This window comes from Pseudomonas sp. QS1027 (genome assembly GCF_002814235.1).
GTDB lineage: Bacteria > Pseudomonadota > Gammaproteobacteria > Pseudomonadales > Pseudomonadaceae > Aquipseudomonas.
On sequence record NZ_PHSU01000009.1, the window covers coordinates 115344 to 171775 of the forward strand.

Below are 56432 nucleotides of genomic sequence, written 5' to 3' on the forward strand. Positions count from 1 at the left end.
GCCGGAGAACTGGTCGTTCAAGCTGGCCGAGCAAATCAACCGGAGCCAGACGCTGGTCCGTGCCGGTGTCCGTGGTGAAGACGGTGCCATCGAGCCGATAAAGGGCATTAACAAGCTGTTCGCCAAAGCTGAAAGTGGTGTGAATCGTTATGAACTCGATGTGCTGATGCAGGAAGACGCTGATGCGAGCATGCGGATTTCCGCTATCGGCACCAACTTTGAACTCAAGGAAGGACGCTTGGCGATGCCTTTCCCGGTGCTCACCAACCGTAAAATGGACATCAAGGCCGAGCTCTTCGATGCCGCCAACAATCCAGTGGGCACCCTGACACAACTCGTGGAGGCCGGCAGCACCTGGCTGAACATGGACGTGCGTAGCGAGCCGGGTATCCACCAGCTCAAGTTGATCGGTGTGACCGTCGATGGCGGCCGTACCACTCGTCAGGATCTGGCATCCGTGGAGCTTGGCGGTGAAGGTGGCAGCCAGGATTACGACTTCGAGTATCCGCAGGGTATCGCAAGTTATCAGCCCGGGACCAAGGTGTTGTCCAGGGACGGTAACGTCTACGAATGCAAGCCGCTCCCCGTGGGTGACTGGTGCAAGATCGACAGCCATCACTATGTGCCTGGTGTCGGATCAAACTGGACAGATGCCTGGATCGCTAAATAACCCCTAAGGTTCAGCGCCGGGCTGTTGGGCAGCCCGGCGTATTCGGTTTATTGGCGATACTGTTACCTGGTTTTGGGTGAGCGCGATTGTTTTACTCTAGAACGCAAATCTTTCTTCACTGGCTGTCAGCCGTCGTTATTTTGTGGGCGCTGATCAGTGGCTTTTATATGGCCTTTTTGAATACTTCGCCAGTGCTTAAAGAAACTGTAGGTTCTTTTAATGTGTCTGTCACGGCGCTGTTTATTCCGTTTTTTATTGTCAGGATTTTTCTTTCTTTTCTTTCGAGGGGACAGATTGACCGAACACTCGCGCAGTGGACGGCTTTTTGGGTTCATAAAGTTATTTATCTGGTGACCGGCTTCGTATTGGCAACCGGAGTCATGATGATGGACCGGGCCATCAATCCATTTGGCCTTTTCTTGATCCCTGCCCCTATTGAAAATGTCGCACTCGTCGCTGTTTTCAAAAAGGTCCACGATGTTTCCTGCGTTGTTCTGGCAGTCCTGATGGTGTTGCATATTGGCGCTGTTATCCGCCATGAAGTTTCCGGTCATCGAATACTCCGGCGGATGCTGTGGTGAGTGGGCGAACCCTGAAGGACCGAATGGGCATCCTGAGCCTGGCGTTATGTGCGTTGCCGCTGGGTTATGCCGCGCTGTCGTTGTGGGGCGAACGGGCGTTTCGTCAGGCATTGCCGACGTTACCCACGGTGCAGGCCAACAGCCGGGCCGTGCCTGCCGAACGTGTGCCGCTCAATCATGCCGCCGTTGCCACGGTCATGGGGCTGGCGGCCCAGGGGGCTTTGGCCCGCAGCGCCGAGCCCTTGAAGTTGCGGGCCAGCTTTGTCTCCAGCGTCGGCGACTCCCGTGCCTTGCTGGCGGGGGCCGAGGGCCAGCGGATCTACCGGGTGGGGGAAAGCCTGCCGGGGGGCAGCATCCTGCGTCGGATCGAGAGCGGCCGGGTGGTGCTCTGGCGCAATGGTCGCGAGGAGCTGTTGGCTCTGGAACCGCCGGGCCGTACCACCTTGCAGAGGCTCAACGGGCCCGTGCCTGACGCCGCCGTCCCGGCTTCTTCCCTTTATCTTCGACCGACGGCCACGCAGCGCCAGAGTGAGTAAATGAACCGATCCTTCAAATCCGCCCGGCGCTGCCTGACGTTCTTGAGCCTGGTCGCCAGCCTGCTGTTGGCGCCGGGCCTGCGGGCCGACGAGCCGCAATGGCAACTGGCGATGAACGATGCCGAGTTGCGCGATGTGGTGCGGGAAATGTCCTCGATTCTCGGTACCACGGTGGTGCTCGACCCGCGGGTGCAGGGGCGGATCACGGTCCTTTCCGAACAGGCCCTGGACCGTGAAGGGGTGCGTCGGCTGTTCTATTCGGTGCTCGACGCGCATAACTTCACGGTGATCGACGAAGGCGACCGCATTCTTATCGCGCCGGTGGCCGATGCCCGTACCCGCGCCAGCAGCGTCAATAGTGCCAATGCCCTGGGCGGCCAGTTCGTCACCGAGGTGGTGGCGCTGGGCAGCAGCGTCGCGGCGGATATCGCCGGGCTGGTGCGGCCACTGGTCTCGGTCAACGGTTATGTCGGTCCGTCGGCGTCGGCCAATGCCCTGGTCATCACCGATAGCGCGGCGAATGTCCGACGCATCGCGAAGATCGTCCGGCAGTTGGACCTCGGGCAGAAGAATGCCCATGACGTCATCCAGTTGCGTCACGGTCTGGCCAATGAGTTGGCGCGGATGATGGAGCAATCCCTGGGCCGGCAAGGCGCCGAATCGGGGAGCCAGGTCATCGCCGATTCGCGCAACAACCGCCTGGTGATCATCGGCACCCAGGACGTACGCAAGCGCCTGATGGACCTTGCCCGTTCCCTCGACACCCCGGCGGCGAGCGTGGCCGACAATGCCCGGGTGATCCGTCTGCGGCACAGTGACGCCAAGCAGTTGGCCGAGGTGCTGGATGCCATGGGGCAGGGACTCGGTCAGGAAGCCGGCGCTGCCGCCAATCGCGACGCGACCACCGCCAAGGCCTTGGTCAAGGCCGACGAAAGCCAGAACGCCCTGGTGCTGATCGCCGAACCGAGCCAGATCCGCACCCTGGAAAACATTGTCCGGCAACTCGACCAGCCGCGTTCGCAGGTGTTGATCCATGCGGCGATTGTCGAGATTTCCGGGGATATCAACGAAGCCCTGGGCGTGCAGTGGGGCGGCAAGTCCGGCAGCATCGAGGGCGGGATCACCTTTGCCGGCGCCAATATCACCCTGCCCAAGCTCAGTGGCAGCAATGCCACGCTTCCCGATGGTGCCGTGTTGCGTGTCGGTAATGATCGTTTCGGCATGCTGGTGTCCGCCCTGGCGAGCAACACCCGCAACAACGTGCTGTCCACCCCCAGCCTGTTGACCCTGGACAACCAGGAAGCGGAGATCCTGGTCGGCCAGAACGTGCCGTTCAAGAGCGGTTCCTACCAGCCCTCCGATGACGGCAACGGCAAGCCCTACAACACGGTCACGCGCCATGATATCGGGATCAAGCTGAAGATCCGCCCGCATATCAATGAAGGTTCGACCCTGCGTCTGCAGGTCGAGCAGGAAAACTCCGAGCTGGCCAAGAGTGCGGAAATCACCGATGACCTGATCACCAACAAACGTGCCCTGAAGAGCACCATCCTGGCCGACGACGGCGAGATCATCGTGATCGGCGGGCTGATCAAGGACAGCGTCCGTGTCCAGGAAAGCGGTGTGCCGCTGCTGCGCGATATCCCGTACCTGGGTGCCCTGTTTCGCTGGAACAGCGAGAGGCATGAAAAAACCAATCTGATGGTGTTCCTGCGGCCGACCATCGTCCGCTCCAAGGAAGATATCTCCGAAGTCAGCGAGCAGCGCTACAACAGCCTGCGCCAGCTCAGTCAGCCCGCCGCCGGGAAGAGCAACTCGCTGTTGCTGCCGCGTGAGGCCCGGCAACTGTTCGACGGTGGCGACGCGGAGCCGGCGATCGACTTGCGACGGCAGAAGGTCGGGGCGCCATGACACCACGCCTGCCGTTCGGCTTTGCCCGTCGCTATGGGATCTTGCTGGAGCAGCAGGGCGAGGCGGCGTGCCTGGTGATTCGCGCCGACACGCCGTTGAGCGCCGTCTCCGAGGCCCGTCGCCTGATCGCCGGCGAACTGCCGTTGCAGTTGCTCGACGAGCCGGTGTTCGCCGCTCGCCTCGCCGCGGCCTACAGCGACGGCCATAGCGCGGCGCAGCAGGTGGCCCAGGGCCTGGACGACGAACTCGACCTGATGAGCCTGGCCGAACAACTGCCGCAGACCGCCGACCTGCTGGAGCAGGAAGGCGACGCGCCGATCATCCGCCTGATCAACGCGCTGCTCGGCGAAGCGGTACGCGAGAAAGCCTCGGATGTGCACCTGGAGACTTTCGAGCACAGCCTGTCGGTGCGTATGCGCATCGACGGCCAACTGCGTGAAGTGCTCAAGCCGAGGCGTGAGCTGGCCAACCTGCTGGTGTCGCGGATCAAGGTCATGGCCCGGCTGGACATCGCCGAAAAGCGCGTGCCCCAGGATGGCCGGATTGCCCTGCGGCTGGCCGGGCACGAAGTCGACGTGCGGGTTTCCACCTTGCCCTCGGCCCACGGTGAACGGGTGGTCCTGCGCCTGCTGGACAAACAGGCCGGGCGCCTCGATCTGCAGCGCCTCGGCATGCCGGCACAGGCCCTGGAGCGCTTCCAGCGCATTCTCGGCAAACCCCACGGTATCTTCCTGGTCACCGGCCCCACCGGCTCGGGCAAGACCACCAGCCTCTACGCGGCGCTGAGCAGTCTCAACGACCAGACCCGCAATATCCTCACCGTCGAAGACCCCATCGAGTACCACCTGCCGGGCATCGGCCAGACGCCGGTCAACCCCAAGGTCGAGATGACTTTTGCCCGGGGGTTGCGGGCGATCCTGCGCCAGGACCCGGATGTGGTCATGGTCGGCGAGATCCGTGACCGCGAAACCGCCGAGATCGCCGTGCAGGCGTCGCTGACCGGGCATCTGGTGCTGTCGACCCTGCACACCAACAGCGCGGTGGGCGCGGTCACTCGGTTGCTGGACATGGGCGTGGATGCGTATCTGCTGGCGTCGTCCCTGGTCGGGGTGCTGGCCCAGAGGTTGGTACGCACTCTGTGCCGCGAGTGCAAGAGCGACTATGTGGCGGACACGGCTGCCTGCCAGCGCCTGGGCGTCGACTCGAGCAACCCGCCGAGACTGTTCCGGGCCAAGGGCTGCGAGCATTGCCAGCAAGGCTATCGCGGCCGTATCGGGCTCTACGAACTGATCGGTATCACCCCGGCCCTGGCGGTACTTATCCACAACGGCGCCAGCGAGCCCGAACTGGTCCGTGAGGCCCGCATGACATCGCGCAGCCTGTTCCAGGATGGTCAACGACTGGTCCTCGAAGGCAGCACCAGCCTCGATGAACTGCTGCGCGTGACCCAGGAGGACTGAGGATGCCGACGTTCGACTACCAGGCCCAGGATGCCAACGGTCGTCGCTGTCGCGGTCAGCAGGAGGCCGACAGCCCGCGTCATGCCCGCCAGTTGCTACGTGAGCGCGGGCTGTTGCCGACGCAGCTGAAAAGCGCGCGTGGGCAGACGGGGACGGGCAACGGCGCCCAGCGCTCGGCCGGCTTGAAGGCCAGTGAACTGGCCTTGCTGACGTTGCAACTGTCGACCCTGATCCAGGCCGGCCTGCCGCTGGAAGAAGCGTTGCGGGCGGTGGCGGCGCAGAGCGAAAAGCGCCGGGTCAGCAACCTGCTGGCGGCGCTGCGCAGCCGGGTCATGGAAGGTTATGACCTGGCCTCGGCGCTCGCCGGTTTTCCCAAGGCGTTCCCGGACATGTTCCGCGCGAGCATTGCCGCCGGCGAACGCTCCGGACACCTGGGCCCGGTGCTCGAACAGCTGGCCGAGTATACCGAGGCCCGCCAGCAAGCCCGGCAGAAGATCCAGATGGCGCTGGTCTATCCGATGATCCTGCTGTTTGCCTCGCTGGCCATCGTCGCCGGATTGCTCGGTTATGTGGTGCCGGATGTGGTGAAGGTCTTTATCAACAACGGCCAGGCCCTGCCCCTGCTGACCCAGGGCCTGATTGCCCTGAGTAGCGGTCTGCAGCGTTACGGCTGGCTGCTGCTGATCGGGCTGGTGGCGTTGACCTTGCTGGTGCGCTGGGCGCTGGCGCGTCCCGCCGTGCGTTGGCGCTGGCATGCCTGGTTGCTGCGTGCGCCGCTGATCGGCGGTGTTCTCAAGGCGATGGAGGCGTCCCGTTTCGCCAGCACCCTGGCGCTGCTCGGCAAGAGCGCCGTGCCTCTGGTGGACGCCCTGGAAATCGCCGCGGCGGTGATCGGCAACCTGCCGATTCGCGCGCGCATGGGGGAGGTCGCGCGCTCGGTGCGCGAGGGCGGCACCCTGACCCGTGGCCTGGAGCGCAGCGGTGATATCCCGCCGCTGATGCTGCACATGATCGCCAGCGGCGAGCGCGCGGGCGAACTCGACCGGATGCTCGCCCGCGCCGCCGAGCAGCAGGAGAAAACCCTCGCGGCGCGGATCGCCCTGGTGGTGAGCCTGTTCGAGCCGGCGATGCTGGTGCTGATGGGCGTCATAGTGCTGTTGATCGTCATGGCGATTCTGTTGCCGATTCTTAGCCTCAACCAACTGGTGAACTGATCTTATGAAAACCTCTGGAACACAGCGACAGGGTGGTTTCACCCTGATCGAAATCATGGTCGTGGTGGTGATCATCGGTGTGCTCGGCGCGATGGTGCTGCCGCAGTTCATGAGCCGCCCGGACCAGGCCAAGGTCACTGCGGCCCGCGCCGATATCAAGGCCGTCGGCACCGCGCTGGAAATGTACCGCCTCGATAATTTCCAGTACCCCTCGACCCAGCAGGGGCTGGAGGCGCTGGTCAAGCGACCGCTGGGCGTGCCCGAGCCACGGAACTGGAACCCCCAGGGCTACTTGAAAAGCCTGCCGGTCGATCCCTGGGGCACGCCTTACCAGTACCTGAGCCCAGGCACCCGGAGCAAGGGCTATGACCTGTATTCCTTCGGCTCCGATGGCGTGTCCGGCGGTGAAGATTTTGCCGCCGATATCGGCAACTGGAGCGATTGATCCATGCCCGCACGTTCCCGTGGTTTCACCTTGCTGGAGTTGCTGGTGTCCATGGTGGTGATCGGCGTGCTGGCCGGCATGATCGCCGTGAGCATGAACCCCAGCCCGGTGCGTCAGGCTCGCCAGGAGGCCGGAGCCTTGGTGCACCTGCTGCAACAGCTGCGTGAATACGCGGTGGTCAACAGTCAGGAATATGGCTTGCGGATCGGTGCCGAGGGTTATCAGGTGATGGTCTTCGAACGACCCGACTGGCGCCCGGCGGGGGCGGCCTATCGCCTGCCCGCCGGGCTGTATTTTCGCCTGGAGCTGGAAGGCCGTCCGCTGAAGCTGGGCGACCGGGTCAACCAGCCGCAATTGCTGGTGCTGAGCAGCGATGAAATGAGTGCCTTCACCCTGCATTACGAATCCGCGCAGCGGCGCTGGTTGAGTGTGTCCGGTGACGGCCTGGGTGATCCGGCCATCGATGAAAGCTGAGTCGGGGTTTACCTTGCTGGAGGTGATGATCGCCCTGGCGATCTTTGCCGTACTGGCGGCCAGCGTACTGTCCGCCAGCCAGTTCGTGGTGCAGCAGAGCGGCACGTTGCAGGAGCGTTTGTTCGCCACCTGGCTGGCGGACAATCAGTTGAATGAACTGCGCTTGCAGGCGCCCCCGGCCAAGGGCCGACAACAGCAAAGCCTGCGCTTCGACCAGCGCGAATGGCGCCTGGAACAGATTGTCACGCAGGCCTCGGACCCGCGTTTGCTCAAGGTCGAGATCGTCGTGCGCTTGGGTAATGGCGGGCCACCGTTGCACCACGCCAGTGCCTGGCTGCGGGCTCGGAATGAATAGGCAGGCCGGCTTTACCCTGGTCGAACTGGTCATTGCCCTGGCAATTTTCAGCCTGATCGGCCTGGCCAGTTATCGCCTGTACGAAGGGGTGCTGATGACCCAGGCCCGGGTCAGCACGCACGAGCAGGGCTTGCGTAGCCTGCAACGGGCGATGGCGGTGCTGGAGCGCGATGTCATGCAGGCGACGATCCCCAAAGAGGGCGTGGCCGTGACATTGAGCGAGGGGCAGTTGAACCTGCAACGCGGCAATGCGCGCAATCCACTGGATGAACCCCGCAGTGAGCGCCAGGAGATTGCCTACTGCCTGGAGGAGGGCACCTTGTGGCGTTATCGCCGCAGCCTTGATCTGCCTGAGGTTCACAAGCTGCCGGTGCTCAAGGAGGTGCGTACCTTGCAGTGGCGGCTGTATGTGGACAAGGCCGGTTGGCGCGGTGAGGGGGCGTCGACAGCGGGCCGTTCCCCGGTGCATCCGCGAGCGTTGGAAATCGTCCTGTCCGCTGGCCGCTTCGAACAGATTCGCCGCGTCATCCTACTGCCGGAGGGCTCATGAAGCGAACCGGCCAGCGTGGCGTGGCGCTGATCAGTGTGCTGCTGATCATGACCCTGGCCCTGTTCGTGGTCGGCGGCCTGTTGCGCAGTCACACGCGGGCCTTGCAGAGCAGCGCCCAGCATATTCATCAGGTGCAACTGCGTCAGTGGGCGATTGCCGCGGAGAGTTGGGCGCGGGAGTTGTTGCAGGCGCCTGATCCGCTGGAGGACAAGACCATCAATCTGGCCCAGCCCTGGGCGCGTCCGTCGCTGCCGTTCGAGCTGTCGGGTGTCGAAGTGCGGATCGAGATCGAAGACCTGGCCGGGCGGTTCAACCTGACCCGCCTGCTGCTGCCCGGCAAGGCCGATGAAATCAGCCTGGAGCGCTGGGCCCGGTTGCTGGCGGTGCTGGAGATCCCGGCATTCGACCTGGCGTCGCTACGGGGCACCGAGGTCAGCGACACCAGCCAGTTGCGCCTGTTGCCCGGCGTCGATCAGGACATTTTGCAGCGCCTGCAACCCTTCGTCGCGTTGCTGCCGCCCGAGGCAACGCTGAACATCAATACCGCCTCGGCCACCCTGTTGGCGACGCTGGAAGGTATGACGGCGGCCACTGCCCGGGACGCTGTCGCCCAGCGCCCGGCGCAAGGTTATGCCGACGCCCATGAATTTACCCGTGCACCGGGGCTGGATGGGCTGGGTATTGCCAGCCATGGCCTGGGTGTCGACAGCCGCTGGTTCCGGGTCACGGTCGAGGTCAGCGCGGGCGCGGCGCGACTGCGGCTGGTCAGCGATCTGGCGCGGCCTCGCGACAGCCTTCGCCTGCGTGTCCTGCAACGGCGCTTCCTGGCCCCGACTCAAGGTGAAACCCCGTTATGAGCAATTGGCTTTATCTCACGGCCGAAGGCCTGGCTGGCTGTGACGCTGGCTGGCCGGTCGGCTATTGGCAGGCGGGCGGCGAGTACCGCGCTGTCACCCTGGCCGAGGCGGCGACGTTCCTGTCGGGGCAATCGGTGCGGGTGATCCTGCCCATGGAGATCTGTAGTGGTTTGCGCAGCGAGCCCTGGCCCGGTCGACGCAAGCCCACGGTCCAGGCGTTGGCCTATGCCGTCGAAGACCGCTTGGCCGAGGAACTGGATGGACTGCATCTTGCGGTCGGCGCGGCGGCCAAGGATTCGCGCTACCCGCTGCTGGCGATCAACAAGGAGCGCTTCAAGGCGATCCTGGCGTTGTTGCAGGCCTCGGGGCTGCAAGTGGAAAGCGTCAAGGTGGATGCCGATTTGTTGCCGGATGATCAGGTCTATGGCGTCTGGTGGGCTGGACGATGGTTGGTGGGTGGGGCTATCGAGGCCCGGCTTGCGCTGTCGCCCGAAGATCTGGAGGTGCTACGACCACGACTGCCGGAGACGCTGTGCTGGATGGGCGCTGATCGGCAGGCCGAGATCGCGGCGTTGTTGGTTACCGGTCATTCGCGCGGGCTGGACTTGCTGCAAGGTGAGTTTCGTCAGGTGCGGGCGCGTTGGCCATTGGGCGCGCTAGTGCTGTCGGCGCTGGCGTTATTCGTGCTGTCCTGGGGGTTTATCCTGGCGCGCGCCCACTATCTGGAAAACGCTGCTGGGCAGTTGTACGAGCAGAGTGTGCAGCGCTTCCAGCGTTTGTATCCCGAGCAAACCCGGATTGTCGACCTGGCGGCCCAGCTCAAGGCCTTGCAGGGGCAGACCGACCCGCCGGGCAGCCAGATGAGCCGTCTGGTGCAACTGATTGAACAGGTGGTTGGTGGCAGCAGCGTTGAGGTTCAGCGTATCGAATACCGCGCCGGCAGCGGCTGGACGTTGCTGCTGACGGCCGGCAGCTTCACCGATCTTGAGCGCTTGCGCGAGCGTGGCCAGGGCAGCGGTTTGCCGATCAGATTGGGCAGCGCCAGCAAGGACCGCGAGCGGGTGCAGGCGGTGCTGATGTTGGAGGAGAAAAACGGATGATCAGGTCATTGGCTGTACCGGCGGCGCTGACGCAAAGATGGCAGGCCCTCGGCCTTCGGGATCGACGGATGCTGATCGGTCTGGGGATTTTCCTGACGGTGGTGGGCTTGTTCAGCGGGGGCTGGCAGCCGGCGCAACAGCGTCTGGAACGGAGCGAGCGGGTGTACCAGCAACGCCTGTTATTGGCCGCTGAAGTTCAGCGCGCCCAGCCGACGGCTCAGCGTGCGAACCCATCGCGGTCCCTGTCGAACCGGCTGAGTGAAACGGTGGCAGCGGCGGGCCTGGAGTTGCAGCAACTGGACCAGGATGGCCAGTCACTGCGGGTTACTCTCAGCGGCAATGTATTGGCCTTGCTGCAGTGGCTGGACCAGACCGAGCAATCGGGCGCGGTGTTGCAGTCGTTGAGCCTGGAGAAGCGCGACAAGCTGCTGGTGGCACAGGTCGCGTGGCGTGCCGATTAAGGCGAGAGCAGTTGCTCCGCGTAGCGGGCGATGACATGGCTGAAGGGGCTTTCGCGGGCGTCGTTGACCGTACGGAAAACCGTGATGGTTTTGAGCAGGTCGTGCTCATCAGCTTCCAGCAGAAAGTCGTCATCGAAGAAACCTTGTAGCAGCGCTTCACGACGATTGTTGAGGTAGGCGATATCCAGGGCGAGTACATCGATCATCTTTGTTGCCGCTGGATCGTCGTTGCCCGAGGCTTGTATCTCGCCTGTGAGCAGGTAACGAAAACGTTGCTCGCAGCCTGCTTCGACGGGAGGGATATGAAGCGCTTCGTCGAACCAGTTGCCCTTGCAATGACCGCAATGCAACGGGTTGCCGGGTTTGGTTTCTCTCAAACACGAGGCATGCAGGTTTTCATAGGCCAATGCCAGATGCTCGAAGTCTTCCTGGGGACGGAAGTGTTCGATATGACTGCTGTCCAGGTCGACTTCGCGCCCGCAGTAGCAGCAGGCGAACTGTTGTTCTTGCAGGAGGCTCAGGTGCAAGGCGCGCTTTTCGGGATTTTGCAGCGTGTCATAGGTGGGCTGCCAATCCTGGTTTGCCTCGGCCTTCCAGTCGGTGAATGAAGTCGGTTCAGTTCCCTTGATCACTTGCTTCATTTGCCGAGAATTTCCTTGCGCTTAAGCAGGGCTTCAGCCCGGATGAACTCGGGCAGGTCGGGGGCCTTTTTCTTGAGAGCGGTGAGGCGGGCCTTGGCTTCTTTCAGGTCGTTGTTTTCCAGGGCGCTGAATAGTTCGCTCAGCAGGCGCTCGATTTCCGGTTCCCGTTGGGCAACGCCCATGACTTCTTCCAGCACTCGGCTGGAGTCCAGACCGTAGCTGACACGTGGATGAGAGGCGTCGCCGTTGTCCAGCACGATGATTTCTTCCGGGCGCAAGCTACCGATGATCTGCGGCGAGTGGCTGGCGGCGATGAACTGGACTTTGGGGAAGGCTGTTTTCAAGGCGTTGACGATATTGCGTTGCCACGCTGGATGCAGATGGATGTCCAACTCGTCGATGATGACTACGCCCGAGGTGTTTTTCAGCACGTCCTTGCCCATATGTGGGTTGAGGATACACATGCGGCGGGCGATATCGGTGATCAGTGCGATAAGGCCGCGCTGGCCGTCGCTGAGGTCGTTGAAGGGAATGGTTTTTTCTGCGCTGATATCGACTATCAGGCTTTGTAGTCTCAGGTCGTAGCGCAGGTTTCCCGCCTGAGGAAGAGCCATTTGAATCGCTTGATTCACCCAGGCCAGTTCGTCATCAAAAACGGACGGTGCCGTTTTTGCATCCAGCAAATTCTGCATGCGCTCCAACGTCTTGCCAATCAGCCAGCTTTCAAAATCCTTGAGATTGATAACCGCATCTGACCAGTTTGAATACCCATCCCGACGGGAGACTCTTTGTCGGGCCGCAAACTCCGCTGAGATACCTGCGCTTTCCCATCTACGGTTGGCGCGATAAAAGGCGAGTATGGGGGAGTCATCGGTATCCTCAATAGTCAACTCGGCAGCGGTGCTTGTGTGCGGAGCATCAGGGTGGTCCCCTATTTGGACGCTCCATTCGGCTATGGCAAAGACATTGCCTTTTGCAGAAAGAACAACGGGTAAGCGACGTTCATAGCGAATTCGCCCATCGAAGTTGTCGATTACAAAGCGTGCATCTTTTTCCGGAAGGCTTGAGTTGGAGGCGATCGCTGTATCGTTGTCGAAAAGGCCGTGGAAACATTTCGCCACCGCCTGCAACAACGAAGTCTTCCCGCTCCCATTGACCCCCACCACCAGATTGAATCCCGGCTGGAAATCAAAGTGGGCATCTTCGTAGCAACGAAAATTCTGAATATGCAGGTGGTCCAGGCGCATGCCGGCTTCCTTTTCCCAACGGAACGATGCGCCCAGTGTACCTTGGCCGGCGTCAACCGCCAGCCGGTCAATCGTGACTAGGCTTTTACATTCCCCGGCAACGCCTGCAACCGCGCCAGCTTCAACGCCACCAGCAAGGCCACCACCAGCAGCGCGCCGATAAACAGGCCGATGCCGTTCCAGCCGCCGTAGTGCCAGAACACCCCGCCCAGGGTCCCGGCCACGCTGGAGCCGACGTAGTAGCAGAACAGATAGAGCGACGAGGCCTGGCCCTTGGCTTTCAGCGCCCGGCGGCCGATCCAGCTGCTGGCCACCGAGTGGGCGCCGAAGAAACCGAAGGTGAACAGCAGGATGCCGAACACCACCACCGGCAGCGGGGTGACCAGGGTCAGGACGATGCCCACCAGCATCATCAGGATCATGCCCCAGAGCACTTTGCGCCGGCCCAGCTTGTCGGCCAGGGCGCCGATCTTCGCGGAGCTGTAGATGCCCGACAGGTAGACGATGGACAGCAAGCCGACGAACGCCTGGCTCATGCCGTAGGGTTCGGCCAGCAGACGGTAGCCGATGTAGTTGAACAGGGTGACGAAGCTGCCCATCAGCAGGAAGCCTTCGAGGAACAGCCATGGCAGGCCGGCGTCGCGAAAGTGCACGGTGAAGCCGTCGATCAGGCTGCGGGTATTGAACTGGCTGGCGCGGAAGTTGCGCGACGGTGGCAGGATCTTCCAGAACACCGTCGCCGCGATCAGCGCCAGGACGCCGATCACCAGCATCGCCATGTGCCAGCTGACGAAGTCGATCAGCACGCCGGTGATCAGTCGCCCGCTCATCCCGCCGATGGCGTTGCCGCCGATATACAGGCCCATCGCCAGACCGATGTGCTTGGGATGAATTTCCTCGCTCAAGTAGGTCATGCCGACCGCCGCCAGGCCGCTGAGGGAAAGCCCCACCAAAGCCCGCATCACCAGCACGCCCTGCCAGTTGGGCATCAAAGCGCCGAGGATGGTGAACAATGCCGCGCCGAACAACGCCACCACCATCACCGGCTTGCGCCCGAGGCTGTCGGAGATCGGTCCGGTGATCAGCAGGCCGATGGCGAGCAGGGCAGTGGCCACCGAGAGGATCAGGCTGCTCTGGGCGGCATTGATCCCGTACTCCTTGGACAGCACCGGCATCATCGGCTGTACGCAGTACAACAGGGCAAAAGTCGCAAAGCCGCCGGAGAACAGCGCCAGCACCGTGCGCATAAACGCTGGAGTGCCTTTTTCGATATAGGTGTCGTTGAGTTGGGCGACCACATCGTCCAGCGCAGTGGGGGGAATCTCGTGGGCGAAGGGAGCAACAGCAGTTTTCACGGGGGACCTCGGGGGAGCAGCCGGTCAGGCAATGGAAAAAGCATATAGCTGGCTAACTATTCTTTCCAATATATTGTTCGACCTGTTTGATAGGTTTTACGACTTGATGAGGTGTTCATGGAATTGCGGCATTTGCGCTACTTCATCGCGGTGGCCGAAGAACTGCATTTTGGTCGCGCGGCCGAGGTGTTGGGGATTTCCCAGCCGCCGTTGAGCCAGCAGATCCAGGCGCTGGAGCAGGAGCTGGGAGCACGGCTGTTTGACCGGACCAATCGTCGGGTCGAGTTGAGCGAGGCGGGTCGTCTGTTTCTGCAGGAGGCGCGGTTGGTCCTGGCGCAGGTGGATAAAGCGGCGGATGTGGCGCGGCGAGCGCAGTTGGGGGAGTTGGGGGAACTGAAGATCGGGTTTACCTCATCGGCGCCGTTCAACTCGACGATTCCCCAGGCGATTTTCGCGTTTCGCCAGGCGTTTCCGGCGGTGCACCTGAACCTGCGGGAGATGAGCAGCAAGACGGTTGCCGATGGTTTGATGGACGAGTCCATCGAGGTGGGCTTGATGCGGCCCTTGGCGTTGCCGGAGGCCTTGAGTGTCGTGGAGTTGATGCATGAGCCGCTGGTGGCGGTGCTCAGTGCCAAGCATCCTTTGGCCAGTGGCAGTGAGGAAGGGATGTATTTGTCCGAGTTGGCGCTGGAGCCCTTTGTGTTTTTCCCGCGCAGTTATGGCAGTGGTTTGTATGCGCAGTTGCTGACCTTGGCGCGACAGGCGGGATTCAGTCCGCACTTTGCCCAGGAGGCGGGGGAGGCGATGACCATCATTGGCCTGGTGGCGGCGGGGTTGGGGGTGTCGGTGTTGCCGGCGTCCTATCAGCGGATTCGGATTGATGGGGTGGTCTATCGACCGTTGCTGGATCCGGATGCGGTGTCGGCGGTGTGGCTGGTGCAGCGCAAGGACCAGAAATCACCGATGGCCAAGGCATTTATCGAGTTGCTGACGCGTCGAGCGGTGCCGTAGGTCTGAGACCTGAAGCGGGGATCAGCAAAGAATCTTTGCTTACAGTTTTGCGCTATCAGCTGGTTGTGCGTGGATTGCATGGTTCGGTCGTTTTTCCAACACCGTTGTGCGGGCGACGACTGACGAAGGAGCGAAACATATGGCTGGGCAATTCTCTGAATGGGACTCTGCTGACTATCTCAAGACTCCGCAGGACAGAGCGAATTACTTGAATGCCTGCCTGGAAGAGGCGGGTGATGACTCTGTGTTCATGGCCAATGCGTTGGTCGTTCTAGCGACTGATCCAGCTCGGCTTTCGCCATTTCAACCAGATGCATGGACGAGAACGCCAGCGCTCGTTTGGAGCCACTGAGGCCATCGCCGGACTCGTAGGCTGTGGCCGCCGCGCAGGTCAGCAGCTCGGAGACGTGAACCAAGGACTCCTCCAAGGTTCGACTAGGTTTGGTGTGAGACCGCCGGATAGTGTCCGGTGACGCAGCTGCTGGGCTGGGCAGATAGTGATCAAGAGCGCGCTGAATGGCGGCCTGATCCTTGAACCGGTCAGCAGAGGGGAAAGCGTTGGGATCCTGGACGGGTGGGGCGGGAGTTGTTTTGCTCATGGTCAAGCTCCTGAACGACATATTGGAGCTACCTAACATCACTTGCAGATGATGGGTGGCAGCTGTACACGGGCCTGCAAGACCGGAACGTCAGGCACACCGGCTGACCCGAAGGTCACCCGCGCACAGCCACCATAGCAATCCAACGTCGAACCTCCATCTTCTGAACGACGCGAATCGTGTAGGAGCCGGCTTGCTGGCGATGACGTCCTCAAGAGCGCCACTGCATGCAACCTAGCCCATAGGACCTTGGCCAACCAGCGATAGCGATGCTGTCTGTCACATCGCAATCGCCGGCAAGCCGGCTCCTACAGGGGGCGCTCAGCCGACAGGTTTCAACTTACTGAACCTTGGCCAAATCCCCCTTCAACGCCACGCCGCCGACAAACACACCGGCATGGCACTCATAGGTGCTGGTGCTCTTGGTTTCATTGCGCTTGTAGAAGCTGACGATATTGGTCACGGCATTCGCCCCGACCTTCTTCGCCGCATCGTTCAAGGTGATCAGCGCCGATTGCAAAGCCCAGGCACAGGCCTCCTCGTCGCTCTTGTTGAATGCATTGGTCTTCTTGTTGGTCACCGCGTCCGGGCTGACCACGCTGATCTTGCCCTTGGGCGTATTCCCCGCCAGGTAGAACTTCACGCTGCCATCAATCTTGCCGGTGCTCACCGCTTCCGCCACGACCTTGTCGAACGGCAGGTTCAGCACGGTGTCGCGCGCCTGGCTCAGGCCCGGCAGGCTGCACAAAAGCAAGGTGGCGGCCGCGGCCCAGAGGTTTGTTTTCATGCTCAACTCCTTGTGTGATGCAGGGAAGAAACGCGATTACCGGGAAAGCGGCTGCGCCTCGCCAACGCCAATGGCCTGTGCCGTCGGCTGATCATGATGAGCACGCAGTTCGGCGAGGATGTCCTGGTCCAGGAAACGCACCCAGCGCAGGTAGTTCTTGTGGATCTTGCCATCCTGGTAACCCATGCCGCTGCTGTCGCGGTAGGCGATGGTGTAGCCGCTGGCGCTGTAGTTGATGTCGATCTCGACGTGGAATTTCTCACGCACGGTGATCTCGGCCTGGACCTGGCCCGGGTTGACGCGCTGTACGCTCCACTCACGTTTGGTCAGGGCGGTGACAATCGCTTGTTTCACCTCTTCCTGGCTGGCCTGGACCTCGGGGGCGAGGGTGCGGCTCGGGTTGACGATGGGTTTGCTGGTACAGCCGGCCATCGACAGCAGGGCCAGGGTGACAAGTGCAACACGAAGCAGGGAAGACATTCCGTTTTCTCCAGAGGTTTTAAAAAGTCAGCGCCAGCGGCGGAACACCAGGGAGGTGTTCACGCCGCCAAAGGCAAAGTTGTTGTTCATCACATACTCGTTGCTCATCTGCCGGAACTCGCCGCGCAGGTAATCCAGCTCGCCGCACTGTGGGTCGATCTGGTCGAGGTTCAGGGTCGGGATGTAGCTGTCACGGTTCATCATCTCGATGCTGAACCAGGATTCCAGCGCCCCGCAGGCGCCCAGGGTATGGCCGAGGAAACTCTTCTGCGAACTGATGGGCATGCGGCTGCCGAACAGGCTGCTGGTGGCCAGGGTCTCGGCGATATCGCCCTGCTCGGTGGCGGTGCCGTGGCCGTTCACATAACCGATGGCGTCCGCCGTCAGGCCGGCATCTTCCAGGGCCAGCTCCATGGCCCGGCGCATGGTGCTCTGTTCCGGGCGGGTGGCGTGCTGGCCGTCGGCGTTGCTACCGAAGCCGACGATTTCCGCATGAATATGCGCGCCACGGGCCAGGGCATGTTCCAGTTCCTCGAGCACCAGCATGCCGCCGCCTTCACCGATCACCAGACCGTCACGGCCGCTGTCGTAGGGGCGCGGACTGCTTTGCGGCGCATCGTTTTTCAGGCTGGTGGCGTAGAGCGCGTCGAACACCATGGCCTCGGTGGGACACAGTTCCTCGGCACCGCCAGCAAGCATCAGCGGCAAGCGCCCGAACTTGATCGCCTCATAGGCATAGCCGATGCCCTGGCTGCCGCTGGTGCAGGCGCTGGAGGTGGGGATCAGGCGCCCGGTCAGGCCGAAGAAGATGCTGATATTCGCCGCCGTGGTGTGCGGCATCATGCGCACGTAGGAGTTGGCGTTGAGCCCCTCGGCCACCGAGTTGATCAACATCATGCCGAAGGCCTTGATCTCGTCGGTGCTGCCGGTGGACGAACCGCAGGCCACGCCCATGCGCCCGTCACGGATGATCTCGTTGCCCAGCAGGCCGGCGTCAGCCAGGGCCATTTCCGCCGCGCCGACGGCGAAGCGCGAGACCCGGCCCATGCTGCGCAGCTGCTTGCGGGTCCAGTGCGACGGCACCGCGTAGTCGTCGATCGGCCCGGCCAGGCGCGTGTTCAGTTCGGTGAAACGCTCCCACTCGGCCATGTAGCGGATGCCGCTGCGGTTGGCGCGGAAGTTGGCTTCGATGCTGGCCCAGTCGTTGCCCAGGGAGGTGATGCCGGCCATGCCGGTGACGACGACGCGCTTCATCAGCACAGGCCTCCGTTGACGGCCAGCACTTGCCGGGTGATGTAGGAGGCTTCCGCGGACATCAGGAAGTTCACCGCGCCGGCGACTTCTTCCGGGGTGCCCATGCGTTGTGCCGGGATCATTTTCAGCAGCTCTTCCACCGGTACGTTGTCATCGAGCATGGCGGTATCGATGAGGCCCGGAGCGACGCAGTTGACGGTGATCTTGCGCTTGCCCAGCTCGATGGCCAGGGCCTTGGCGGCGCCGATCAGCCCGGCCTTGGAGGCGCTGTAGTTGACCTGGCCACGGTTGCCGATCAGCCCGGACACCGAGGTGATGCAGACGATTCGTCCAGGAGCGCGGCGGCGGATCATCGGCATCATGACCGGGTGCAGCACGTTGTAGAAACCGTCGAGGTTGGTGCGCAGGACCAGGTCCCAGTCTTCTTCGGAAAGGGCCGGGAACGCGCCGTCACGGGTCAGGCCGGCATTGAGCACCACGCCGTAGTAGGCGCCATGTTCCTCGACGTCTGCTTCCAGGCGGGTGCGGCAGGCTTCACGGTCGGACACATCGAATTGCAGCACCCGGGCCTGGCGACCCAGCGCCTGGATTTCGGCCTGCACGGCGTCGGCCTCGGCGCGGCCGCTGCGGCAATGCAGTACCAGGTCAAAACCCGCGCGGGCCAGGCGCAGGGCGATTGCACGGCCGATACCGCGGCTGGAGCCGGTGACCAGGATGGATTCAGTCATGACGCGACTCCTGTGATTCGGATAGATAAGCGGCGGCCTGGGGTGGACGGAACACGTTCAGGCGCGCGGTGGCATGGATGTCGGGACCGGTCAGGTGGCATTCGAACACGCCCATGCCGTTGTCGTCTTCCAGGGAGCGCAGGGCATGGATGCGCAGTTCGCTGCCGGCGGGAAAGTGTTCCACGTTGCAGTCGAATTTGCGCGTGCCGAGCAGGAACCCCAGTTCCACCGGCTTGCCCTCGCCACGGGCGCGGCAACCGGCATAGGCGGCGACGCTCTGGGCCATCAGTTCGATCCCGACCCAGGCCGGCAGGCTGCCATCCTCGCGGTTGAACAGGCCGTCCGGGCGCACGGTGAGGCGGGTGTGGATCTGTTCTTCGTCGAAGGACAGGACCTGGTCGATCAGGATCATGTCCCCGGCATGGGGCAGCAATTCGGCGAGCGGCCAATCGATCATGGGGCGTCTCCGATAATCAGGCTGACGTTGTTGCCGCCGAAGGCAAAGGAGTTGCTCATCAGGCGGCGCGGTGGATAGGGGTTGAGGTGGTCGCCCGGCTTGACCCAGTTCAGCGGCGGCAGTGCCGGGTCGGCTTGGCCGTCCCAGATATGCGGCGGCAGGGCGGCGGATGGGTTGTCGGTACTCAGGCTCAGCCAGCAGAACGCCGCTTCCAGTGCGCCGGCGGCGCCCAGGGTATGGCCGGTCATGGGTTTGGTCGAGGAGCAGGGCGGGCTCGTCGGGAACAGCGTGGACACCGCTAGGCTTTCCATCGCGTCGTTGTGCTGGGTCGCGGTGCCGTGCAGGTTCAGGTAACCGATATCCTGCGGTTGCAGGTCGGCCTGCTTCAGCGCTTTGCTCATGGCCTGCACGGCGCCCTGACCGGTCGGGTCGGGGGCGGAAATATGGTGGGCATCGCAACTGGCGCCGGCGCCGAGCAGGGCAATGGCCGGGCCGCCGTCGGCGCGCTTGCTCATCAGGAACAGCACCGCCGCTTCGCCGATATTGATGCCGTTGCGGTTCAACGAAAACGGGTTGCAGCGCTGTGTCGACACGGCTTCGAGCGATGAGAAACCGCGCAGTGTCAGCTGGCACAGGCTGTCGACCCCGCCGCACAGCACGGCGTCGCACAGGCCGAGGTCGAGCAGGCGCCGGGCACTCATCAGCGCCCGCGCGCTGGAGGTGCAGGCGGTGGAGATCACGTAGGCCGGGCCGCGCAGTTGCAGCCAGTCGGCGAGGAAGGTCGCCGGGGCGCTCAGTTCCTGTTGCTGGTAGTCGTAGCCGTCGGGGAAGTGCCCGTCTTTCAGGTAGCTGGCGATGCCATGGCTGGCTTCGTCGATGCCCGAGGTGCTGGTGCCCAGGACGATGCCGATGCGTTCGCGGCCATAGGTGTCGATGGCGTGCTGGATCGGCTCGGCGATCTGCCGCGTGGCTTCCATCAGCAGTTGATTGTTGCGGCTGGCCTGGGCGCTCAGTTCAGCGGGAATCGCCATCAGTTCGCCTTGCACGGCGGCCACTGGCAGGATGCGTTCGGGCACCCAGCCGCTTTCCGGACGCATGCCCGAACAGTCACCGGCAAACAGGTTGCGCGCCACGCTCTGCTTGTCGCGGCCCAGCGCGCAGATCACGCCGAGGGCGTTCAGGTAGGCGGTCATGGGGCGGCCTCGTTCAACGGACTGATCCGGTAGTGCAGACTCTCCGGCAGGCTCAGGCTGAAGTCCAGCGGCTGGCGATAGCTGACTCGCCAGCGGGCATCGAGAGTGCGTTCCGTGGCTTGGTGTTGTGCGGTCGGATAGTTGCCCGCGAGTTCGGCATCCGGGGTCAGGGCAAACAGCAATGCGGCGAACAGTTCGCGGGCCTGGGGATTGGGCGGCAACAGGCCATCGGCCTGCCACTCGCCGTCTTGCAGGCGCTGGCGGGCGAGGGGAATGCCCAGCGGGTCCATCAGCGACCAGCGCAGACCATTCGCCTCGCGCTGGATCACCAGCAGCCAGTCCTGGCGTTGTCCGGCCTGTTCACGCTCGATATGCAATTGCAGCGGTAACGCCAGGGTCGGTGCATGCACGGGCAGCGGCGCACGGCTGGCGCAGGCGCTCAGCAGCAGGAGGCAGCCCAGCAACAGGGCGCGAATCATTCGACCGCCCCGCCGAGGGGTTTGCGGGCGACCACATTGACCAGGGTTTCCTCACGCTGGCCCACCGGCGGTGGGTTCTTCAGGCCCAGACGTTCCAGCAGCCCGAAGTCCTTGGACCGGCTCCACCACAGGTAGGGGTAGGAGACGTTCCGTGGTGTGAACTCGAAACCCTGGTCGCGAATCATCTCCAGGTACTGCGCCGCGCTTTTCTGTACATGCATCGGGTGGCGGAACAGCCAGCGAATCACCCAGGTGTCGATATAGGCCTCGGTGGACTCGGCGAACAGCAGGTAACCGCCCGGCTTGAGCACCCGATAGAACTCGGCCAGGGCGCGATCCTGTTGCACCAGGTGGTGAAAGGTCTGGTGGCAGAAAAGGATATCGACGCTTTGCGAGGGCACATCGAGGGTCGCGCAGTCGCTGCCGATCAGCTCGACTTCCAGGCCACGGCGCTGCGCTTCTTCGCCGCTCAGCTTGAGGCTGTGGGGATCGGCGTCGAGGCCGATCAGTCGCGCCGGGGCGAAGGTCTGTTGCAAGTACTGGAAGGATTTGCCCTGGCCGCAACCGGCGTCGAGGATCACCGGGTTGGCCGGCAGGGCCTCGCTGAACAGGCCGCGCAGGTCGTTGATCGCCACCCGCAGCACGTGGTGCTGCCAGGTGTGGCTGCGCAGGAACCAGAAGCCGAAACGGGTTTCCTCGACGTAGGTATCGCTCAGGTACGGGTTGCTCATGTCGGGGTGCTCGCACAGATTTCCGACAGCATCCGCAGACGGCGTCGGGGTTCGCTGACAAAGGGGTTGCGCTCGTCCCAGGCATAGCCGGCGAGGATCGCACTGATCATGGCGCGGATTTCCGGCGAGCTGCCAGGATGGAAGATCACATCCTGGAAGGTCCCGGCGTACCAGCCTTCGACGTAGCAGCGAAAGGTATCGACACCGTGCTTGAGCGGCTCGGCGAACTGGGTCTGCCAGTCGACGCTTTCGCCTTGCAGTTGCCGGTGCAACAGGCCGGCGGCCATGCTCGCCGAACGCATGGCGATGGTCACGCCGGAGGAGAACACCGGGTCGAGGAATTCCGCGGCGTTACCGAGCAGGGCGAAGCCCGGGCCGTGCAAGGTTTTCACGTTGGCCGAGTAACCGCCGATGGTCCGCGCCGGGGTGTCCCATACGGCGTTTTCCAGTACGGCTTGCAGGCTCGGCGTTTCGGCGACGAAACCCTTGAGGCAGGCATCCAGGTCTTCGGTGCGGCCGGCAAAGTGTTCGGCGGCGGCGACCACGCCGAGGGAGCAGCGGCCGTTGCTGAACGGGATGGTCCAGAACCAGATATCGCGCTGTTGCGGGTGGGTGGTGATGAGGATCTTTTCCCGCTCGAAACTGGAATGCTCGATACGGTCTTCGATGTGGGTGAAGACCGCCTGGCGTACCGGGAAATTCGACGGTGCTTCGAGGTCGAGCAGGCGCGGCAGCACCCGGCCGTAGCCGCTGGCATCGAGGACGAAGCGGGCTTCGATCAGGTACTCGCTGCCGTCTTCGCGACGGGCCCGCAGTTGCGGCTGTGGCAGGTCGAAATCAACGCTGACGATTTCCTCGCCGTAGCGGATTTCCACGCCTTGCAGGGCGGCCTGGTCCGCCAGCAGTTTGTCGAAGTCGGCGCGCTGGACCTGGAAGGTAGTCGGCTTGCCGTTGCTGAAGGTCTGGCCGAAATCGAAGGCGCTGTAGTGCTCGCCCCAGGCGAAGGCCGCGCCGTTCTTCAACTGGAACCCGGCGGCGTTGACGGCATCGAGCATGCCGGCTTCTTCGACGAAATCCAGGCAGTGCGACAGCAGGCTTTCACCGATGGAAAAGCGCGGGAAGTGCTGGCGTTCGACGATCAGCACGTCGTGGCCGTTGCGTTTGAGCAAGGCGGCGGCGATGGCGCCGGAAGGGCCCGCGCCAATCACCACGACTTCTCGATGTTCCATTTCAATCGCTGGCACACAGGCTCCTTGCGGGGTTCGACGGTTTCGAAGGGATAGGGCTCGGGTCGACAGTCGTGACCGAGTGATCGGCTTGCGGTGTCGCGGTCTTGTCGCTCGGGCGTGCGGCCCAGGGCGCGAGCAGGAAGCTGAAGGCCAGCCCCAGGCTCACCGCCAGGCCGAAGTTGCTCACCGCCGGGGTGCTGGAAATCGCCAGCAGGCCGAACGACAGCCAGGTGGTCAGGGCGGCGAGCAAGGTGCCCAGCAGGCTGACGGCGGCACCGCCGATCTGCTCGCGCATCAGGATGGCGTAATCGACGCTGATGGCGGTCACCAGCAGCAGGCCGAACAGGCTGAACAGCGTCAGTGGCTGACCGAGCCAGCCGAGGCTGGCCAGGCTGCACAGGGCCGCCAGCAGCGGCAGGGCGACGATCCGCAAGGCACCGCGCAGGCCGAACGGCAGGATCAGCAAGAGCACGATCAGCACACAGGACGCCAGTTTCAGTTCGGCGGCGCTGACCTGGGTGGCGGCAAAAACCTTGTTCAGGTCACCCAGCCGGTCCACCAGTCGTACGCCTGGCAGGCCGTCGGTTTGCGTCCGCAACAGGTCGGCGTTGTTCAGGCCGCGCAGGCTGACCATGCCGGCCACGCCGTCGGTTTGTGCGCCGAGCCAGAGCAGACGCCAGGGTTCGGACAGCGGGCCTTTGAGGGCGCTGTCGATATCCTGGATCGGCAGGGCTTGCAGCTGGGCCAATTCGGTTTGCAAGGCCGCGGCGGGAACGCCGAGGTCGAGCAAGGGTTGCCAGAACCCCGGCAGTTGCTTGAGCGAGTCCTGCAACTGTTGCTGCTCCCGAGGCAGGCTGACCACCTGGTCCAGCGACTGATAGCCCTGGAGTTTGCCCTGGCTCACCAGTTGATCGAGACGCTCGCCGAGTGCGGCCTGACGCTCCAGTAACTGCTGTTGATCGGCGCCGCGCACCAGGAAAAACTGGCTGGTGGGCTGGTAGCCGGTGATCCGCGCGACGGCCTGGGCGTCGGCCAGCAGTTGCGGCGGTGCGCCGACCCATTGGCGGATATCGTTCTTGCTGGTCAGGTGCCACAGGCCAGAGGCGCAGAACAGCACCAGCAGCGCCAGCAGCAGCCGGCTGCCGACTTTGCGCAGCAGCGCTTCACGCACCTTCAGCAATACTTCGCAGACCCGCAGCGGCCATTGCGCCGGACGCAGGTCGGTGCCCTTGAGCAGAGCGGGCAGCAGGCACACGGCGGTCAGGTAGGCACCCACCAGGCCGGCGGCGGAGAACACGGCAATCTGGGTCAGGGCCGGAAACGGCGTCCAGGCCAGGGCCAGGTAACCGATGCAACTGGTGGCCAGGCTCAGGCTCAGTCCGGGCAGGGTAATGCGCAGGGCCGGCCAACTGTGCCAGGGTTTCAGGCTCCAGCTCTTGGACAGGTAATGCAGCGGGTAGTCCACGGCCACGCCGATCAGGCTGGCCCCCAGCACCAGGGTCATCACGTGCAGATGACCGAACAGCAGCACGCAGGCCACCGTACCGAACAGCATGCCCACCAGCACCGGGACGAAGGCCAGCAATACCCGCCAGCGCCGGAAGGCCAGCAACAGCAGCAGGAGAATGCCGAAGGTGGCGCCGCCGCCGACCCAGGTGATTTCCCGGGTCGCTTGTTGCTGGCCGGCGGCGGCATACAGCAGGCCGCTGGCGGCGAGCAGTTGGGCGTCGTCCTGCGCGGCTTCTTCACGGCTCTGCTTGAGCAGTGCGGCGACCTGTATCGGCAGTTTCATGTCGAAAGCATTGCCCCGGGTCCGGGCCCGTAACAGCACCCAGCTTTTACCGTCGGCCTCGGCGATCAATGCGCCGCTGCCGAGATCGAATTGCACCGCGCCGGGTTTCGGTCGGCTGTCCTGGATCCGACCGGTCAGGCCGAGCCAGTCGTCCTGGCTCGGCACCAGGCTGACCCCGGTAAAGGGATCGAACAGGGACTGGACCCGTTGCTGGATAAACGCCGCCGGCTGTTCGATCAGTTGTTGCCGATCAGCGCGGGTGAGCATCGCCAAACGGCTGGCCAGCAGTTGTTGGCGCAACGCCGGCAGGTCGGCCTGCAAGCTCCACTGCACGGTTTCGAACAGCCCGCTGGCCAGCCAGCGCTCGCCCAGCCGTTGCGCCAGGGCAATGGCTTTCTGGCGATCGGCCTGGCCCACCAGCACCAGCATTTCCCGGTTCAAGGGTTCCTGCATGCGCTGTTCGGCCTTGAGCTCCAGGGCATTGGGCGCTGAGCCCGGCACCAGTTCCATCAGGTCGGCCGACACCGGCGCGCCGTGGCGCCATTGCCAACCGGCGAGCGCCAGCACCGCCAGCAGCAGGATCAGGAACAGGCGCGGGAGCAGGCGTTCACTCGGCAAAGTCATGCTGCTCCGCGTCGCTCAGGGGCAGGGCGGCGCTGCTGTCCTGCATGCGCAAGACCGTGCTGTCGCCCTGGGTTTCCAGCAGTTCGATGCGTTGCACCAGTTCGCCGCCGTCGATATTGATCCGGGTGAAGATCTGCTTGAGCAGCACCGAACGTGGCACCAGGGTCAGTTGCCAGTGCTGGGCGTCGCCTTGCAGTTGCAGTTCGAAATCCCGTTGCAGGCCGCTGCTGTCGCCTTGCAGCACGGCGATGAACAGGCGGTTCTGTTCGGCCCCGGCGCTTTTGTTCGGGACCATCTGCCAGCCGCTCGGGTCGCGTCGGGCGATGCCCTTGGCGCTGATGCGGTAGTCCTGTTGCAGCGGGGTCTTGAGCAGCCAGAGCAGGCCGTGGTCCTTGGCGAGGACGAAGGTGCCCTTGCTGGTCAGCGGTTGCGGCAGGGCGCGCAGGTGTTTTTCCTGGATAAAGCTGCCGTGGATCACCGAAGGCTTGGCCAGCTGTTCGCTGAGCTGTTGCAGGTCGAAGGCCGAGGCGTGGGCGGACAGGCCCAGGCAGAGCAGCAGGCATAAACGGATCAGGCGGCTCATGCGAGCACCTTCTCGACGGCGGTAACGAAGACTTTGGGCGAGACCAGTTGCATTTCCCGGCTCTGGATCTCCACCGCCACCTGCACGGTGCTGGCGCGGGTCAGGCGTTCGCCGCTGGCAAGATCAGTGATCAGGTAGTTGACCTTCAAGCGGTTCTCCCATTCCACCAGGTTGGCCCGCACATTGATCTTCTGGCCGAACACCGCGCCGCGTACATAACGCAGTTGCAGGTCGATCACCGGCCACGCGTAGCCGGATTCGAGCATGTGCGTGTAGTTGTGGCCGATATGGTCCAGCAGCGCGCAGCGGGCGACTTCCAGGTACTTCACGTAATGGCCGTGCCAGACCACATGCATGGTGTCGACGTCGAAAAACGGCACCAGGATCTCGGTATCGACATGCAGTACGCCGCGGCTACGCATGGAGCCTCCAGTGTTGCTCGGCGATGCGCTTCAGGCACAGGCGCAGTTCGGCTTCAAGGGCGCGGTCTTCGATCACCGGGGGGAAGTCCTTTGCCAGGGCTTCGTGCATCGCCGCCAGGGCTGGCGGTAGCGGTCGCGCATCGCAGGCCTGGCTGCGCAGCCAGACACCCTGGTTGGCGGCGAGCAAGGTGGCGGCGGCGACCTGTTCGGTCAGCTCCAGCACGCGGATCGCGTCGCGGGCGGCGATGGTGCCCATGCTCACCTTGTCCTGGTTGTGGCATTCGGTGGAGCGCGAGAACACACTGGCCGGCATAGTGTTTTTCAGGGCTTCGGCGGTCCAGGCGCTGGCGCCGATCTGCACGGCCTTGAAGCCATGGTTGAGCATCGCCCGCTCGGCGCTGGCGCCGGAGAGGTTGCTCGGCAGGCCGTGGTTGTAGCGCACGTCCACCAGCAGCGCGAGCTGCCGATCGAGCAGGTCGGCGACATTGGCCACCAGGGTCTTGAGGCTGTCCATGGCGAAGGCGATATGCCCGCCGTAGAAATGCCCGCCGTGGAGCACGCGCTCTTCTTCGGCGTCGATGATCGGGTTGTCGTTGGCGCTGTTCAGTTCGGTTTCGATGAATGAACGCAACCAGCCCAGGCTGTCGGCCAGCACACCGAGCACATGGGGGGCGCAGCGCAGCGAGTAGCGATCCTGCAAGCGGTGCAACGGTGCGGTCGGTGCGTCGATGGCGAGGTCCTTGCGCAGCCAGGCGGCCACCTGCATCTGCCCCGGGTGCGGCTTGGCGGCGAACAGGCGCTCGTCGAAGTGCTCCGGGTTGCCTTGCAGCGCCACCACGTTGAGGGCGGTGATGCGGGTTGCCAGTTGCAGCAGGTAGTCGGCGCGGGCAAAGGCCAGGCAGGCCAGGCCGGTCATGACGGCGGTGCCGTTCATCAACGCCAGGGCTTCCTTGGGTCGCAGCACCAGCGGGTCCCAGCCGAGTTCGCGGTGCACGTCGCTGGATTGGCGGCGTTCGCCACGAAACAGCACTTCGCGTTCGCCGGAGAGGGTCGCGGCGACGTAGGACAGTGGCGTCAGGTCGCCACTGGCGCCGACCGAGCCCTCTTCGGGAATCAGCGGCAGGATGTCCAGGTCGAGGAACGCCTGCAGGCGTTCCAGCAGTTCCACACGCACGCCGGACACGCCATGGCACAGCGACTGCAAACGCGCTGCCAGTACGGCGCGGGTCGCCTGCGGATCGAGCAACTCGCCGAGGCCGCAACCGTGAAAGGTGTAGAGATGACGCGGTAACGCTTCGACGTGTTGCAGCGGCACCGCCACCACGCAGGAGTCGCCGTAGCCGGTGGTGACGCCGTAGATCACGCCTTCCTTGTCCAACAGCGAATCAAGGAACTGCGCGCCCTTGGCAATGCGCTGGCGGAACGCCGGGTCGCCTTGCAGTTGCGTCGGCACCTGACGGTTGGCCAGGGCCAGCACGTCTTCGATGCGCAGCGGGAGTTCGCCGAAGGTGACCGGCTCAAGCGGATGCGTTGTCATCGGATTTCCAGAAAGGGTAGAAGTTGAACCACTGGTACGGTGCCTGCAAGCAGTAATGGCCCAGGCGCTCGGCGTAACGGGTTGCCCACTGGGCGATCACCTGTTCGCGGTCGCTGCGTTTCCACTGCACTGTTTCAGTGAAGGGTTCGAGAGTGATGCGGTAGCGGCCCTGGAGTTTTACGCAGAACAGCAGGTTGACCGGGCATTTCAGCAGTCCGGCCAGCAGCCATGGACCTTGCGGGAACGCGGCGGGCTGGCCGAGGAAGTCCACTCGTACATGGCGTCCGCCATGCAGTGGTACGCGGTCGCCGGCAATCGCCAGCCATTCGCCGCGATCCAGGCGCTGGCTCAGTTGCAGCATCACCGCCGGGTTCAGTTCGCTGACCTGGATCAGCCGCAGGTTGGTCGCCCCGGCCTCGCCCAGCAAGCGGTTGAAGCGCTCGGCGTGCTTGGTGTGGACCAGCACGTTCATGGTGACCCTTTCGCCCAGCTCGGCGAGGGCGCGGCAGACTTCCAGGTTGCCCAGGTGCGCGCCCACCAGCATCTGCCCGCGTTCGCCGCGCAGTTGATTGCGCAGCCGGGCCGGGTCGACGATCTCGAGCTGATCGAGGCGCAGCTTGCCGTTCCATACATCGAGCTTGTCCAGCAGCGAGTCGGCAAAGGCCATGAACTGCCTGAAGACCTTAATGCGGGTTGGCCGCAGGTGGTTTTGACCGCTCCAGTCGGCCAGGCGCTGCTGGTAGTGCCAGGCACTCTGCCGGGCGCTGCGGCCGAACAGGAAAAAGTACAGGACGATACCGTGCAGTACCGGGCTGAGCACTCGACGGCCGAGGACCTTGACGCCGAAGGCGGTGAGTTTCATCAACCAGAAGCTGCCGCGCTCCTGCCGGTCGGCCCAGTGTTTTTGCGCGTCGCTCATGCCCGCCACCGCCGCCAGAGGATGCTCGGCAGGCGCACCAGCATGCCGAAGAACAGCCGGGTATGCATGCTGGAAATCAGCGCGTTGTCGTGGAACATCCGAAAGTGCGAGAGGCCGTTCAGAGGGTAATGGACCTTGGTCGGCAACCAGCGCATGGGTTGGTTGCGCCAGGACAGACGGACGAGGATGTCCGAGTCGAAGTCCATGCGCTTGCCCAGCTTCGCCGAGTCGATCAGCGCCAGCACCGGCGGCAACGGGTAGACCCGGAAGCCGCACATGGAGTCGCGGATCTGCAACGACAGGCTGTTGATCCAGACCCAGACATGGGTCAGGTAACGGGCATAAAGGCGGCCCTTGGGCACGCTGTCATCGTATTGCGGGTAGCCGCAGATCAGCGCCTCGGGGTGCTGGCGCGAGGCGTCGAGAAAGACCGCGATGTCATGCAGGTCGTGCTGACCGTCGGCGTCCACCTGCAGAACATGGGTGAAGCCCAGCCGCGCGGCCTCGCGCATCCCGGTCATGACCGCGCCGCCCTTGCCCTGGTTGACGGGCAGTTTCACCAGGCAGACGTGTTCGTGTTCGGCGAGTTGCTCCAGCACCGCCGCGCAGGCCGGGCTGCTGGCATCGTCCACCAGCACGCAGGGCAGGCCGGCTTGCAGCAGGGCTTCGATTACCGCAGGCACGGCGGCTTCGTGGTTGTAGACCGGGATGACCGCGCAGGGCTTATGCATGGGCCGCCTCCAGCACGATGCGGCCGCTGGAGCAGGCGGCATTGGTATTGCGAAAGGCGAAGTGCAGTTTGCTGCGCTCACGGTCGAAGCGCAGGCTCAGTTCGAGCTGGTCGCCCGGACGCACCAGTTGCTGGAATTTCAGTACTTCCATGCCGGCGAATTTTTCCGGCAACTCGAGTCGCTGGCGACCCAGCTCCAGTGCCCAATCCACTTGCACCACGCCGGGCAGCACCGGGGTGACCGGGAAGTGTCCGCTGAAGTAGGCCAGGTCCGGTGGCACGGCCAATTGCAACAGCCATTCGCCATCCATCTCATGTTGCGACAGCACTTCCGGACCTTTGGGGCGCGGAGCCCGCAACAGGGCCTCGACCTCGGCCTGGGGCAATTTGCCCTGGGGGTTCAGCGGCAGGTGCCGCAGTAAACGCCAGCGGCGTGGCAGCGCCAGGGTTTCGCAATGGCCGAGCAGATGTTTGCGCAGGGTCTCGGTCAGTGCACGCCGACCCTGGTTACGCAGGATATGCAGCCCCTGTTCGGAGAGCACCAACAGCGCGCCGAGGTAGGCGCGGTTTTCCTGTACCACGCCCAGGCGTGCTTCGGCGACCCAATCGTGTTCCATCAGGGCCTGTTCCAGCATCGGCAGGGAGATGCGTTTTTCTTCCAGTTTGACGATGCGGTCCAGCCGCCCCAGCAGTTCGAAACGACCGTCCGCTTCGAAGCGGACGGCGTCCGCCGTTTGCTCGACATGCCCGGCCGGCAGATAAGGCGAAGCCACCTGCAAGGCGCCATCCGGGTCCTGGCTCAGTTGCACATCGGCGAAGGGGCGCCACAGCGGGTCGCCCTGGCGCCAGGCGATGCCGCCGGTTTCCGAGCTGCCGAGAATTTCCGTCGGCCATTGCTGCAAGCGTTGCTGCAGGCTGGACGCGGCTTCGGGTGGGAGCGCGCCGCCCGAGGAAAACACCCGGCGCACCTGGCTCAGGGCCGGCCAGTCGAGGTTGTCGCCCATGCGCTTGAGCAGGGCCGGGCTTGCCACCCAGGCGAACTGCGGATGCTCACGGCTGGCGCGCTGCAGGTCTTCCGGGAAGGCCAGTTGCTTGCGCACGAAGGTCCGCCCGGCACACAGCGGCCAGAGCACGCGGAACAGCAAACCATAGATATGCTGGGTGGCGACGCTGCCGATGATGCAGGCCTGGTCGAGATCGGTCCCCCACAGCTGTTCCAGGGCCAGGACTTCATTGGCCAGTTGGCGCAGGCTTTTGTCGATGCGCTTGGGTTCGCCGCTGGAGCCGGAGGTGCACAGGCTCAGGCGACAGTTGTCGAGATCGAGCGCGGCCGGGCTCAACGGCTCGGCGCAGAGTGCTTCGAGGGCGTGGCTGTCGGTCAGCCACAGGTCGACATCCGCTGCCCAGCGTTGGCGGGTCTGTTCCTGCAGGTCGGCGGGTAACAGCACCCGGACGCCGGCGCGCCAGGCACCGAGCAGGGCAATGGCCAGCTCCCCGGCATCTTCCAGGTGCACGGCAATGTGTTTCACGTCACGGGCCTGCAAGCCAGCCGCCAGGCTCAATGCCTGCTGCGTCAGCCCGGCATGATCCTGCGGTGGATCCAGGGTGACCGCTCGCGGTCCATGCGACTTGAGCAACAACTGCTCAAGGTTTATCCAGTTCATGCGCGGCCTCTTACCCGTTGTCGTACCAGCCACTCAATGGCGAACAGCAAACCCATCAGCCCATAGGAGATCAGGCCGGTGTACAACATCCACCAGCTCAGCGGCGCCCAGAGGGTCAGGGCGGCGGCGATCAGGCCGTTACAGAGAAAGAACAGGCTCCAGACACGGGTCACCTGTCTCGTATAGTTAATGGCCACATCCGGTAACTGCGGCTCCCGCAGGCGGGCCAGCCGCTCGACCATCGGCGGGCCGAATTTCAGGCTCAGGCCGAACAGGCCGAGCATGAAGGCGCTGATCAGCACCGGGTACCAGCGCAGCAACAGCGGGCTGTTCAGCAACGCCAGCAAACCGCAGAAGGCGATGGCACTGAGGGCCATCCACAGGCTGCCGGGGCGCCGCTCGCCGGTCAGGACCCGGGCCAGCCACAGGCCGCCGAGCAACAGCCCGAACTGCCAGGGGGCGAAATGCTCCATGCCGAAATACACCGCAAAGGGGTACAGCAGGCCTGCCAGCAGCAGGCCCAGGCCGATCAGGCGTTTCATGCGGCCGGTTGCACCAGGCGAAAGACCGCCTCGACCACATCGTTGACGGTACGCACCGACTTGAACTCCTCGGCGGCGATTTTCTTGCCAGTCTGACGCTTGATATGGTCGATCAGGTCCACGGCATCGATGCTGTCGATTTCCAGGTCCTGGTACAGGTTGCTGTCCAGGGTGACGCGTTCGGGTTCCAGTTCGAAGAGTTCGACCAGGGCATCGCGCAGGGTGTTGAAGATGTCGTCACGGGTTTGCATGGTACGGCCTCACGCTGCCTGTTTTGCCGTGACGAAAGCCGCAAGGCTGGCCACGCTGGAGAAATGGTCGCGGGTGTCCTTGGCGTCCGCATCGATCTTGATGCCGTAGCGCTTCTGGATCGCCAGGCCGAGTTCGAGGGCATCCACCGAATCCAGGCCCAGGCCTTCGCCGAACAGGGTTTGCTCGTTGCCGATGTCTTGCGCGCTGATGTCTTCCAGGCCCAGGGCCTCGATGATCAGCTCTTTGATCTCAAGGTGCAGGGCGGGGGTTGGATCGCTCATCTGAGGCGAGCTCCTTAATGAAGTAATGGTGCAGATAATCGTTGAGTTTGCGCGAGGCCTGGGGCGCTGGGCCCTGCGCGGCAAAGCCTTGTGGGTCTATATCGGCGCCAACACGGAAACTGAAGTGCACCCGGCGTTGCGGAATGCGATACCAGGGTTCGGCCTTGGTCAGGGTGGTGGGGCTGACCTTGATCACGACCGGGGTGATGATTCTCGCACCCCGCAGGGCAATCGCGGCGGCGCCGCGATGAAAGGCGGGTGCCGTGCCCGGCGTGGTGCGGGTGCCTTCGGGAAAAACGATCAGGGTCTGGCCGTCTTTCAGGGCGCCGGCCGCGGCGTCGAGCATGTCCAGGCTGCCATCGTTGCTGATGTATTCGGTGGAGCGCAGCGGCCCGCGGGTGAAGGGGTTTTGCCAGAGGCTCTGCTTGACCACACAGTTGGCATGACGCACCAGGCCGATCAGGAACACCACGTCGATCAGCGACGGGTGGTTGGCGATGATCATCTGGCCGGGGCGACCGAGTTTTTCCGCGCCTTCGACTTCATAGGTCAGTACGCCGGTGCGGGCCATGAAACGGATGAACAGCCAGAACAGCCGGCTGACCGTTTGTCGTGCGCGCAGGCGCTGGCGTTCGGCATTGCCCGGCAGGCAGCCGAGCAAGGGGAATATCACCAGTCGCAGGCACAGGCCGCCCAGCCCGAACAGGGCGAAGCTCAAGGCGGTGGCCAGCAAGCGCCAGTAGTAGGCGTCGCAGGGCTTGGTCATGGTCGGCGTTGCCAGTTCCATACCCGGGTCTTCCATCGGTGTTGGCAGGAGGCGTGTTGGCCGAGCAGGGTACGCAACAGATCGAGGGCATGGGGCCACTCGGTCGGGCGTTGTTCGTCCGTGCCGCTTTCGAGGGACAGTTGCCACTCGTCGCCCGGGGTCAGCAGCAGGCCGAGGGCGTAGGGAAACGGCACGTCGTCGATCCAGCGGCGGTAGGCTTCGGGCGGTTGTTCCTCGGTGATCACCAGCAGGACCGCGGGGGCGCCTTCATCGAGCAGCGCGGCGGCCTCGAGCATGCCGTGTTCGAGGCCGTCGCCGTTGGCGGCCAGGGCGGTCATTTCGCAGGTCGAGCCGCGCAGGATCGACCACAGGCCGATCACCGCGTTGTGCACCGACAGGCTGAACTGGGTCGGCGACAACGGCTGGTCGGCCGCCAGGTCGCTGAGGATGTCGAAGGTGCGTGGGGTTTCGCCGTGTCGGGAGATGAACACCAGGGGCAGTTGCGCGTGACCCTCGGCCAGTGGCCAGCCGACGCTGAAGGCCATGCGCGCCAGGCGGCTGAGGCGGCGGCGCTGCATGGCCGGCAGGAAGGACACATCCGGTGCCGCATCGCTGGGCGCGGGTACGTAAGGCTGGCGGCTCCAGGCCTGCCAGTCGTCCGCACTTTCCAGGCCCGGGGCCCAGGCGCGCCATTGGGCGATGTTGAAGTTGATCACTGAATGTCTTCCCGCCCCTGCGGGCTTCCTTGAACGCTATGGTTGATCCCTGAACCCCTACCAACCCTGGCGTGGCGCGATGGCCGAGTGGCGCGCATTATCCCGGTGCACAAGGCCTGTAGCAAATTTTTGGTCACATTTTGCTCGATTAAATTTGCAGAATGCGAAGAGGTAGCTAGCAACTGGCTATTATTCGTATTTTTTTGGATACGTATGTCAGAAATTTCCCAGGTCAAAGGGAAAATACCCTGGGTTAGTGAAGTTATTACGGCGTGAGAGGTAGTCCTCGTCCTGCCAAGGTGGCGCGGCAGCGGTCAAGCCCTCTACACTCGGTGATCCATTGATACACGGAGGTCTTGTCATGCGGCGTGTGGTGTTCAATCAGAAAGGCGGGGTCGGCAAGTCGAGCATTGCCTGCAACTTGGCGGCGGTCAGCGCCAGCGAGGGCTATCGGACCCTGTTGGTGGACCTCGATGCCCAGGCCAACTCCACGCAATACCTCACCGGGCTCACCGGTGACGACATTCCCATGGGCATCGCCGATTTCTTCAAGCAGATCCTTTCGTCCGGACCGTTCTCGAAGAAAAACCAGGTGGATATCTATGAGACGCCCTTCGACAACCTGCACGTGATCACGGCCACGGCCGAGCTGGCGGATCTGCAGCCCAAGCTCGAGGCGAAACACAAGATCAACAAGCTGCGCAAACTGCTGGATGAGTTGTCGGAAGATTACGACCGTATTTACCTGGATACGCCGCCAGCGCTGAATTTCTATGCGGTGTCTGCGTTGATTGCCGCCGATCGCGTATTGATTCCCTTCGATTGCGACAGCTTTTCCCGTCAGGCGCTGTATGGCCTGCTGGCCGAGATCGAAGAGTTGAAGGAAGACCACAACGAAGATCTGCAAGTGGAAGGGATTGTGGTCAACCAGTTCCAGGCCCGGGCGAGTTTGCCGCAGCAGATGCTCGACAGCCTGATCGCCGAGGGCTTGCCGGTGTTGCCGGTGTATCTGGCCAGTTCAGTGAAGATGCGCGAGTCCCATGAAGCCAACCGGCCGCTGATCCACTTCGATCCACGGCACAAGCTGACCCAGCAGTTCGTCGAGTTGCACGCGTTGCTGGAGAAAAACGCTTAACACCCTTTTGCGCCTGCCGGCTGCGCGAGCCTCAGATACCTTGGCTGCGCAGCCAGGCCAGCAACTGCGGCAGGGGGAAGGCACCGCTCTGGCGCGCGACTTCCTGGCCATTTCTGAACAGGATCAGGCTGGGAATCGAACGAATCCCCAGCTGTGCCGAGAGTTGCGGGTTGGCCTCGCTGTCGAGCTTGGCCAGGCGGCACTTGCCGGCCAACTGGGCCGCCGCCTGTTCGAACACCGGCGCAAAGGATTTGCACGGCCCGCACCAGTCCGCCCACACGTCCACCAGCAACGGCAGGTCGCCCTTGATCTGGCTGGCGTAATCGCCCTGTTTCAATTCGAACGGTTTATCCAGCAAGACCGCGGCTTTGCAGCGTCCGCATTTCGGCTGGTCGCCCAGGCGTTCGGCGGGGATGCGGTTGAGGCCGTTGCAATGCGGGCAGGGGATCAGTAGTGGTTCGGACATGAGGGGGCTCCAGGGAAGTGGCCAATGGTCCTTATCTGGAGCCGAGCGTGGGTTTTATCAAGCCTTGTCGCATGCCCTCACATTTTCAGCCGCCGGAGTTCGGGCCGGGAACCTAGTCTGGGAGAGCGCACCGTCAGTCGGATGGGCTTCATAGCAAATTGCGATATTCCGATGTCGGGTTTAATCTCCATAGCAAGATGCGATAAGGACATTGCATGCATGTAATTACCGAGAAGCGTATTTGGGAAGCCAAGGGCCGTTGGCCCGACTCAGCCTCTGCGCTGGATGTGTGGTATCGCCGGATCAGAAATTGTCGTCCGGCCAATTTTGCGGCGATGAAAGCCATATTTCCGGCAACGGACAAGGTGGGGGATTTCCATGTGTTCGATATCGGTGGGAACAAGCTGCGCCTGATCGCGGTGGTGCACTACACGGCACACCGGCTCTATATCAAGCATGTGCTTGATCATCGTGAATATGACAAGGGTAAATGGAGGGAGGAGCGTTGATGAACGTCATGACCCAACAGGCTTTCGAGCACTGGCACTTCGTCGAGCCGTTGCTGCGCAAGCCGAAAACCGAAGCCGACTATGATGTGTTGGTCGGCGTGCTCGATGAATTGCTTGAACTGATCGGCGAGGATGAGTCGAGCCCGCTCATGAGCCTGGTGGATATCCTCAGTGACTATATCGAGGCATACGACCATGAGCACCGGCCGATGCCGGTGGCCAGTGGGGCCGATGTACTGCGGGAGATGATGCGTGAACATGGCTTGAACCAGAGCGACCTGCCCGGGGTCGGGCCGCAATCGGTGGTTTCCGAGATACTCAGCGGCAAGCGCAAGCTCAACCTGCGCCAGATCCGCTGGCTGGCTGAGCACTTTGGGGTGTCGGAGCAGACCTTTATCTGAGCCGGCTTACGACGAACAACTGATCTCCAGATGCTTGCCCCACTCCGGTGGCCGCTCGGCGTAGCGTTCCATGCCCGCTTGTTCCTCGAACGGCTTGCTCAGTACTTCGTGGAGTTGCCGTACCTCTGAGTAGTCACCATTTTCCGCCGCATCGATGGCCTTCTGCGCCAGGTAGTTGCGCAGGATATACAGCGGGTTGGCCGCGTGCATCCGTGCCTTGCGCCGGGATTCATCCTGGTCCGGCTCGCGGGCGACCCGGGCCTTGTAGCGGTCGGCCCAGGCGTCGAAGCCCTTGATATCGATAAAGTCATCTCGCAGCCGCGCGGTGGCCAGAGCGGCGGACTCATCCCCCAGGCGGCGGAAGAACAAGGTGTAGTCGACCCCGCCGGCCTGCATCAGTTGCAGCAGGTTTTCCACCAGCTTCAGGTCGTCGTCTTCGGCGCAGGTCAGGCCGAGGCGGCGGCGCATCAGGTCCAGGTAGTGGGCCTGGTACAGCGGCAGGAACAGGCCCAGCGCCTCACGCAACGCCTCGACACTGATGAACGGCGTCAGGGCCTGGGCCAGCGCACTGAGGTTCCACTGGCCGATGGGGACCTGGTTGCTGAACGAGTAGCGGCCCTGGTCATCGGAGTGGTTACAGATGAAGTGCGCATCGAAATCATCGAGAAAGGCGAACGGGCCGAAATCGAAGGTGATGCCCAGGATCGACATGTTGTCGGTGTTCATCACGCCATGGCAGAAACCGTAGGCCTGCCACTTGGCGATCAGCTCGGCGTTGCGCTCGACGATCTCGCGGAACATCGCCAGGTACGGCTCCGGCTGTTCCAGGCACTCGGGGAAATGCATCGCCAGCACGTGTTCGCCGAGCTGCTTCTGCTGCTCCGGCTGCTTGGTGTAGTAGAAGTATTCGAAATGACCGAAGCGCACATGGCTGGGCGCCATGCGCAGGACCATGGCGCCGCGCTCCTGTTTCTCGCGCCACACCGGCGTGTCGGAACCGATCACGCATAGCGCGCGGCTGCTGGGAATACCCAGGGCATGCAGGGCCTCGGAGGCAAGGAACTCGCGAATCGAGGAACGCAGCACCGCGCGGCCGTCGCCCATGCGTGAATAAGGCGTTTGCCCGGCGCCCTTGAGATGCAGGTCCCAATGCTCGCCCGCGTTGTTGTAGACCTCGCCCAGCAACAATCCGCGACCGTCACCCAGGCGCGGGTTGTAGGAACCGAACTGATGCCCCGAATAGACCATCGCCCGTGGTTCGGCCTCGGCCCAGAGCTTGTGCCCGCCGAACAGCTCGGCGAACACCGGTTCCTCGGCAATGGCCGGGTCCAGGTCGAGCAGGGTCATGGCTGCCGGACTCACCGCCACCAGGCGCGGATTGTCGAGGGGCTCGGGCAGGATATGGGTGGAAAACGCATCGCCCAGGCGGGCGAAGCGGTTATCGAAGGTCAGTTCGTCGAGGGCTTTCAAACGGCCGGCTCCAGCAGAATGTCCGAGTATTCTGCTGGGATTAGCCGGCAGACGCCAGCGGCCTCATGCAAACGGCATGGGCGCCGCGTCTGTCAGGTCTCAGTCGAGCTTGTCCGGTGGCGGCAACTGTTCCGGCTCGGCCGGCTCTTTCGAGGCAGGCGCAACGGCTGGCGCGTCGGCTTCCACTGGCACCAACTTGTATTCCTGGCCATGCAGGTTCTTGAGATAGACCTCCATCTGCCGGAACGAGATGTTGATGTGCTCTTTCTTGAACTCGCGGTTGATAAAGCGGTTGACCTCGTCGACCACCGGGTTGCGGTCGCCCAGGTCGCGCACGTGCATGCGCAGTTCGTGGTCCAGGGTACTTTCGCCGAAGTTCAGGAAGTACACGTGGGGCTCGGGCTCCTTCAGGACTCGCGGGTTATCGCGGGCGGCCTTGAGCAGCAGCTCCTTGACCCGGTCCAGGTCCGAACCGTAGTCGACGCCGAGCTTGAGGGTCACGCGGGTAACCGTGTCGGTCAGCGACCAGTTGATCAGTTGCCCGGTGATAAAGGTCTTGTTCGGGACAATGATGTCCTTGCGGTCGAAGTCGGTAATGGTGGTGGCACGGATACGGATCTTGCTGACCGTGCCCGACAGGGTGCCGATGGTGATGGTGTCGCCGATCCGCACCGGGCGCTCGAACAGGATCATGATGCCGGAGATGAAGTTGGCGAAGATTTCCTGCATGCCGAAACCCAGGCCCACCGACAGCGCCGCCACCAGCCATTGCAACTTGTCCCAGCTCACGCCGAGGGTCGAGAGGGTGGAGACGAAGCCGATGCCGGCGATCACGTAGGACAGCAAGGTGGTGGTGGCGTAGGCGCTGCCCTGGGCCAGTTCGAGCTTGGACAGCACCAGCACTTCCAGCAGGCCCGGCAGGTTGCGCGCCAGGGCGAAGGTGATGCCGATGATCGCCAGGGCACCGATGACGTTGCCAATGCTGATGGGCACCATGCTCATGGTCGCGCCGGTGCCGCTGGTGTATTCGTAGAGGGTGATGTTGTCCAGGTAGGAGAACACGCTGATCAGGTCCGACCAGACCCAGTACAGCGCCGCCACGAAGCCGCCGAGCAGGGCCAGGCGGATCAGGCGCATGGATTGTTCGTTGACCTGTTCGATGTCCAGGGTCGGCTCTTCGATCAGCAGTTCGCCATCGCCGGCTTCCTTGGCCGCCTGGCGTTTGCTCAGGGCGCGCTGGTAGGCCAGGCGCCGGGCCGCGACCCCGAGGCCGCGAGCGAAGGTCGCCTCGATCACCAGCCAGAGCATCAGCAGGTACAGGGTCTCGATCAGCCGGTCACTGAGTTTCAGGGCGGTGTAGTAGTAGCCGAAGCACACGGCGATAAACAGCGCGATGGGCATGGCGGTGAAAATCACGCCGACCAGTTTGCGGAACAGCGAGGCACTGCCGTGGTTCGGACTGCCCAGCAGCAAGCGGCTGAGCAGCCAGGCCATCAGGCCGTAGCAGGTCAGGACCACGGCAATGCCCAGCACGTCACCGGCCAGCGAGGCCGGTTGCAGCTCGGCGACGGAAACAATGGCCACCAGGGCCAGGACCACGAAGCCGAGGCGACGTACCCAGCTCTGGAGAAATTCGACCTGGGGTTTTTCCCAACGGAAATGCAGTTCGGCCACGCCGCCCGGGGCCAGAATCCGATAGGCGGTGTAGAACACCAGCCAGGCCAGGGAGATCTGCAGCAGCGCGGCACCGAGACTGGCGTTCTGGCCACGGGCGTCGATCTGCAGGGCATAACCGCACAGGGCCAGCCCCAGGGCGACCGGCATCGCCAGGGCGACGTTGACCAGGATCGCCAGCGGCGTGTGCCACTGGCTGTCGCGTTTGAAGTGGCCGATATCCTTGTGCACCTTGCTCAGGCGCGCATACAGCGACTTGCGCCGCCATAGCAGGGCGCCGATCAACAGCAGCAGGGGCAGGAACAGCAGTGGATGTTGTGCCAAGCCGTCGGTCAGCTCACTGAAGCTCGAGGCCCAGGGCAGGGTGGTGACCTGCTTTTGCAGGCGTGCCGGTACGCTTTCGATCCAGTCCAGGTCCAGGGGCTTGTTGCTCGGAATCCAGAACATCTGCTCGTCCAGGGTGGCGCGCAGGCTCTGGGCGGTGCTGAGCAGTTGCTTCTGGTTCAGTTGCAGGGTGATGGACTCGTTGAGCAGGGCGCTCAACTCGCGGTTCAGGCGTTCGAGCAGGTCGCTGCGGGTCACCGCCAGGTCCAGGAGGGTCCTGCGCAGTTGTGCATTGACCTGGTCCGGTGGCTGGGTCGCCAGCAGGTTGTCGACATAGGTGGCCGGGCTGCTGATCAGTTCGCGCTGCTGGTTGATCTCGAACTGGTAGAGGCGGATATCGGCGATTTCATCGGCCAGGTTCTTGTCCACCTGCAGCCGCGGCAGGGCCTGTTTCTGCTTGTAGAGAATCTTCGACAGCAACAGGCTGCCCTTGAGCACGCTGATCTGTTCGTCCAGGGCCTGGTCGCTCTGGGTCACGCTGTCGAGCTGCTGCTTGGTCTGCAAGTTCTGCTGGGTCAGCTCGTTGAGCCGGTCGGTGCTCTTGAGCAGGTAGTCGGAGAGCTTGAGGTTGGTCGCGCTTTCGGTGGCCAGCACACTGCTGTCGCCGGCTTTCTGCGCTTCGATGGATTGCTGGGTGACGGTCTGTTGGGACTGGGCCAGGCGCTTCTGGTTGATCAGCGACTGCATGTCCTGGATTTCCTGCTCCAGGCGTGCGGTTTTTTCCATCAGCAGGTCATGCTGGCTGTTGCCCAGGTCCTGTAACTGGCTGTTGCCGGCCAGCTCCTGGCGGCGCAGCAGGATCAGCGCGTTGATCGAGGACAGTTCGGCGTTCAACTGGTTGCGCTGGTCGCTGTTGAGGGCCTTGCCGTTGTCCTTGCCCTGCTTGAGGGTATTGTTGATCTGCTGGATGCGTGTCTGGCTGGTGCTGATTTCCGACTGCGCGCGCTCGGGGCGGGTCTGGGCGGTGATGATCAGGCTGTTGGCATCGGCCAGGGCTTTTTGCAGATCGCCTTGTTGGGTAGTGCGCTCGGTCAGCAGTTGTTCGAGCTGCGACACCGACTGGTTGGCATAACGCTGGGCTACCGGGATTACCTTGGTGACTTTCAGGCGGGCCAGTTCACGCTGGTTTTCAACGGTCTGGCGCGGCGCATCGGCGACTTGCTGCTTGGTCGCGGCCAGGCGCTTTTCATAGTCGTCCTGGTTCGACAGCCAGGTCAGCGTCTGCTGCAGCACGGCTTGCAGGGCCTTTTGATCGGCGTCGGCGAGCTTGCGGTCGGCAATCCTGTCCAGGCTTTGCTGGACCGATTGACTGGTGGGCGGTTCGGCCGCTTGCAACGCGCCGACGGAAAGACTCAGGCCCAGCAGGGCCATGGCAAGAAAAGTGCGCAAGGAAGACATAAGTACCGGTCAAGCAGCGTGAAGAAAGTGGGCAGTTTAGAGGAAGAGACCCGGACCCGGGCGACTTCCTTCGGGGAATCTGACGCCGACTTTGCCGATCTTGTTCCCGTCCATGACCGCGACAGTCCACAAGGTGTTGTTCCACTCCACCTGGTCGCCGACGATCGGCGCGCCGCCGACCTTGTGGGCGATGAAGCTGCCCAGCGGAGTATTCGGGTCGACGCCTTCGAGTTTCAGGCCATAGAGCGCCGAGACCGCGCCCAGCTGGGCGTCGCCTTCGAGGACGAAGTCGCCGAAGAAGCGCAGGTCGAGCCCGCGTTGCGGCGCCTGGCTGAACAGCTTGCCGAGGGCCGGGAGGTTGTGTTCGTGACCGATCACGCAGAGCAGGTCATCGACTTCCAGGGTGGTACTACCCGACGGATGGAGCAGTTGCTGGCCACGGAACAGCGCGGCGATACGCGTACCTTCAGGCATTTTCAGCTCGCGCAGGGCGGCGCCGATACACCATTTTTCAGCACCCAGGCGATAGACGAAGAGCTCCCATTCGCTGGTGACATGCACTTCCAGGGCGGCCCGGGAGATCGGTGCCGGTTCCGGCGGGACCGTGACCTTCAGCAGCTTGGCCACCCACGGCAGGCTGGTGCCTTGCACCAGCAGCGACACCAGCACGATAAAGAACGCCAGGTTGAAGTACAGCTGCGCATGGGGCAGGCCGGCCATCAGCGGGAACACCGCGAGAATGATCGGGACCGCGCCGCGCAGGCCGACCCAGGAGATAAACGCCTTTTCCCGGCCATGGAAGGCCTTGAACGGCAGCAGCCCGACCAGCACCGACAGCGGCCGGGCGAACAGGATCATCCACAGTGCCAGGCCCAGGGCCGGCAGGGCGATGGGCAGCAGGTCATGGGGCGTGACCAGCAGGCCCAGCACCAGGAACATGCCGATCTGCGCCAGCCAGGCCATGCCGTCGAGCATGTGCAGGATGCCGTGGCGACTGCGCACCGGACGGTTGCCGATCACCAGGCCGCACAGGTACACGGCGAGGAAGCCGCTGCCGTGCAGGGCGTTGGTCAGGGCGAAGACCACCAGGCCGCCGCTGATCACCAGGATCGGGTAGAGGCCGTTGGCCAGGTTGATGCGGTTGACCAGTTGCAGCATCAGCCAGCCGCCACCGAGGCCGATGATGCCGCCGATGCCGAATTCGCGAATCAGATGGCCGAGCAGGCTCCAGTGCAGGCCGGTCTGGCCGCTGGCGAGCATGTCGATCAGGGTCACGGTGAGAAACACCGCCATCGGGTCGTTACTGCCCGACTCGATTTCCAGGCTGGCGGTGACCCGTTCGTTCAGGCCCTTGCCGCCCAGCAGCGAGAATACCGCCGCGGCGTCCGTGGAACCGACGATGGCGCCGATCAGCAGGCCCTGGATGATATTCAGGTTGAACAGCCAGGCGGCGGCCATGCCGGTCAGGCCGGTGGTGATCAGCACCCCGACGGTGGCCAGCGACAACGCCGGCCACAACGCCACGCGGAAACTCGCGACCCGCGTGCGCAGGCCGCCGTCGAGCAGGATCACGGCGAGGGCGAGGTTACCGACCAGGTAGGCGGTGGGGTAGTTGTCGAAGATGATGCCGCCGCCGTCGACGCCGGCGCTCATGCCCACAGCGAGGATGATCACCAGGATCGGGATGCCGAGGCGCGAGGACAGCGAGCTCACCAGGATACTTGCGCCTACCAGCAACGCGCCGATCAAGAACAGGCTGTTGATGGTCGTCGCATTCAAAGGCAGTACTCCAGGAAAGCTTGCAAAGGCTGGGCGCAGACTGACCATGCAGTCTGCGTGCCAGCGATTCTAACCTGTTGAAATGTACCGCTGTCAAAAGCTTTAGAACCAGGCGTCCTGCATCGACAGGCAGGTATCGTCCCGGGCTTCGAGAATGGCCAGCTCATGATGGCAGCCCGGTACTTCCCAGGTGAGGAAGTAGCGCGCGGCTTGCAGCTTGCCTTTGTAGAAGGGCAGGTCCGCCGGATTGCCCCTGGCCAGGCCTTCCTCGGCCCGCACTGCCTGTTCCAGCCAACGCCAGCCGATGACCGTGTGGCCGAACGCCTTGAGGTACAGCGCCGAGTTGGCGAGGCTGCTGTTGACCTTGCCCTGGGCCAGGTCGGTCAGCAGGCCGATGGTCACGCTTTGCAGGCGTGCGACCAGATCCTCCAGGGGTTGGCGCAGGGCATCCAGGGAGGAATGGGCGGCAGCGCGTTTTGCCGTGTCGGCGATCAGTCGGACCAGCTGCTTCAAGCCCGCGCCGCCGTTCTGCGCCAGCTTGCGCCCCAGCAGGTCGAGGGACTGGATGCCGTGGGTGCCTTCGTGAATCGGGTTCAGCCGGTTGTCGCGGTAGTACTGCTCCACCGGGTATTCGCGGGTGTAGCCGTGGCCGCCGAGAATCTGGATCGCCAGTTCGTTGGCCTTCAGGCAGAACTCCGAGGGCCAGGATTTGACGATGGGCGTCAGCAGGTCGAGCAGTTCATGGGCCTGGCGGCGTTCTATCTCGCAGGTCAGTGTGGTGGTGTCATCGAACAGCCGTGCGGCGTACAGGCCGAGGTCGAAGGCGCCTTCGACGTAGGCCTTCTGGGTCAGCAGCATGCGTTTGACGTCGGCGTGCTGGACGATCGAAACCGGTGCGGTGCTCGGGTCCTTGCTGTCGGGCAGGCGGCCCTGCGGGCGTTCCCGGGCGTATTCCAGGGAATACAGGTAACCGGCATAGCCGAGCATCACCGCGCCCATGCCGACGCCGATCCGCGCTTCGTTCATCATCTGGAACATGTAGCTCAGGCCCTGGTGCGGCTTGCCCACCAGATAGCCGACACAGTTGCCGTTATCGCCGAAGTTCAGCGCCGTGGAGGTGGTGCCGCGCCAGCCCATCTTGTGGAACAGCCCGGCCAGCAGGACATCGTTGCGCGGGCCGAGGCTGCCGTCGTCGTTGACCAGGAACTTGGGCACGATAAACAGCGAAATACCCTTCACTCCGGGCGGTGCGTCCGGCAGCTTGGCGAGGACCATGTGCACGATGTTTTCCGACAGCGGGTGGTCGCCGCCGGAGATAAAGATCTTGTTGCCCTTGAGCCGGTAGCTGCCGTCGGCGGCCGGTTCGGCGCGGGTGCGGATATCCGACAGCGAAGATCCGGCGTGGGGCTCGGTCAGGGCCATGGTGCCGAAGAAGCGGCCGTCGATCATCGGTTGCAGGAAGCGGCGTTTTTGCTCGTCGCTGCCGAAGCTCTCGATCAGGTTCGCCGCGCCCATGGTCAGGAACGGGTAGGAGGTCGAAGCGGCGTTGGCTGACTGGAAGTGGGCGAAGCAGGCCTGGGACAGCAGGGTCGGCAGCTGCATGCCGCCCTCTTCGAAACTGCGCGCGGCGTTGAGAAAGCCGGCTTCGAGGAAGGCGTCGACGGCGGGTTTCACTTCCGGGATCAGGATGGCTTCGCCGTTTTCGTAGCGCGGTTCGTTTTCGTCGTTCTTGCGGTTGTGCGGGGCGAAGAACTTCTCGGCGATGGTGCGGGCGGTGCCGATGGCGGCATCGAAGGTTTCCCGGGAGTGCTCGGCGAATCGCTCGCGCTGGGTCAGGCCCTCGGCATCGAGGACTTCGTACAGCTCGAAAGCCAGATTGCGGGAACTGAGCAGCATCTCGGACATGGCGGCCTACCTGTGGGGGAGTGCGCCGAGTCTAGGCGGCTGAATAAGCGGTGCCTAGCAAGATTGATGTGGGTGATGGAGGGGCAGAATTCAGGGAGGTGTGTTGTCGGGACGGGCCTCTTCGCGGGCAAGCTCCGCTCCCACAAGTTCTGTGGGAGCGGAGCTTGCCCGCGAAGGCGGTTTCCGTTCTTAACCGATAGTCATCAGGCTGGCGTTACCGCCTGCCGCCGCGGTGTTGACACTCAACGCCCGCTCGATCACCAGGCGTTCCAGCGCAATGCCGGTTTCGCCCTGGGACAAGCCGTGCACACCGACAATCGCGCCACTGCGCTGGGCAATCTGCTGGCAAACCCCACGCAACTGGTCGGAATGGCCGTGATGCAGCACCGCGTCGAACAGCACCTCGTCCTTGGTCCAATCAGCCACACGCTGGATGCGCGCCTGCACTTCTTTCGGCAAGTGTGCGTAGAGCGCCTTGGTCGATTCACCTTCCGGCCAGACCGCCGAGCCGCCCACGGCCAATACCGCCGCCAGTTGCGTCAGCAGGTCGCCTTCGATATCCGCCAGGCACAGCACATGCTCGCGCGGCAGGATCGCGTAGCTATTGCGCTCGCCGGTCGGGCCGTTGAGCACACGGGTAATCCCGCTTTGCGACTGCGCCGCGAAGGTCACGCACAGCGCCCCGAGGTCCGCCAGCTTCTGGCTCTCGGCCCAGGCTTGCAGGGCGTGGAGCGGCTTGAGCAGCACTTCGCGCAGACGCACATCCGGTGCGACCAGGGCATCGCCCCGAGCGAAGGATTGTTCGATGGCATCTGTCGGCCGGGTCGACAGCAGGCGATACAGGTACAGCGGCCCACCGGCTTTCGGCCCTGTGCCCGACAAACCTTCGCCGCCGAACGGTTGCACGCCGACCACGGCGCCGACGATATTGCGGTTCACATAGACGTTACCGGCATGGACATTGTCGATCACCTTGGCGATGGTCTCGTCGATGCGGGTATGCACGCCGAGGGTCAGGCCGTAGCCGGAGGCATTGATCTGCGCGATCAACTGGTCGATGTCCTTGCGCTTGTAGCGCACCACGTGCAGCACCGGGCCGAAGATCTCCCGCTGCAGTTCGTCGAGGCTTTCCAGTTCGATCAGGGTCGGCATCACGAAGGTGCCGCGCTTGCATTCCTCGCCGTCGGCGATGGCCACCTGATAGACCGCGCGGCCTTTGTCGCGCATGGCCTGGATATGTTTCTCGATGCCGGCCTTGGCTTCGGCGTCGATCACCGGGCCGATATCCACCGACAGGCGTTCCGGGTTGCCCAGGCGACATTCAGCCATGGCGCCCTTGAGCATTTCGATCACGCGGTCGGCGGAGTCTTCCTGCAGGCACAAGACGCGCAGGGCCGAGCAGCGTTGGCCGGCGCTGTCGAAGGCCGAGGACACGACATCGATCACCACCTGTTCGGTCAGTGCCGAGGAGTCGACGATCATCGCGTTCTGCCCGCCGGTTTCGGCGATCAGCGGAATCGGTCGGCCCTGGCTGTCGAGGCGACCGGCGACATTGCGTTGCAGCAGGCGCGCCACTTCGGTGGAGCCGGTGAACATCACGCCCTTGACCCGCTCGTCGCCCACCAGGCGCGCGCCGACGGTTTCACCGCGACCTGGCAGCAGTTGCACCACGCCTTCGGGAATCCCGGCTTCGAGCAGCAGGCGCACGGCCTGGGCGGCGATCAGCGGGGTCTGTTCGGCAGGCTTGGCGAGGACCGGGTTGCCGGCCGCCAGTGCCGCGGCCACCTGGCCGCTGAAGATCGCCAGCGGGAAGTTCCACGGGCTGATGCAGACCACCGGGCCCAGCGGGCGGTGGGCGTCGTTGCTGAAATCGTTGCGTGCCTGGACCGCGTAGTAACGCAGGAAGTCCACGGCTTCGCGCACTTCGGCGATGGCGTTGGCGTAGGTCTTGCCGGCTTCACGGACCAGCAGGCCCATCAGCGGCTGGATCTCGCCTTCCATCAGGTCGGCGGCACGTTCCAGGATTGCCGCGCGTTCGCCCGGCGGGGTGGCCTGCCAGATCGGTGCGGCATTCAGGGCGCACTGGATCGCGTTGTCGGCGTCTTCGGCGGTGGCTTCCTGGACATAACCGACCAGGTCGCGATGGTCCGACGGGTTGAGCACCGCCACCGGGGCTTCGGTGCTGGCGGCACAGCCCAGCAGCGGCACGGCTTTCCAGTCGTTGTGGGCGCTGGCCAGCAGGGCGCAGGAGAGCGACGCCAGGCGATGTTCGTTGGCCATGTCGATGCCGGCGGAGTTGGCCCGGTCACGACCGTAAAGGTCACGCGGCAGCGGAATACGCGGGTGCGGCAGGCCGAAGCCGCCTTCCAGCGTCGCCATCTGCTCGATGCTGGCCACCGGATCGGCCACCAGTTCCTGAATCGAGATGGACTGGTCGGCAATACGGTTGACGAACGAGGTGTTGGCGCCGTTTTCCAGCAGGCGCCGGACCAGGTAGGCCAGCAGGGTTTCATGGGTGCCGACCGGCGCGTACACACGGCACGGACGGTTCAGCTTGCCTTCGGAAACCTTGCCTACCACTTGTTCGTACAGTGGTTCGCCCATGCCGTGGAGGCACTGGAATTCGTACTGGCCCGGGTAATAGTTCTGTCCGGCGATATGGTAGATGGCCGACAGGGTGTGGGCGTTATGGGTGGCGAACTGCGGGTAGATGACTTCCGGTACCGACAGCAGCTTGCGTGCGCAGGCGATGTAGGAAACGTCGGTGTAGACCTTGCGGGTGTAGACCGGATAGCCCTCCAGGCCTTCGACCTGGGCGCGCTTGATCTCGCTGTCCCAGTACGCGCCCTTGACCAGGCGGATCATCAGGCGATGGCGGCTGCGACGAGCGAGGTCGATGACATAGTCGATCACATACGGGCAGCGTTTCTGGTAGGCCTGGATCACGAAACCGATGCCGTTCCAGCCGCTCAGTTGCGGTTCGAAGCACAGGCGTTCGAGCAGGTCCAGGGACAGCTCGAGGCGGTCGGCTTCTTCGGCGTCGATGTTCAGGCCGATGTCGTATTGCTTGGCCAGCAGGGTCAGCGCCAGCAGGCGCGGGTACAGCTCGTCCATCACCCGTTCGTACTGGGCACGGCTGTAGCGCGGGTGCAGGGCCGACAGCTTGATGGAGATGCCCGGGCCTTCGTAGATGCCGCGACCGTGGGAGGCCTTGCCGATGGAGTGGATAGCCTGCTCGTAGGACGCCAGGTATTTCTGCGCGTCGTGCTCGGTCAGGGCCGCCTCGCCGAGCATGTCGTAGGAATAACGGAAACCCTTGGCTTCGAAGCGGCTGGCGTTGGCCAGGGCTTCGGCGATGGTTTCGCCGGTGACGAACTGTTCGCCCATCAGGCGCATGGCCATGTCGACGCCCTTGCGGATCATCGGCTCGCCGCTCTTGCCGATGATGCGGCTCAGGGACGAGGTCAGGCCGGTTTCGTTATGGGTGGCGACCAGCTTGCCGGTCAGCAGCAGGCCCCAGGTGGCGGCGTTGACGAACAGCGACGGGCTGTTGCCCAGGTGCGGCTGCCAGTTGCCGGTGCTGATCTTGTCGCGAATCAGCGCGTCGCGGGTGCCTTTGTCGGGGATGCGCAGCAGGGCTTCGGCCAGGCACATCAGTGCCACGCCTTCCTGGGACGACAGGGAAAACTCCTGCAGCAGGCCCTGAACAATCCCGGCACGGCCGCCGGCGCTCTTCTGGTTGCGCAGTTTTTCGGCAATCGAGGCGGCCAGCTTGTGGGTGGCTTCGGCCATGGCGGCCGGCAGGCGTGCCTGTTCCAGCAGCATCGGTACCACTTCCGGTTCCGGGCGGCGATAGGCAGCGGTGATGGCGGCGCGCAGCACCGATTGCGGGAGGATGCTTTCGGCGAATTCGAGGAAGCATTGATGGGCGTGGTCGCTCGGGACGTCGCCGCTGTCTTCGGTGTCGCCACGGGACGAACCGTTGATTTCGCCCAGGGTTGCACCGCTCTCGAGCTTTTCCAGGTAATTGAAAATGGCTTGCTTGATCAGCCAATGGGGGGTGCGGTCAATCGAGTGGGCCGCGGCCTTCAGGCGCTCACGGGTCGGGTCGTCGAGTTTGACCCCAAGGGTGGTCGTAGCCATTTTCTTATCCTCATGGTTACCACGATGGCGTGGCATCAGCTGGTGGAAAGAGTAGCGCTGGCTTGATCGAGGTGCAACCGGGTGCAACCTGTTTTTTCAGGAAAAAACGGCGACAGATCAGGAATTATTTTCCCGCTTGCATTTGACGCCTTCAACTCGTGGGTTTCCGGGGGGCAAGGGTATTTCTCGCACTGAAAAGGGGCGGGAAATCGTCGGAAAATACGCAAAATTCAATAGGTGCAACTTATTTGGACAAAATGGGTTGCACCTTATTCGGGTTGTTGAATAGCATTCGCCGCCGCAGTGCAACCTCCTACGTGCCGTAGGTCGTGACTGGCGATTTTCCTGAGGGAATATCGGTCATAAATGCCTGCTGCGTTTAATCGTCTGACAAACATCATGCTTTGCGTCGGTCGGACCGCCGCTCAATAAAAACAATGCCAGGGATTTTTCAATGAGTGTAAGCAACCCCACCCTGATCACGTTCGTGATCTATATCGCCGCCATGGTGCTGATCGGCCTGATGGCTTATCGCTCGACCAATAACCTCTCCGATTACATTCTCGGCGGCCGCAGCCTCGGCAGCGTGGTCACCGCGCTGTCGGCTGGCGCTTCCGATATGAGCGGCTGGCTGCTGATGGGTTTGCCTGGCGCGATCTACCTGTCGGGTCTGTCGGAAAGCTGGATCGCCATTGGCCTGATCGTCGGGGCCTACCTGAACTGGCTGTTCGTCGCCGGGCGCCTGCGGGTGCAGACCGAGCACAATGGTGACGCGCTGACCCTGCCGGACTATTTCTCCAGTCGTTTCGAGGACCACAGCGGCCTGCTGCGGATCATTGCGGCGCTGGTGATCCTGGTGTTCTTCACCATCTACTGTGCGTCGGGCATCGTTGCCGGGGCGCGGCTGTTCGAAAGCACCTTTGGCATGTCCTACGAAACGGCCTTGTGGGCCGGTGCGGCGGCGACCATTGCCTACACCTTTATCGGTGGTTTCCTGGCGGTCAGTTGGACAGATACCGTACAAGCCACCCTGATGATCTTTGCACTGATTCTTACGCCGATCATCGTGCTGTTGGCCACCGGTGGCGTCGACACCACCTTCCTGGCCATTGAAGCCAAGGATCCGGCCAACTTCGACATGCTCAAGGGCACCACCTTCGTCGGCATCCTCTCGCTGATGGGCTGGGGCCTGGGTTACTTCGGCCAGCCGCATATCCTGGCGCGCTTCATGGCGGCGGATTCGGTCAAGTCGATTGCCAAGGCCCGGCGTATTTCCATGACCTGGATGATCCTGTGCCTGGGCGGCACCGTGGCGGTGGGCTTCTTCGGAATCGCCTACTTCTCGGCGCATCCTGATGTGGCGGGGCCCGTGGCCGAGAACCATGAGCGGGTGTTTATCGAGTTGGCGAAGATCCTGTTCAATCCATGGATCGCCGGTGTGCTGCTGTCGGCGATCCTGGCGGCGGTGATGAGCACCCTGAGCTGCCAGTTACTGGTGTGCTCCAGTGCCCTGACCGAGGACTTCTACAAGACCTTCCTGCGCAAATCGGCTTCCCAGCGGGAGCTGGTCTGGGTCGGTCGCGCCATGGTCCTGCTGGTGGCGTTGGTGGCCATCGCCCTGGCGGCCAATCCGGAAAACCGTGTGCTGGGGCTGGTGAGCTACGCCTGGGCCGGTTTTGGCGCGGCGTTCGGTCCGGTGGTGCTGATCTCGGTGATCTGGAAGGACATGACCCGCAATGGCGCGTTGGCCGGGATTCTGGTGGGTGCGATCACGGTGATCGTCTGGAAACACTTCAATCTGTTGGGGCTGTACGAAATCATTCCGGGCTTTATCTTCGCCAGCCTGGCGATCTATATCGTCAGCCGGATGGGCACGCCCTCGGCGCTGATGCTGCAACGCTTCGATGCGGCGGAGAAGCAATTCCGCCTGGAGCACTGATCGAAAAGGGGCTGAAGCCCTGAGCGCCTGCGGATCGGAAAGCGGCCCGTCTCCCTGGAGGCGGGCCGTTTTGCTTCAAGCGCGTAGCGCTTGTTGCAAGTCTTCGAGGATGTCCTCGATCGCTTCGATACCGACGGACAGGCGGATCATTTCCGGCTTCACCCCGGCCTTGGCCTGCTCTTCCTCGTTCATTTGTCGATGGGTGGTGGAGGCCGGATGGCAGGCCAGGGACTTGGCATCGCCGATATTCACCAGGCGCTTGAAGATCTGCAGCGCATCGTAGAAACGCACGCCGGCCTCATAGCCGCCCTTGAGGCCGAACGACAGGATTGCCGAAGGCTTGCCCTGCATGTACTTGAGCGCCAGCTCATGGTGCGGATGGTCCGGCAGGCCGGCGTAACTGACCCAGGCCACTTGCTCGTGAGCCTTGAGGAACTGCGCCACCTTGAGCGCGTTCTCGGTATGCCGCTCCATGCGCAAGGCCAGGGTTTCCAGGCCTTGCAGCAGGAGGAAGGCGTTCATCGGCGCCAGGGCCGCGCCGGTATTGCGCAACGGCACCGTGCGGGCGCGGGCGATAAAGGCCGCCGGGCCGAATTTTTCCGTGTAGACCACGCCGTGATAGGCGGCTTCCGGGGTGTTCAGGCCGGGGAATTTCTCCGGGTAATCGGCCCAGGGGAAGGTGCCGGCATCGACAATCACCCCGCCCAGGGAATTGCCGTGGCCGCCGACGTACTTGGTTACCGAATGCACGACGATGTCGGCGCCGAACTGGATCGGCTTGCACAGGATCGGCGTCGCCACGGTGTTGTCGACCATCAGCGGCACGCCGCGGGCATGGGCAACCTCGGCGAAACGCTGGAGATCGACGATATTGCCCGCCGGGTTGCCGATGCTTTCGCAATAGACCAGTTTGGTGTTCTCGTCGATCAGTTCGGCGATGGCTTCGGGCGAGTCGTCGCGGGCGAAGCGTACATCGACACCGAAACTCGGCAGCAGGTGGGCGAAGAGGGTGTAGGTGCCGCCGTAGAGTTGCGGCGTGGAGACGATATTGTCGCCGGCGCGGGTCAGGGTCTGGATCGCGTAGTGGATCGCGGCGCTGCCGGCGGACACCGCCAACCCGGCGATCCCGCCTTCGAGGGCGGCGAGACGCTGTTCCAGCACGTCGTTGGTGGGGTTCATGATCCGGGTGTAGATATTGCCCGGGACATCCAGGTTGAACAGGTCGGCGCCGTGCTGGGCGTTATCGAATTCGAAGGCGACGTTCTGGTAGATGGGCACGGCCACGGCCTTGGTGGTCGGGTCCGACTTGAAACCGTGATGGAGCGCAATCGTTGCGTCTTTCATAAAGTCTCGACTCAGTGAAATTCCATTAGTGAGCACGCCAGGCGGCTGCGGTCGCTTAATGGTCTCGTGTGTCTGAGTCGCCAATGACCTCGGGTTCTGCGCCCGCTGTCGGACCGCAAACCGGCGCGCCAGTGTCCGATACTGGCGCGCAATCGGCAAGTGGCCGGATTAAGCCAGCTCGTTGTCCGCCTGATTGACGAAGATCAGCACCCCAAGGATCGCCATGTAGAACTTGAAGGCCGGCTCCTGGCCATTCCAGGTCTGCGATTGCCACATCAGGAACCACTCGCCACCGACCACCATGAAACCGAAGAACCAGACCAGGAAACCGACGGTTGCGCCGCTGACGACCCATTTTTTTGCCTGTTCGAAGGCGGCGGCGTCGCGGTGACGCGCTCGCCAGAGTGACCACGTGCCCCAGGCCAGCAGTACGGCGGTCAGGCCTTCGCCGAAGATGATCAGCCAATAGGCGGCGTGCCAGAGCGCGGGCGTGGTGATCGCACGGTACATCGCGGCATTGTCCGGGAAGGTGGTGTCCATGCTCAGCACATGACGGACAAAGGCGAAGTTGGAGCCGTAGTCGGTGATGTTGTTGAAGGTCACCATGAAGGCGAAGGCCGCGAGGGCCAGGGTGAGGATAATCTTGGCGTAGCGGCTGGTCATTGCTCGGATCCTTCTTTCCGATAGGCGGGAAAACGACCTTATCACCGCCCGCCCCCGGGAAGATGTCAGACACTTCCGATGCCGCCGGTACGCTGCGACCTGACGTACGCCCGGGCACAAGGTAAACTTCGCCTCCTTCGCAGGAGTCGCCATGAACTACCGTCACGCCTTCCACGCCGGCAATCACGCCGACGTCTTGAAACACCTGATCCTGACCCGCCTGATCGCCCTGATGGCGCGCAAGGAGCAGCCGTTCGCCTATATCGACAGTCACGCCGGCATTGGCCTGTATGACCTCAAGGGCGACCAGGCCAGCCGCACCGGTGAATACCTGGAGGGGATCGCCCGCTTGTGGGGCGAACAGGAGCTGCCCGCGTCGACCGCCGATTACATGCGTGTGCTGCACGAGATGAACCCGGATGGCGAATTGCGCTACTACCCGGGCTCGCCGGAGCTGGCGCGGCGCCTGAGTCGTGAGCGCGAGCGGATCCTGCTCAACGAGAAGCACCCGGAAGACGGCAAGCTGCTCAAGGACAACATGAAGGGCGATCGGCGCGTGGCGGTGCACCTGGGCGAAGGCTGGCATGTGGCGCGGGCGTTGCTGCCGGTGGCGGAGAAACGTGCGGTGCTGCTGATCGATCCGCCGTTCGAACAGCTGGATGAGATGCAGCGCTGCGCGGCATCGCTGAAAGAAGCCATCGGGCGCATGCGCCAGACGGTGGCGGCGATCTGGTATCCGATCAAGGACCAGCGTGCATTGAAGCGCTTCTATCAGGATCTGGCCGGCAGCGGTGCGCCGAAATTGCTGCGGGTGGAATTGCTGGTGCATCCGCTGGACACGCCGGCGAGCCTGAACGGTTCGGGTCTGGCGATTGCCAATCCGCCGTGGGGGCTGGAGGAGGAGTTGCGTGAGCTGTTGCCGTGGCTGGCGCAGAAGCTGGGTCAGACCCAGGGCGACTGGCGGATGGATTGGTTGATTGCCGAGTAAGTTGGGGGCTTTGGGTTTTCCCACCGATGCCCTGGACACATCGGAACCTGTAGGAGCCTGGCTTGCCAGCGAAGAGGCCCTCAAGAGCGCCAAAAGCTTCGCGGGCAAGCCCTGCTCCTACAGGTCCGTGGCGTCCGCAAAACGTGCGTCGACGCCGAACTGTAGGCGGTGAATCAGATCGGGCAGGTCACGCCCGTGCCGCGAATCCCGCAATAACCTTCGGGGTTCTTCGCCAGGTACTGCTGGTGATAGGCCTCGGCATAGAAGAAGGTCGGCGCTTCGTCGATTTCCGTGGTGATCGTGCCATGGCCGGCCTTGCTCAGTTCGGCCTGGAACAGCTGCTTGCTCTTCAGCGCGGCTTCCAGCTGGTCCGGCTTGGTGGCGTAGACCACCGAGCGGTACTGGCTGCCGATGTCGTTGCCCTGGCGCATGCCCTGGGTCGGATCGTGCAGTTCCCAGAACAGCGCCAGCAATTGCTCGTAGCTGACGATTTCCGGTTCATACACCACCAGCACCACTTCGCTATGGCCGGTCAGGCCCGAGCAGACCTCTTCGTAGGTCGGGTTCGGCGTGAAACCGCCGGCATAACCCACCGAGGTGCTGTACACCCCTTCACGTTGCCAGAAGCGCCGTTCCGCGCCCCAGAAACAACCCAGGCCGAAAATCGCGAATTCCACGTTGCCAGGGAATGGGCCCAGCAGCGGGTTGCCGTTGACGAAATGGTTTTCCGGCACGGTCATTGGGGTTTCGCGGCCAGGCAGAGCTTGTTCTTTGGTTGGGAGCACGTTTTTGTTCACCAGTATTTCCGAGCGCAAGACCATGTGACAGTCCTCTCAGTCAGGTTGGGATAAGCGATACAGGAAGATAGACCGACAGTGTGCCCGAGTGTTACAGCGCTGTCAGGCCAAAGGGCCGCGCGGGTAACGTTTGAGCTGCTGGATCAGGTCGAGACCGGGGATCGGCCGGTCGAACAGGTAGCCCTGGCCGACGTCGCAACGGTGGCGGCGCAGGAAGGTCAGCTGCTCGTAGGTCTCGATCCCTTCGGCCACTACCTTGATCTTCAGGTTGTGGGCCATGGCGATCACCGCGGAGGTGATTTCCATGTCGTCCTGGTTGTCCGGGATTTCATGGATGAAGCTGCGATCGATCTTGATGATGTCGATCGGGAATTTCTTCAGGTAGCTCAGGGACGAGTAGCCGGTGCCGAAATCATCCATGGCCAGGGTCAGGCCGAGCTTTTTCAACTGGTCGAGTTGCTGGTGGGTGTCTTCGGTGGCCTCCAGCAGCAGGCCTTCGGTCAGTTCCAGCTCCAGCAGGGCCGGCGCCAGTTGTTCTTCCTTGAGGATACTGGCGATGGAGGCCACCAGGTCCGGGTCGGAGAACTGCTTGGGCGACAGGTTGATCGCCACCTGCAGCCTGCCCAGCCCGGAGGCGGTCAGTTGCTTGCTCATGCGGCAGGCCTGGCGCGCGACCCATTTGCCGATCGGGATGATCAGGCCGGTTTCCTCGGCGACGCTGATGAACTGGTCCGGGCGGATCATGCCGCGTTCCGGGTGATTCCAGCGCAACAGCGCTTCCATGCCCAGCAGGCGACCGCTGCGCAGGCAGAGCTTGGGCTGGTAGAACACGTCCAGCTCGTTCTGGGTCAGGGCCCGGCGCAGGTTGTTCTCGACGAACAGCTTGTAGCTGGCCTCGGCGTTCAGCGCCTCGGTGAAGACCTGGACCTGGTGCTTGCCGTTGGCCTTGGCCTTGTGCAGGGCCAGGCCGGCGTTGCGCATCAGGGTCTGCGGGTCGCGGCCGTGCAGCGGCGCGCTGGCCAGGCCCACGGAGCCGGTGACGCTGATCAGCTGGTTGTCGACGAACATCGGCTTGTCGAGGGTGGTCAGCAGCTGGCTGGCGATCTGTTGCCCGGTTTCCAGGTCGGTATCGTCCAGCAGCACCGCGAATTCGTTACTGGCAAAGCGCGCCAGGCTGCCGCTCGGGCTCAGGCTGTTGCGCAGGCGTCGGGCCAGGCTGATCAGCAGCTTGTCGCCGGTCTGGTGGCCGAGGCTGTCGTTGATCCGCTTGAAGTTGTCGATGTCCACCAGCAGCAGGCTGATGGGCGAATCGCTGTCGCGGGCGAAACGCTCGTCGAGGTTGCGGATAAAGGCCGGACGGTTGCCCAGGTTGGTCAGGTTGTCGGTGTAGGCCAGGCGCTCGATGCGCTGTTGCGCCAGCTTGGTCTGGGTGATGTCTTCGTAGATGCCGATGTAGTGGGTCAGTTCGCGGTTGTCGCCATAGACCTTGGAAATCGACAGCTGGCCCCAGTAGGGTTCCAGGTTCTTGCGCCGGCTCTTGAACTCGCCTTGCCAGCTGTTGCTCTTGGCCAGGCTCGAGGGCGCGTCGAACAGCAGTTCGCTGAGGTTCTCCAGGGCTGGCAGCTCGGAGAGCTTCTGGCCGTGGACTTCATCGGTACTGTACTGGGTGATGGCGGTGAAGCTGGGGTTGACGTATTCCACCACGCCGTCGCTGCTGACCAGCAGGAAGGCATTCGCGCTCTGTTCCACGGCTCGCTGGAACAGGTGCAGGGCGCTGGTGGCGGCCCGTCGGTTGTGGTTGTTG

At 63.3% G+C, this 56432-nt stretch carries 54 protein-coding genes (2 of these 54 cut by a window edge); 19 read left to right on the forward strand and 35 right to left on the reverse strand.

Going from position 1 to position 56432, the window contains the following annotated elements:
* The 13 genes from CWE01_RS10260 to gspM all read left to right on the forward strand — a co-directional run.
* Positions 1 to 670 carry the 3' end of a lytic polysaccharide monooxygenase gene (locus CWE01_RS10260; RefSeq protein ID WP_100940415.1) on the forward strand. Its footprint begins 794 nt before the window's first position, so only the last 670 of its 1464 coding nucleotides appear in the window; its start codon lies off the left edge, out of view; its stop codon occupies positions 668 to 670.
* Positions 671 to 810: 140 nt separating this feature from the next.
* Positions 811 to 1251, forward strand: a complete 441-nt coding sequence (locus CWE01_RS10265) for a cytochrome b/b6 domain-containing protein (RefSeq protein ID WP_256346862.1) — start codon at positions 811 to 813, stop codon at positions 1249 to 1251.
* A complete protein-coding gene (locus tag CWE01_RS10270; RefSeq protein ID WP_256579338.1) occupies positions 1248 to 1787 on the forward strand; it encodes a type II secretion system protein N in 540 nt (179 codons plus the stop codon). The genes CWE01_RS10265 and CWE01_RS10270 overlap by 4 nt, the downstream gene beginning before the upstream one ends.
* On the forward strand, positions 1788 to 3698 hold the full coding sequence (gspD, locus tag CWE01_RS10275) for a type II secretion system secretin GspD (protein ID WP_100940417.1): 1911 nt from the start codon (positions 1788 to 1790) through the stop codon (positions 3696 to 3698).
* Positions 3695 to 5158, forward strand: coding sequence for a type II secretion system ATPase GspE (gene gspE, locus CWE01_RS10280; RefSeq protein ID WP_100940418.1), 1464 nt, complete (start codon positions 3695 to 3697; stop codon positions 5156 to 5158). The genes gspD and gspE overlap by 4 nt, the downstream gene beginning before the upstream one ends.
* 2 nt (positions 5159 to 5160) lie before the next feature.
* Positions 5161 to 6372: a type II secretion system inner membrane protein GspF gene (gene gspF, locus CWE01_RS10285; protein WP_100940419.1), complete on the forward strand. Its 1212-nt coding sequence runs from the start codon at positions 5161 to 5163 to the stop codon at positions 6370 to 6372.
* 4 nt (positions 6373 to 6376) lie between these two features.
* Positions 6377 to 6817, forward strand: coding sequence for a type II secretion system major pseudopilin GspG (gspG, locus tag CWE01_RS10290; RefSeq protein WP_100940420.1), 441 nt, complete (start codon positions 6377 to 6379; stop codon positions 6815 to 6817).
* Between the two features lie 3 nt (positions 6818 to 6820).
* The gene (gene gspH, locus CWE01_RS10295) at positions 6821 to 7291 is read left to right on the forward strand and encodes a type II secretion system minor pseudopilin GspH (protein WP_100940421.1); all 471 of its coding nucleotides are present in this window, start codon (positions 6821 to 6823) and stop codon (positions 7289 to 7291) included.
* On the forward strand, positions 7281 to 7646 hold the full coding sequence (gene gspI / locus CWE01_RS10300) for a type II secretion system minor pseudopilin GspI (protein ID WP_100940422.1): 366 nt from the start codon (positions 7281 to 7283) through the stop codon (positions 7644 to 7646). The genes gspH and gspI overlap by 11 nt, the downstream gene beginning before the upstream one ends.
* Positions 7639 to 8196, forward strand: a complete 558-nt coding sequence (gene gspJ / locus CWE01_RS10305) for a type II secretion system minor pseudopilin GspJ (protein WP_100940423.1) — start codon at positions 7639 to 7641, stop codon at positions 8194 to 8196. Before gspI ends, gspJ begins: the two co-directional genes overlap by 8 nt.
* Positions 8193 to 9053, forward strand: coding sequence for a type II secretion system protein GspK (locus tag CWE01_RS10310; RefSeq protein WP_100940424.1), 861 nt, complete (start codon positions 8193 to 8195; stop codon positions 9051 to 9053). Before gspJ ends, CWE01_RS10310 begins: the two co-directional genes overlap by 4 nt.
* Positions 9050 to 10153 (forward strand): type II secretion system protein GspL, encoded by a 1104-nt coding sequence (gene gspL / locus CWE01_RS10315; protein WP_100940425.1) that lies wholly within the window; start codon positions 9050 to 9052, stop codon positions 10151 to 10153. The genes CWE01_RS10310 and gspL overlap by 4 nt, the downstream gene beginning before the upstream one ends.
* Positions 10150 to 10614, forward strand: coding sequence for a type II secretion system protein GspM (gspM, locus tag CWE01_RS10320; protein ID WP_100940426.1), 465 nt, complete (start codon positions 10150 to 10152; stop codon positions 10612 to 10614). The genes gspL and gspM overlap by 4 nt, the downstream gene beginning before the upstream one ends.
* Here gspM and CWE01_RS10325 read toward each other — a convergent pair.
* The 3 genes from CWE01_RS10325 to CWE01_RS10335 form a co-directional block, all read right to left on the reverse strand.
* Entirely contained in the window at positions 10611 to 11255 is a 645-nt protein-coding gene (locus tag CWE01_RS10325) for a retron system putative HNH endonuclease (protein WP_100940427.1), read from the reverse strand. The two genes, gspM and CWE01_RS10325, sit on opposite strands and share 4 nt — an antisense overlap.
* Complete coding sequence (locus CWE01_RS10330; protein ID WP_100940428.1) at positions 11252 to 12502, reverse strand: AAA family ATPase; 1251 nt, start codon at positions 12500 to 12502, stop codon at positions 11252 to 11254. The genes CWE01_RS10325 and CWE01_RS10330 overlap by 4 nt, the downstream gene beginning before the upstream one ends.
* Before the next feature lie 77 nt (positions 12503 to 12579).
* On the reverse strand, positions 12580 to 13824 hold the full coding sequence (locus CWE01_RS10335) for an MFS transporter (RefSeq protein WP_371917137.1): 1245 nt from the start codon (positions 13822 to 13824) through the stop codon (positions 12580 to 12582).
* Between the two features lie 150 nt (positions 13825 to 13974).
* Here CWE01_RS10335 and CWE01_RS10340 point away from each other — a divergent pair, with 150 nt between their 5' ends.
* Complete coding sequence (locus CWE01_RS10340; protein ID WP_100940430.1) at positions 13975 to 14868, forward strand: LysR family transcriptional regulator; 894 nt, start codon at positions 13975 to 13977, stop codon at positions 14866 to 14868.
* A gap of 248 nt (positions 14869 to 15116) precedes the next feature.
* On the opposite strand, the gene CWE01_RS33850 is transcribed toward CWE01_RS10340, so the two are convergent.
* The 22 genes from CWE01_RS33850 to CWE01_RS10450 all read right to left on the reverse strand — a co-directional run bounded on the left by CWE01_RS33850 (position 15117) and on the right by CWE01_RS10450 (position 33633).
* Positions 15117 to 15467, reverse strand: coding sequence for a DUF6124 family protein (locus CWE01_RS33850; protein WP_256579339.1), 351 nt, complete (start codon positions 15465 to 15467; stop codon positions 15117 to 15119).
* Positions 15468 to 15807: 340 nt separating this feature from the next.
* Complete coding sequence (locus CWE01_RS10350; RefSeq protein WP_100940431.1) at positions 15808 to 16254, reverse strand: excinuclease; 447 nt, start codon at positions 16252 to 16254, stop codon at positions 15808 to 15810.
* 36 nt (positions 16255 to 16290) lie between these two features.
* On the reverse strand, positions 16291 to 16734 hold the full coding sequence (locus CWE01_RS10355; RefSeq protein ID WP_100940432.1) for a hypothetical protein: 444 nt from the start codon (positions 16732 to 16734) through the stop codon (positions 16291 to 16293).
* Between the two features lie 27 nt (positions 16735 to 16761).
* The gene (locus tag CWE01_RS10360) at positions 16762 to 17988 is read right to left on the reverse strand and encodes a beta-ketoacyl-ACP synthase (protein WP_100940433.1); all 1227 of its coding nucleotides are present in this window, start codon (positions 17986 to 17988) and stop codon (positions 16762 to 16764) included.
* The gene (gene fabG, locus CWE01_RS10365) at positions 17988 to 18716 is read right to left on the reverse strand and encodes a 3-oxoacyl-ACP reductase FabG (protein ID WP_100940434.1); all 729 of its coding nucleotides are present in this window, start codon (positions 18714 to 18716) and stop codon (positions 17988 to 17990) included. The genes CWE01_RS10360 and fabG overlap by 1 nt, the downstream gene beginning before the upstream one ends.
* Positions 18709 to 19173 carry a hotdog family protein gene (locus tag CWE01_RS10370; protein ID WP_100940435.1) on the reverse strand — a complete coding sequence of 155 codons (465 nt, stop codon included), beginning with the start codon at positions 19171 to 19173 and terminating at the stop codon, positions 18709 to 18711. Before CWE01_RS10370 ends, fabG begins: the two co-directional genes overlap by 8 nt.
* Positions 19170 to 20366 (reverse strand): beta-ketoacyl-[acyl-carrier-protein] synthase family protein, encoded by a 1197-nt coding sequence (locus CWE01_RS10375; RefSeq protein ID WP_100940436.1) that lies wholly within the window; start codon positions 20364 to 20366, stop codon positions 19170 to 19172. The genes CWE01_RS10370 and CWE01_RS10375 overlap by 4 nt, the downstream gene beginning before the upstream one ends.
* A complete protein-coding gene (locus CWE01_RS10380) occupies positions 20363 to 20845 on the reverse strand; it encodes a DUF3261 domain-containing protein (protein WP_100940437.1) in 483 nt (160 codons plus the stop codon). The genes CWE01_RS10375 and CWE01_RS10380 overlap by 4 nt, the downstream gene beginning before the upstream one ends.
* Complete coding sequence (locus CWE01_RS10385; RefSeq protein ID WP_100940438.1) at positions 20842 to 21576, reverse strand: class I SAM-dependent methyltransferase; 735 nt, start codon at positions 21574 to 21576, stop codon at positions 20842 to 20844. Before CWE01_RS10385 ends, CWE01_RS10380 begins: the two co-directional genes overlap by 4 nt.
* Entirely contained in the window at positions 21573 to 22820 is a 1248-nt protein-coding gene (locus tag CWE01_RS10390; RefSeq protein WP_177144577.1) for an NAD(P)/FAD-dependent oxidoreductase, read from the reverse strand. Before CWE01_RS10390 ends, CWE01_RS10385 begins: the two co-directional genes overlap by 4 nt.
* Positions 22807 to 25221 (reverse strand): MMPL family transporter, encoded by a 2415-nt coding sequence (locus CWE01_RS10395; RefSeq protein ID WP_157815204.1) that lies wholly within the window; start codon positions 25219 to 25221, stop codon positions 22807 to 22809. The genes CWE01_RS10390 and CWE01_RS10395 overlap by 14 nt, the downstream gene beginning before the upstream one ends.
* Positions 25205 to 25804 (reverse strand): outer membrane lipoprotein carrier protein LolA, encoded by a 600-nt coding sequence (locus tag CWE01_RS10400; RefSeq protein ID WP_100940440.1) that lies wholly within the window; start codon positions 25802 to 25804, stop codon positions 25205 to 25207. The genes CWE01_RS10395 and CWE01_RS10400 overlap by 17 nt, the downstream gene beginning before the upstream one ends.
* On the reverse strand, positions 25801 to 26226 hold the full coding sequence (locus CWE01_RS10405; RefSeq protein ID WP_100940441.1) for a thioesterase family protein: 426 nt from the start codon (positions 26224 to 26226) through the stop codon (positions 25801 to 25803). Before CWE01_RS10405 ends, CWE01_RS10400 begins: the two co-directional genes overlap by 4 nt.
* Positions 26219 to 27763 carry a histidine ammonia-lyase gene (hutH, locus tag CWE01_RS10410; RefSeq protein ID WP_100940442.1) on the reverse strand — a complete coding sequence of 515 codons (1545 nt, stop codon included), beginning with the start codon at positions 27761 to 27763 and terminating at the stop codon, positions 26219 to 26221. The genes CWE01_RS10405 and hutH overlap by 8 nt, the downstream gene beginning before the upstream one ends.
* Entirely contained in the window at positions 27744 to 28682 is a 939-nt protein-coding gene (locus CWE01_RS10415) for a glycosyl transferase (protein WP_100940443.1), read from the reverse strand. The genes hutH and CWE01_RS10415 overlap by 20 nt, the downstream gene beginning before the upstream one ends.
* A complete protein-coding gene (locus tag CWE01_RS10420; RefSeq protein WP_100940444.1) occupies positions 28679 to 29413 on the reverse strand; it encodes a glycosyltransferase family 2 protein in 735 nt (244 codons plus the stop codon). The genes CWE01_RS10415 and CWE01_RS10420 overlap by 4 nt, the downstream gene beginning before the upstream one ends.
* A complete protein-coding gene (locus CWE01_RS10425) occupies positions 29406 to 31076 on the reverse strand; it encodes an AMP-binding protein (RefSeq protein ID WP_100940445.1) in 1671 nt (556 codons plus the stop codon). The genes CWE01_RS10420 and CWE01_RS10425 overlap by 8 nt, the downstream gene beginning before the upstream one ends.
* The gene (locus tag CWE01_RS10430; protein ID WP_100940446.1) at positions 31073 to 31618 is read right to left on the reverse strand and encodes a hypothetical protein; all 546 of its coding nucleotides are present in this window, start codon (positions 31616 to 31618) and stop codon (positions 31073 to 31075) included. Before CWE01_RS10430 ends, CWE01_RS10425 begins: the two co-directional genes overlap by 4 nt.
* Positions 31615 to 31869 carry an acyl carrier protein gene (locus tag CWE01_RS10435; protein ID WP_100940447.1) on the reverse strand — a complete coding sequence of 85 codons (255 nt, stop codon included), beginning with the start codon at positions 31867 to 31869 and terminating at the stop codon, positions 31615 to 31617. The genes CWE01_RS10430 and CWE01_RS10435 overlap by 4 nt, the downstream gene beginning before the upstream one ends.
* A gap of 9 nt (positions 31870 to 31878) precedes the next feature.
* Complete coding sequence (locus CWE01_RS10440; RefSeq protein WP_100940448.1) at positions 31879 to 32151, reverse strand: phosphopantetheine-binding protein; 273 nt, start codon at positions 32149 to 32151, stop codon at positions 31879 to 31881.
* Positions 32120 to 32938 carry a 1-acyl-sn-glycerol-3-phosphate acyltransferase gene (locus tag CWE01_RS10445; protein ID WP_100940449.1) on the reverse strand — a complete coding sequence of 273 codons (819 nt, stop codon included), beginning with the start codon at positions 32936 to 32938 and terminating at the stop codon, positions 32120 to 32122. Before CWE01_RS10445 ends, CWE01_RS10440 begins: the two co-directional genes overlap by 32 nt.
* A complete protein-coding gene (locus CWE01_RS10450; protein WP_100940450.1) occupies positions 32914 to 33633 on the reverse strand; it encodes a beta-ketoacyl synthase chain length factor in 720 nt (239 codons plus the stop codon). The genes CWE01_RS10445 and CWE01_RS10450 overlap by 25 nt, the downstream gene beginning before the upstream one ends.
* A gap of 361 nt (positions 33634 to 33994) precedes the next feature.
* On the opposite strand from CWE01_RS10450, the gene CWE01_RS10455 reads away from it, so the two are divergent.
* Positions 33995 to 34768 (forward strand): ParA family protein, encoded by a 774-nt coding sequence (locus tag CWE01_RS10455; protein ID WP_100940451.1) that lies wholly within the window; start codon positions 33995 to 33997, stop codon positions 34766 to 34768.
* Positions 34769 to 34799: 31 nt separating this feature from the next.
* Here the strand turns inward: CWE01_RS10455 and trxC are convergent, their stop codons facing one another.
* Entirely contained in the window at positions 34800 to 35234 is a 435-nt protein-coding gene (gene trxC / locus CWE01_RS10460) for a thioredoxin TrxC (protein ID WP_100940452.1), read from the reverse strand.
* Between the two features lie 215 nt (positions 35235 to 35449).
* Here trxC and CWE01_RS10465 point away from each other — a divergent pair, with 215 nt between their 5' ends.
* A complete protein-coding gene (locus tag CWE01_RS10465) occupies positions 35450 to 35743 on the forward strand; it encodes a type II toxin-antitoxin system HigB family toxin (RefSeq protein WP_100940453.1) in 294 nt (97 codons plus the stop codon).
* Entirely contained in the window at positions 35743 to 36144 is a 402-nt protein-coding gene (locus tag CWE01_RS10470; RefSeq protein WP_100940454.1) for a type II toxin-antitoxin system HigA family antitoxin, read from the forward strand. The genes CWE01_RS10465 and CWE01_RS10470 overlap by 1 nt, the downstream gene beginning before the upstream one ends.
* 6 nt (positions 36145 to 36150) lie before the next feature.
* Here the strand turns inward: CWE01_RS10470 and selO are convergent, their stop codons facing one another.
* The 5 genes from selO to putA all read right to left on the reverse strand — a co-directional run bounded on the left by selO (position 36151) and on the right by putA (position 48897).
* Positions 36151 to 37614 (reverse strand): protein adenylyltransferase SelO, encoded by a 1464-nt coding sequence (gene selO, locus CWE01_RS10475; RefSeq protein WP_100940455.1) that lies wholly within the window; start codon positions 37612 to 37614, stop codon positions 36151 to 36153.
* A 99-nt stretch (positions 37615 to 37713) separates the two neighbouring features.
* Positions 37714 to 41070, reverse strand: a complete 3357-nt coding sequence (gene mscK / locus CWE01_RS10480) for a mechanosensitive channel MscK (RefSeq protein ID WP_100940456.1) — start codon at positions 41068 to 41070, stop codon at positions 37714 to 37716.
* A gap of 36 nt (positions 41071 to 41106) precedes the next feature.
* A complete protein-coding gene (locus tag CWE01_RS10485) occupies positions 41107 to 42849 on the reverse strand; it encodes a potassium/proton antiporter (RefSeq protein WP_100940457.1) in 1743 nt (580 codons plus the stop codon).
* A gap of 102 nt (positions 42850 to 42951) precedes the next feature.
* On the reverse strand, positions 42952 to 44754 hold the full coding sequence (locus CWE01_RS10490; protein ID WP_100940458.1) for an acyl-CoA dehydrogenase: 1803 nt from the start codon (positions 44752 to 44754) through the stop codon (positions 42952 to 42954).
* 189 nt (positions 44755 to 44943) lie between these two features.
* The gene (putA, locus tag CWE01_RS10495; protein WP_100940459.1) at positions 44944 to 48897 is read right to left on the reverse strand and encodes a trifunctional transcriptional regulator/proline dehydrogenase/L-glutamate gamma-semialdehyde dehydrogenase; all 3954 of its coding nucleotides are present in this window, start codon (positions 48895 to 48897) and stop codon (positions 44944 to 44946) included.
* Positions 48898 to 49351: 454 nt separating this feature from the next.
* On the opposite strand from putA, the gene putP reads away from it, so the two are divergent.
* A complete protein-coding gene (gene putP / locus CWE01_RS10500; protein ID WP_100940460.1) occupies positions 49352 to 50836 on the forward strand; it encodes a sodium/proline symporter PutP in 1485 nt (494 codons plus the stop codon).
* A gap of 75 nt (positions 50837 to 50911) precedes the next feature.
* Here the strand turns inward: putP and CWE01_RS10505 are convergent, their stop codons facing one another.
* Entirely contained in the window at positions 50912 to 52180 is a 1269-nt protein-coding gene (locus CWE01_RS10505) for an O-acetylhomoserine aminocarboxypropyltransferase/cysteine synthase family protein (protein WP_100940461.1), read from the reverse strand.
* 168 nt (positions 52181 to 52348) lie between these two features.
* Positions 52349 to 52843 carry a DUF2165 family protein gene (locus CWE01_RS10510; protein ID WP_100940462.1) on the reverse strand — a complete coding sequence of 165 codons (495 nt, stop codon included), beginning with the start codon at positions 52841 to 52843 and terminating at the stop codon, positions 52349 to 52351.
* 151 nt (positions 52844 to 52994) lie between these two features.
* Here CWE01_RS10510 and CWE01_RS10515 point away from each other — a divergent pair, with 151 nt between their 5' ends.
* Positions 52995 to 53831, forward strand: coding sequence for a 23S rRNA (adenine(2030)-N(6))-methyltransferase RlmJ (locus CWE01_RS10515; RefSeq protein ID WP_100940463.1), 837 nt, complete (start codon positions 52995 to 52997; stop codon positions 53829 to 53831).
* 173 nt (positions 53832 to 54004) lie between these two features.
* On the opposite strand, the gene msrA is transcribed toward CWE01_RS10515, so the two are convergent.
* Both msrA and CWE01_RS10525 read right to left on the reverse strand, forming a co-directional pair.
* Entirely contained in the window at positions 54005 to 54652 is a 648-nt protein-coding gene (gene msrA, locus CWE01_RS10520) for a peptide-methionine (S)-S-oxide reductase MsrA (RefSeq protein ID WP_100940464.1), read from the reverse strand.
* Between the two features lie 78 nt (positions 54653 to 54730).
* Positions 54731 to 56432, reverse strand: partial view of a GGDEF and EAL domain-containing protein gene (locus CWE01_RS10525; protein ID WP_100940465.1) — the 3' portion only. 992 nt of this gene lie beyond the right edge of the window; only the last 1702 of its 2694 coding nucleotides appear in the window; its start codon lies beyond the right edge, outside the window — the gene reads right to left on this strand; the stop codon is at positions 54731 to 54733.

Coding starts and splice junctions, on each gene's coding strand:
- gspD (WP_100940417.1), top strand. CDS start 1,788: ATGAACCGATCCTTCAAATCCGCCCGGCGCTGCCTGACGTTCTTGAGC.
- gspE (WP_100940418.1), top strand. CDS start 3,695: ATGACACCACGCCTGCCGTTCGGCTTTGCCCGTCGCTATGGGATCTTG.
- gspF (WP_100940419.1), top strand. CDS start 5,161: ATGCCGACGTTCGACTACCAGGCCCAGGATGCCAACGGTCGTCGCTGT.
- gspG (WP_100940420.1), top strand. CDS start 6,377: ATGAAAACCTCTGGAACACAGCGACAGGGTGGTTTCACCCTGATCGAA.
- gspH (WP_100940421.1), top strand. CDS start 6,821: ATGCCCGCACGTTCCCGTGGTTTCACCTTGCTGGAGTTGCTGGTGTCC.
- gspI (WP_100940422.1), top strand. CDS start 7,281: ATGAAAGCTGAGTCGGGGTTTACCTTGCTGGAGGTGATGATCGCCCTG.
- gspJ (WP_100940423.1), top strand. CDS start 7,639: ATGAATAGGCAGGCCGGCTTTACCCTGGTCGAACTGGTCATTGCCCTG.
- CWE01_RS10310 (WP_100940424.1), top strand. CDS start 8,193: ATGAAGCGAACCGGCCAGCGTGGCGTGGCGCTGATCAGTGTGCTGCTG.
- gspL (WP_100940425.1), top strand. CDS start 9,050: ATGAGCAATTGGCTTTATCTCACGGCCGAAGGCCTGGCTGGCTGTGAC.
- gspM (WP_100940426.1), top strand. CDS start 10,150: ATGATCAGGTCATTGGCTGTACCGGCGGCGCTGACGCAAAGATGGCAG.
- CWE01_RS10325 (WP_100940427.1), bottom strand. CDS start 11,255: ATGAAGCAAGTGATCAAGGGAACTGAACCGACTTCATTCACCGACTGG.
- CWE01_RS10330 (WP_100940428.1), bottom strand. CDS start 12,502: ATGCGCCTGGACCACCTGCATATTCAGAATTTTCGTTGCTACGAAGAT.
- CWE01_RS10340 (WP_100940430.1), top strand. CDS start 13,975: ATGGAATTGCGGCATTTGCGCTACTTCATCGCGGTGGCCGAAGAACTG.
- CWE01_RS33850 (WP_256579339.1), bottom strand. CDS start 15,467: ATGAGCAAAACAACTCCCGCCCCACCCGTCCAGGATCCCAACGCTTTC.
- CWE01_RS10350 (WP_100940431.1), bottom strand. CDS start 16,254: ATGAAAACAAACCTCTGGGCCGCGGCCGCCACCTTGCTTTTGTGCAGC.
- CWE01_RS10355 (WP_100940432.1), bottom strand. CDS start 16,734: ATGTCTTCCCTGCTTCGTGTTGCACTTGTCACCCTGGCCCTGCTGTCG.
- CWE01_RS10360 (WP_100940433.1), bottom strand. CDS start 17,988: ATGAAGCGCGTCGTCGTCACCGGCATGGCCGGCATCACCTCCCTGGGC.
- fabG (WP_100940434.1), bottom strand. CDS start 18,716: ATGACTGAATCCATCCTGGTCACCGGCTCCAGCCGCGGTATCGGCCGT.
- CWE01_RS10370 (WP_100940435.1), bottom strand. CDS start 19,173: ATGATCGATTGGCCGCTCGCCGAATTGCTGCCCCATGCCGGGGACATG.
- CWE01_RS10375 (WP_100940436.1), bottom strand. CDS start 20,366: ATGACCGCCTACCTGAACGCCCTCGGCGTGATCTGCGCGCTGGGCCGC.
- CWE01_RS10380 (WP_100940437.1), bottom strand. CDS start 20,845: ATGATTCGCGCCCTGTTGCTGGGCTGCCTCCTGCTGCTGAGCGCCTGC.
- CWE01_RS10385 (WP_100940438.1), bottom strand. CDS start 21,576: ATGAGCAACCCGTACCTGAGCGATACCTACGTCGAGGAAACCCGTTTC.
- CWE01_RS10395 (WP_157815204.1), bottom strand. CDS start 25,221: ATGACTTTGCCGAGTGAACGCCTGCTCCCGCGCCTGTTCCTGATCCTG.
- CWE01_RS10400 (WP_100940440.1), bottom strand. CDS start 25,804: ATGAGCCGCCTGATCCGTTTATGCCTGCTGCTCTGCCTGGGCCTGTCC.
- CWE01_RS10405 (WP_100940441.1), bottom strand. CDS start 26,226: ATGCGTAGCCGCGGCGTACTGCATGTCGATACCGAGATCCTGGTGCCG.
- hutH (WP_100940442.1), bottom strand. CDS start 27,763: ATGACAACGCATCCGCTTGAGCCGGTCACCTTCGGCGAACTCCCGCTG.
- CWE01_RS10415 (WP_100940443.1), bottom strand. CDS start 28,682: ATGAGCGACGCGCAAAAACACTGGGCCGACCGGCAGGAGCGCGGCAGC.
- CWE01_RS10420 (WP_100940444.1), bottom strand. CDS start 29,413: ATGCATAAGCCCTGCGCGGTCATCCCGGTCTACAACCACGAAGCCGCC.
- CWE01_RS10425 (WP_100940445.1), bottom strand. CDS start 31,076: ATGAACTGGATAAACCTTGAGCAGTTGTTGCTCAAGTCGCATGGACCG.
- CWE01_RS10430 (WP_100940446.1), bottom strand. CDS start 31,618: ATGAAACGCCTGATCGGCCTGGGCCTGCTGCTGGCAGGCCTGCTGTAC.
- CWE01_RS10435 (WP_100940447.1), bottom strand. CDS start 31,869: ATGCAAACCCGTGACGACATCTTCAACACCCTGCGCGATGCCCTGGTC.
- CWE01_RS10440 (WP_100940448.1), bottom strand. CDS start 32,151: ATGAGCGATCCAACCCCCGCCCTGCACCTTGAGATCAAAGAGCTGATC.
- CWE01_RS10445 (WP_100940449.1), bottom strand. CDS start 32,938: ATGGAACTGGCAACGCCGACCATGACCAAGCCCTGCGACGCCTACTAC.
- CWE01_RS10455 (WP_100940451.1), top strand. CDS start 33,995: ATGCGGCGTGTGGTGTTCAATCAGAAAGGCGGGGTCGGCAAGTCGAGC.
- trxC (WP_100940452.1), bottom strand. CDS start 35,234: ATGTCCGAACCACTACTGATCCCCTGCCCGCATTGCAACGGCCTCAAC.
- CWE01_RS10465 (WP_100940453.1), top strand. CDS start 35,450: ATGCATGTAATTACCGAGAAGCGTATTTGGGAAGCCAAGGGCCGTTGG.
- CWE01_RS10470 (WP_100940454.1), top strand. CDS start 35,743: ATGAACGTCATGACCCAACAGGCTTTCGAGCACTGGCACTTCGTCGAG.
- mscK (WP_100940456.1), bottom strand. CDS start 41,070: ATGTCTTCCTTGCGCACTTTTCTTGCCATGGCCCTGCTGGGCCTGAGT.
- CWE01_RS10490 (WP_100940458.1), bottom strand. CDS start 44,754: ATGTCCGAGATGCTGCTCAGTTCCCGCAATCTGGCTTTCGAGCTGTAC.
- putA (WP_100940459.1), bottom strand. CDS start 48,897: ATGGCTACGACCACCCTTGGGGTCAAACTCGACGACCCGACCCGTGAG.
- putP (WP_100940460.1), top strand. CDS start 49,352: ATGAGTGTAAGCAACCCCACCCTGATCACGTTCGTGATCTATATCGCC.
- CWE01_RS10505 (WP_100940461.1), bottom strand. CDS start 52,180: ATGAAAGACGCAACGATTGCGCTCCATCACGGTTTCAAGTCGGACCCG.
- CWE01_RS10510 (WP_100940462.1), bottom strand. CDS start 52,843: ATGACCAGCCGCTACGCCAAGATTATCCTCACCCTGGCCCTCGCGGCC.
- CWE01_RS10515 (WP_100940463.1), top strand. CDS start 52,995: ATGAACTACCGTCACGCCTTCCACGCCGGCAATCACGCCGACGTCTTG.
- msrA (WP_100940464.1), bottom strand. CDS start 54,652: ATGGTCTTGCGCTCGGAAATACTGGTGAACAAAAACGTGCTCCCAACC.